This is a genomic window from Peribacillus sp. SIMBA_075 (assembly GCF_046534585.1).
This window is the reverse complement of the sequence record NZ_JAWRYN010000015.1, coordinates 1-57,671: the sequence shown is the minus strand read 5'-3', so window position 1 is coordinate 57,671 and position 57,671 is coordinate 1. Positions and strand designations below refer to the sequence as shown.

The window sequence follows — 57,671 nt, the reverse complement described above, 5'->3', positions numbered from 1 at the left end:
ATACGGGATAGCGAGAAAACTTAAGGTAGCGATGCAGCCTGCAACTGTAATGGGAACTCCTGTAAAATATCCATTGCTTTCACTTATATTGAAGCGGGCGAGGCGAAATGCGCCACAGCCAATATAGAAAACCGTGAATAGTGTGCCAGGTGCCCCGAATTCTATTAATATTCCTTGGTATAATAATAGGGCTGGTGCGACGCCAAAAGAAATGATGTCACACATGGAATCAAGTTGCTTACCCAATTCCGATTCAATGTTAAACTTTCGTGCAACCATACCGTCAAAGCGATCTGCAAGGGCAGCCAAGAAGATTAAAAGCAGGCTTAAATTCAATTGGCCATGCATCACGGCAATTATCGCAAATCCACCAAGGGATAAATTAATTAAAGTAAGTATATTTGCTGTTTGTGCTTTCACTTTTTTAATGGTTTGATCTAGGGCGTGTAATAAAAACATCTTTTCACTCCTTTCAAATGAAACAAAATAAAACAAAATAAAACAAAATATAATAAACATAAGTATTTATTATATAATAATATTTTATTTAACACAATTTATGCAAGTAATTTTTGAATAATTTTACAATTTGGAGTGGTTTTATTTGTATCAGTCTTTGTATCGCATTCTTATTGAACTGACGAATGGTCGGTATTCATCAGGTTTATTAAAGCATTTTAGCCAATCTCGTTGGAGCAGGCCCTTGATTTTACTATATGTAAAAACTTTCAACCTTAATCAACAAGAATTTGGTAAGGATTTAAAAGGGTATACGAATCTTCATGAGCTATTTACAAGGCGGTTAAAGGCGGACGCCAGGCCTATTACGGCAGCTCCTTCTGCAGTGGCTTCTCCCGTCGACGGTGTACTCGAGGATTCAGGGGAGATACGCGCTGATAAAAAGATCGTCGTTAAGGGAAAGGTGTATTCAATGGAGGAGATGCTCGGGGATGAGCTTTTTTTGGAAAAGTACTTAGGCGGCAAATATCTCGTGTTATACTTAAGCCCGAGTCATTACCACAGGATCCATGCACCAATCAAGGGCTCCGTGGTCAAACGCTGGACTCTTGGAAGGAAATCGTACCCCGTTAATAAATGGGGAATGAAATATGGAAAAGAGCCTTTGGCAAAAAATTATCGTACAATAACTGAACTTAAAAATGAAGCGGGAAGTCTGGCAATGGTGAAAGTCGGAGCCATGTTCATAAATTCGATCGTCATTACTGATGAATCGGATGAATTGGAAAAAGGACAGGAATTTTCTTATTTCAGCTTTGGGTCGACAGTGGTCCTTCTTTTTGAAAAAGGCAGTTTTGAACTTGAAGGAAACATAACCATCCCCGCTGATGTCCGTGTCGGTGAAACAATCGGATTCATGAGACCCGTCTAACTTCAAATGAAAAATAAGAAGGCTGACATTTGATGTCAGCCTATGTATTTCATATTAGAATATTGATCGGATTTTATGTGTTAAGGATCTTCGATGAATTTCCGTTTCTATGAGGCGGATGAAATCGGTACTTAACTTTAAATTCTGCGCTTTAAAATAGGATTCCAGCAACAGGTCATCAGATAGTTTTTGCATCAGAACGCCATATACGGCTGCTCACCTCCAGTAGGGATTGCGAGGAATAATTTGGTGTTTACTTGCATATATTGATAAGTCTTCCTTGATGTACCCCTACTGTATCAGAAATAAACTTGGAGAACAATCGTTCTGTTATCCACAGTTAAAAGTGGATAACCTGTGGTTAAGTTGTTTACAAGGTGAACGAAATGATGCACATCAGTATGGATAATGTTAGTAAAGTTATCCACAGGTTGGATAAATGAAATTTTTGTCGAAATCTTTTAGGAATAATTAGTTCTTTGGGTCTGGTTTACCTGCTAATTTCCCATTCTTTAATAAAAAATGCCTTTCCATATCAGAAAACATACATTATGATGTTTTTTTACCGTCGGACCTTCTTTCCTAACTTTTTTTGAAAGTGAGCCGAAAATTCGATATGATGGAGACGGTAAATTTTAATGAAAATATAGAGGTGCAATATGCTTAAATTATTTTTGCCGAGTGAACATGTTAAAAGCATTTTTAATATAGATCCTCAAGAATTGAAAAAAAGAGGGATAAAGGGAGTTATCACCGATTTGGATAATACTCTCGTTGAATGGGACAGGCCAACAGCCACCCCCGATTTAATCAAATGGTTCGACAATATGCGGGATCATGGGATTTTAGTGACGATTGTGTCCAATAATAATGAAAAACGGGTTCGGTCTTTTTCCGATCCGCTTCACATTCCGTTTATCTTCCAGGCCAGAAAACCGATGGCAAGAGCCTTCCATAAAGCCCGTAAGACGATGGGATTGAAGTTAGAAGAAACGGTGGTAATCGGCGATCAATTATTGACGGATGTATTGGGAGGGAACAGAGGCGGGTTCCATACGATCTTAGTGGTCCCTGTTGCGCAGACCGATGAATTCAGAACGAAGATCAATCGTTATTTTGAAAGAAAGATCATGGCGTTTTTTAAACGAAAAGGAATGATAGAATGGGAGGATCACAATTGAACAATCATCAAGAATTAGTGTGCATCGGCTGTGGTGTGAAGGTCCAGACAGAAGATCCGAAGGAGTTGGGCTTTGCCCCTAAATCAGCCCTGGAAAAAGAGAGCATCGTCTGTCAGCGCTGCTTTAAATTGAAACATTATAACGAAGTTCAGGATGTGTCCTTAACTGACGATGACTTCTTGAAAATCTTGAATAAAGTAGGCGAAACCGATTCTTTAATCGTCAAAATCGTCGATATTTTTGATTTCAATGGAAGCTGGCTTCCGGGCCTGCATCGATTTGTCGGAAGAAATGATGTTCTTTTGATCGGTAATAAGGTCGACTTATTGCCTAAATCAGTAAAACCGAACAAGTTGATCAATTGGATGAAGCAATCGTCAAAGGAATTGGGGCTTAACCCGATTGATGTCCTGCTTGTCAGTGCGGAAAAGGGAAAACACATCCTTGAAGCGGCGGATGCGATTGAGCGGTATCGCAAAGGTAAGGATGTCTATGTGGTGGGCTGTACGAATGTAGGAAAATCGACTTTCATCAACCGTCTTATAAAAGAAGTGAGCGGTGAAAGTGATATCATCACGACTTCCCACTTCCCTGGGACTACCTTGGATATGATTGAAATTCCTTTGGATGATGAACAGGCTTTGATCGATACACCAGGTATCATTAATCATCATCAAATGGCTCATTATGTGGACAAACGGGACTTCAAGGTGATTATGCCGAAGAAGGAAATCAAGCCGAGAGTGTACCAACTGAATGAAGGGCAGACGCTATTTTTCGGAGGGTTGGCCAGGTTGGACTATGTCTCAGGCGGAAGGCGTTCATTAACTTGCTACCTTTCGAACGAATTGAATATTCACCGTACGAAACTGGAAAATGCCGATGAATTGTATAAAAACCATGCCGGGGAATTACTGACTCCCCCACGGCCGGAACAAATCGAGGAGTTTCCGAAGCTGATTCCACATGAATTTTCCTTGAAAGATGGTAAAATGGATATTGTGTTTTCAGGTCTTGGCTGGGTTACGGTCAATGAGCCAGGGGCGAAAATCGTTGCACATGTTCCAAAGGGCGTCAATGTGATCGTTCGCAAATCATTAATCTAAATATAGGGGTCGTCTAGTCTATGAAAAAGATATATGGGGTAATGGGAGATCCAATTGCACATTCGATGTCACCGGACATTCATAATGATGCATTTGAAAAAGAAAATATAGAAGCGGTTTATCACCATTTTCATGTGACGAAAGAAGGTTTGAACGATGCCGTGAAAGGCATGAAAGCCCTTGGTATAGAAGGGTTCAACATCACAATCCCTCATAAGACTTCAATCATCCCTTTCCTTGATGAAGTGGATGAACTGGCCCTGGCAATCGGGGCTGTAAATACGGTTGTTAACAAAAATGGTCGGTTTATAGGGTATAATACAGACGGAAAAGGATTTTTTAAATCTTTATGCGATGAAATATCAGGTGACATTAAGGCTAAAAAAACGTTAGTGATCGGAGCGGGCGGTGCTGCGCGTGCGATTTATTTTACTCTTGTTAAAGAAGGGGTAAAACAAGTTGATATTGCAAACCGGACAAAGGAAAGAGCGGCCCAGCTTGTTTCTGATTGCCCGTATGATAAAGTATCGAAGGCACTCTCGATTATCGAAGCGGAAGAAAGCTTATCACAATATGATTTAATCATCCAAACGACTTCTTCTGGAATGAGTCCGGAATTGGACCATTCACCGTTGAAGGTCGACCAGCTTAAAACCGGTGCAATCGTCAGTGATATCATCTATAACCCTCTGCAAACCAAGCTGCTGCTTGAAGTGCGGGAAAAAGGGGCGGAAACGCAAAATGGTCTGGGGATGTTCATCAACCAGGCTGCGCTTGCATTTGAGATATGGACAGGCGTTATGCCGGATACAGCAAGAATGACAGAGATTGTCTTGAACAAACTAGGAGGTAACACATGTTAACAGGAAAACAGAAAAGATTTTTACGATCAAAGGCCCATCACCTCAATCCAATTTTTCAAGTTGGTAAAGGCGGGGTCAATGATAATCTCATCAAGCAAATTGGTGAGGCGCTTGAAGTACGTGAATTAATAAAGGTCAGCATCCTGCAAAACTGTGAAGAGGACCGCAATGATGTGGGACGTTCTTTATCAAAAGGTGCAAGAGCGGAATTGGTTCAAATTATCGGCAACACAATTGTGCTGTATAAAGAATCAAGAGAAAACAAACAACTTAAATTACCTTAAGGAACCTATCTATGAAAAAAATTGGAATTCTTGGCGGTACATTCAATCCTCCACATATTGGGCATTTAATAATAGCGAATGAAGTGTTGGATGCCCTTGAGCTAGATGAAATTAGATTCATGCCAAATCATGTTCCTCCCCATAAAGAAAAATCGGAGGAAGTAACCGATATGGACAGGCTGGCTATGTTGGAAAACGCGATAGCCGGAAACCCATCTTTTTATATTGAAGGTATTGAAATAGAAAGAAAAGGCACATCTTATACGTATGATACGATAAAATTGCTGAAAGAACTTGAGCCAACCAATGAGTTCTATTTCATAATTGGCGCAGATATGATTGAGTATTTACCGAATTGGCACCGTATTGACGAGCTGGTGGACATGGTCAATTTCGTTGGGGTGAAGCGCCCCGGTTATAATGAAAAGACCGTATACCCAATCACGATGGTGAAAGTCCCTCAGATGTTCATTTCCTCTTCCATGATACGGAGGAAGCTAAGAACGGGGAAAACCGTGAAATATTTAATAGCAGATCCAGTGGTGAAGTATATTAAAGGGAATGGTTTATATGAATCGTGAGAAAGCGCTGGTGCTGGTCAAAGAACAAATTACCGAGCGCCGGTACATTCATACCTTGGGCGTGGTCGGATCAGCGATTGAACTTGCTGAACTGTATGGTGCCGACGTCAAAAAAGCAGAATTGGCAGCAATTTTTCATGATTATGCAAAATTTCGTCCAAAAGAGGAAATGAAGCAAATAATAATCGCTGAAAAAATGGCGCCGGAGTTACTTGATTATGATATGGAGCTGTGGCATGCTCCAGTCGGGGCTTTTCTCGTGAAAAAGGAAGCGGGTATCACTGACGTAGAAATATTGGATGCGATTGCCTATCACACGTCTGGCAGGGTTGGCATGAGCCTTTTGGATAAGGTCATATACCTTGCTGACTATATTGAGCCGGGACGTTCTTTCCCTGGAGTCGACGAAGTCAGGCTGACAGCAAAGCGAAATTTGGATCATGCTGTCATTCAGGCTTTAAGGAATACAGTTGTTTTTTTAATGAAAAGAAATCAGGCAATTTACCCTGACACATTTAAGACATATAATGATTTGATCATGAATTTGAAGGAGAAGATGTAATGACTGAACGTGAACTTCTTGTAATTGCAGCAAAAGCGGCAGATGATAAAAGAGCGGAGGATATCGTAGCATTGAATATGCAAGGTATTTCCCTTGTAGCGGATTACTTTTTGATCTGCCACGGTAATTCTGAAAAACAAGTACAAGCAATAGCTCGTGAAATGAAGAGCAAAGCTGATGAATCAGGAATCAATGTAAAACGTCTTGAAGGTTTTGACGAAGCGAAATGGGTGCTTGTGGATCTTGGCGATGTAGTGGCCCACATTTTCCATAAGGATGAAAGAAACTATTATAACCTTGAACGTTTATGGGGAGATGCACCTTTTGAAGATCTAGAGAGTGAACTGACTCCATGACTTATGAACGCTTTGCCTATGTATACGATGAATTGATGAAGGATGCACCCTATGAAAAATGGCTGTTGATCCTTACGGCGAAGCTGGAACAGTACGGAATTGGTGGAAGGAAAGTCCTGGATTTAGCTTGTGGAACCGGGGAAATGACCGTTGAATTGGCACAACACGGATTTGAAGTCACCGGCGTGGATTTATCTGATGAAATGCTTCTTGTTGCCAATGAAAAAGCGGTGAGGCTTGGATTATCGATTCCACTTTTCCAACAGAATATGGCAGAACTCGAGGGACTTGGTCAATTTGACTGTGTCACGATTTTTTGTGATTCGCTGAACTACCTTCGCGACGAGGCGGATATAGTAAAAACGTTCAGCAGGGTTCATGAGCATTTAAAGGATGGCGGATTATTCTTGTTCGATATCCATTCGATTTATAAAATGGAAAAAATCTTTCATGATAATACGTTTGCTGTCAATGATGAGGAAGTATCCTATATATGGGACTGTTTCCCGGGGGAAGAACCTTACAGTGTGGAACATGATTTAAGTTTTTTCGTGAGGGACGATGAAAGTGGTCTGTACGACCGTTTTGATGAGTTGCATTATCAACGGACCTATCCGGTTGAACAATACAAAAAGTGGTTGAAGGAAGCAGGTTTTACGGTTTCTGAAATACTGGCGGATCTTGAAGAAGCACCGCTTGTAACGGAAACCGAAAGAATCTTGTTTGTAGCCAGTAAATGAAAGAAGAGGTCAAGATCCCCGTTCGTACATCCCTGTACGAGTGAAGGTCTGACCTCTTCTTTTTTTTATTTTTAGAAGGAAATGAGATATATGTTACGAATATTAATAAGGATGGCCGAACTGCTTCTCAACTTCGTGAAGATCCTCTGCAAACTTTTCATGTGTCGCTTGAAAAAGATGATGGAACATTTCCCCGGTTTCAGCTTCTAAAACCTTGATCCCCTCACCCGTTATTCCACCCTTTACACAAACCTTTTCCTGCAAGGTCGGCAATGTATAAACTCCTTTACCAAGCAGTTCCCCTAAGCCAACCAGCATGTTTTCAGTCAAAGTCGTAGCGGTTTCTTTATCTATCTTCGTCGTTTGGCAAGCCGCGTCAATAAAAGCTTGTGCTAAATAGCTGAAGAAGGCAGGACCGCAGCTGACGATATCGGAAGCTACCCGTGTAATATCATTTTCAATAATGACCGGTGCCGATATGGCGGAGGCCAGATCAAATAAAGCTGACATTTTCTCCTTACTGCAGCTCTCGCTGAAACTCAGTAACGATACTCCTGAACCCACACGGTTCGTTATGCTCGGTATAAAACGGGCACAGGGGGCATTCACTGCCGATTCAAGCTGGGAGACTGAAACAGGACTTGTGATGGAAATAACCAGCTGATCCCTTTTTATATGATGTTTGATTCCCTGCAACAGGCTATCTATTTGTAATGGTTTTACACAGATAAAAATAAAGTCCGCTTGCTGGACGATTTCGGCAGCGCTCTCCGCAACCCTGATACCAGGGTGTTTTTCTTTCAGCGTCAATGCTTTGGAAATTGTTCGATTAGTAATGATTAGATCAGCCGGATTCAATATTTTTGCCTCCAGCCACGCCTCGATTAAAATGGTCCCCATATTGCCGGTTCCGATTACACCGATTTTCTTCAATGCCGATCAACTCCTCTCAATTAAGCGATTGATTCTCCTAGAAACCCTATGTATTTTTAATCTGTCCTATGACAATGTATTGTGCCAAAACTAGCAAGGAGGAAAATGAATGGAAAAAATTTCAAAAAAGAAAATGGCGATGATTACCGTTGCATTGGTATCTGGGGCAGCAGGAATTTACTTTTTTTTGCAACAAGGGAAAGGACCGGTTGATACGGAAGATATATTTGCTGTTACGGCAAATGAAGATAAAATCGAACAAAGTGAAAATGAAACGCCTGCCGAACCAGTAATCATTAAAGTGGATGTTAAAGGAGCGGTGCAGGCCCCAGGCTTATTTACGGCCCAGGCAGGTGACCGGGTAATCGATTTGATCACAGATGCGGGAAGTTTTACGGACAAGGCCGATAAGGATAAAGTGAACTTTGCCCAAATCGTTGAAGACCAAATGGTCATCTATGTACCGGAAATAGGTGAAGAAGACAAGGGAATCTTGGAGGATATACAAGTCGGTCCGCCTGGTAATGCCGCCGCTAAGGGGCCGTCAGGGAGACAGGTGAACTTGAATACAGCTACGCAGGAAGATTTGGAAACACTGACGGGAATTGGACCATCCAAAGCGATTGCGATCCTGGAATACAGGGAAAAAGTGGGGAAATTCAAGCAGGTAGATGAATTGAAGAAGGTATCGGGAATCGGCGATAAAACGTTTGAAAAGTTACAGGATTCCATTTCGGTGCAATGAATGATTGAATTTGCTACACAAATGGACAGGAAGAGGGTAAAATTGAAGAAAATCATTCTAGGGAGTAAGGGGATACATCATGAACAGGATTAGTTGGGATCAATATTTCATGGCGCAAAGCCATTTATTAGCTTTAAGAAGCACATGTACACGCCTCGCTGTAGGAGCGACGATCGTCCGGGATAACCGGATCATTGCGGGAGGATATAATGGGTCCATTGCAGGAGGGACGCATTGTATTGATGATGGCTGTTATGTAATTGATAATCATTGTGTCAGAACGATACATGCTGAAATGAATGCACTTTTACAATGTGCGAAATTTGGAGTGCCAGCTGATGGGGCAGAAATATATGTGACACATTTTCCATGTCTTCAGTGCTGTAAATCACTCATCCAAGCTGGAATCAAAGCTGTTTATTATGCGGAGGATTACAAAAACCATCCATATGCCTTGGAGTTATTTAAACAGGCTGGTGTCAAGACAGAAAAGGTCGAAGCGAAAGGGGCCATAGATGTTAATGGAAAAGAGAAAAAGGACTTTGTGTTCTCGTTGCTAGCTCAACTTGAACGAACAGGTCTGGGAAAAGAAGCTGTATTGGAGCTGGAAAAGCAGGCCAAACATATATTTGACAATTAAATAGGACGGGGGGGCAGGCATGGCTAGACACCTTATCTTATTAGCCGTTTCGGCCACATTTGGGGTTTCGGCCCATTCATTTTTACATGTAGGGCAGCTGATCATTATCCTTATTTTTCTCTGTTTCCTTTATTTATCAGTCGGGTTGAGCGTAAAGGCCCTTAGCCTTCATTTAGTGCTCATGGGGATTTTCTTAGGGGCCGCCTCTTTCTCCGATCACCGGAACAACTCTGTATATCATGGAACGGAAAGTCGATTCATCATCACATTTACCGATCCACCGAATATTGATGGAAATTCATTAAAAGGATTCGTTGGCAGTGAGAAAGGCGAGCGGCTAATGCTTCGTTATAACATCACCACCGAACAAGAAAAAGCAAAGCTTAGCCAGCTTCTGCGAATCGGTTTATCATGTCCGGCCAAAGGGAATTTGCAAGTTCCCGACAAAAACAGGAATGAAAACAGTTTCGATTACCAGCGTTATCTTTTGCGCCAAGGCACCCATTGGGTATTTAAAGCAGATTCCATTTCATTTCGAGAATGCCAAGAGGTTGGAAACTCGATTGTCGTTTCGATTCGTAATTTGCGAATGAAGGGAATTACGTATATTAGTGAACACTTTCCGGAAGAATCGAGCGGTTTTGTCAAAGCTCTCATATTCGGCGACCAGACAGATATAGATGAAGTCGACCTTACTAATTATCAGCGGTTGGGTCTGGTTCATTTACTGGCGATTTCCGGTCTTCATGTAAGTTTTTTAACGGGAATGTTATTTTATCTTGGCATCAGGATTGGAATTACAAGGGAAAATATGATGGTAGCCATTCTGATTTTCCTTCCAATTTACATGATACTTTCAGGTGCTAGCCCATCAGTGGTTAGATCGTGTTTAATGGCTATGCTTTTCTTTTTACTCCTGCTATTCAAAAAGCGAATCTCGGCGGGTGCCACAATTGCATCGGTTTACATGGCACTGTTGTTTTTTAAGCCTAATATGCTCTATGATATAGGCTTTCAGCTTTCATTCGCAGTGACTTTCTCCATTATCATGTCCTCAAGGATTTTCTTACAATACCCGCAAAAAACGATGCAGCTATTTATCATCAGTTCCATATCCCAATTGGCTGCCCTTCCCATTTTACTTTTTCACTTTTTTGAAGTATCTTTTCTTGGCGTGTTCTTGAACGTATTGTATATTCCTCTTTATTCCATCATCTTGCTGCCATTTTCACTGATTACCCTCTTCATTCATTTATTGCTACCTTCCCTGGGGCAACTCCTCATATCAATTTTGAACTTCACTTTCATACTCTCGAATAAAGCCGCGGATGCGGTATCGGATTTGCCCCTTGCATCCATTACGTTTGGAAAACCGCCTTTCATCATGATGACATTACTTGTTATTTCCCTTTTAGGATTATACCTGACTTGGGATGAATCTTTTGAAAAATGTAAAATCTGGTGCGGAATCATGATTGTCCTTTTGTTTTTTCAATATAATTTACAAAGGTTCTCACCTTTTGGTGAAGTACAGATAATCGATGTTGGACAAGGTGACTCCATTTTAATTATCCTGCCGTTCAATCGCGGTAATTATCTGATTGATACGGGAGGGCAAATTACATTTCCAATCGAAACATGGGCAAAAAGGAGAAAGAAATTCAATACGGCGGATGATATCATTATTCCATTATTGAAAAGTAAGGGAATCCAGCACTTGGACAAACTGATTTTAACTCATGCAGATTCAGATCATATGGGAAGTGCAAAGGAATTAATTGAAAATTTCAAGGTGAGGGAGATTGTTATTGGAGGCTGGAGTGAAGAGCATTATCGGGATTTGGATTTTGTGTCCATTGCAAGAGATAAAAAGATTAAAATGACGGTTACGAAGAGGGGGGATCATTGGGCAGTGGGCGAAGCTGCGTTTTCCGTGCTAAGTCCATATGAAAAAGAAGAGGATAAGAATGATTCCTCGATAGTTCTATTAGCAAAGCTTGGGGGATTGTCATGGCTATTGACTGGAGATATGGGAGAAGAGGGGGAAAGGGAACTGTTAAGCACATTTCCGCAGCTGCAGGCGGATATCTTGAAGGTTGGTCACCATGGCAGTAAAACATCTTCTTCCACACCCTTCCTTGAACAGCTCCAGTCGAAAGCTGCGCTTATTTCGGTTGGAAAGGATAATCGCTACGGTCACCCTCATGGAGACGTAATTGGAAATCTGGAGGGAAATGGCATTAAAGTGTTCAGGACGGATGAGGATGGAGCTATTATTTACAAGTATTATAAAAGTAAAGGAACCTTTCGGAAGACTCTTCCATAGTATGTAGAAAATCATTAAGAAAGAGACTGCAACGGCAGCCTCCTTCAGGAAAAATAAGTGCATGTAGTAAATGAAATCAGGATCCGACAGCTTTAATGACGACAGCTATGGTGAACATGGCGGCGAAAAATACAAAAGAACCGATGAATCCCATTGCGGAATCAGCGACGTCATCTGTTTTTGATTGGACATTCTTTTCGAATTCGTTCATTGTTTACCCCTCCTATTTCTGCTAATAGTATAAAACATTACCAAAAAAAAATCTACAGGCTACACTTCTTCATTTCCTTTACTGACAAGAGTTGTCACAAATAGTTTGGGATTTTGAGGTCAAAATAAAAGTACAAACAAAGCAAGCGAAAAAGCAAAGCTCGATTTTTGAATTCTACATGAATACTTTACCCGCTTTCAAGGGAGATTACCCGGGCCTTTCTTGAAAGTGTTCATATAGATCCGGAATTAGCCCTTTAGAGGGCTAGTTCCCTTTATAGCTTGTCAAATGGTCCATCCACCTATACCATTAAAGAAGAATACATAAAAAAGAGGCGGATTCTATTGGTATTAGACGTATGGAAAAGTATAAAAAAAGGGCAATTCGCGCCAGTATACATGTTATATGGAACGGAGGCCTATCTAATTAATGAAACGAAGCAGCTATTGATCGAGAATGTCCTTCACGAGGATGAGATGGATTTTAACTTTTCTCAATTTGATTTGGAAGAGACGCCTGTTGAAACAGCGCTTGAAGATGTTGAAACCCTCCCGTTTATCGGGGAAAGGCGTCTTGTTTTCATGCAAAACCCATTTTTTCTGACAGCTGAAAAAACGAAGTCAAGAGTTGAACATAATGTGAAAAGGCTTGAAGCCTATTTGGCTGATCCCGTTCCTTATTCTATTGTTGTGTTGACCGCACCTTATGAGAAACTGGATGAACGGAAAAAAATCACCAAGGAACTGAAGCGTAAGGCGGTTCTCGTTGAGGCAAAGAAGCTTGGTGACCATGAATTAAAGGGGTGGGTGAAGGAGCGGGTCGCAGCCTCTTCCGTCCAAATAGATGAACAAGCTACAGAGCTTTTACTTGAACTTGCAGGAACGAATCTGATGATGCTGACAAATGAATTGGATAAAATGGTGCTTTATGCTGAAGCTGATAAACACATTACGGTCGAGGTAGTGGAAAAGCTGGTCGCTAAATCCCTTGAGCAGAATATCTTCACGCTTGTTGACCATGTTTTGCAGCGGAAGATGGAGAGTGCCATGACGATTTTACACGATCTTCTCAGGCAGAATGAAGAGCCGATCAAGATATTGAGTGTTATGGCAGGACAGGTCAGGTTAATGTATCAGGTGAAAGAGCTTTCACGTCAGGGCTATAGCCAGCAAAAAATTGCAGGACAACTGAAGGTGCACCCATACAGGGTAAAGCTGGCACTTGAAAAGACGGGAAAATTCCAGGAACGCGAGCTGTTGAGCATCATAAACGACTTAGCGGAGGCGGATTATAAAATGAAGACTGGACAGGCAGATAAGGCGATAACACTTGAATTGCTGCTCTTGAAAATTAGATAATAAAAAAGGTGGCAGAAACCCTGTCACCTTTTTTGAACAAAAAAACACGCACAAAAAAAACGATCCAATTGGATCGTTTAATTTTTTGTCATTATGCGTTAAGAGCGTTAAGTCTTTTCGCTAAACGAGATTTTTTACGGGCTGCCGCATTTTTATGGATTAATCCTTTAGATGCAGCTTTGTCTAATTTCACAGCAGCTGTTAAAAGAGCTTCTTTAGCAGCTTCAACGTTTTCACCAGCTAATGCAACTTCAGCATTTTTCACTGTAGTACGCATAGTTGATCTAACAGTAATGTTATGAACGCGTTTTTTGTCGTTAATTTTTACACGTTTAATAGCAGATTTAATGTTTGGCATTCCGTTCACCTCCTACAAAGAAATCGAGATTATATGAACTCGACTTTTCAAATCCATATCAAATAGCACAAGTGATATTCTATCAGACTGCTCATAAATATGCAATACTTCAGATTGAGAATCGAAAAGGAATTATAATTTCAGGAATAAATTCATCTCGTCATGGTTCATTGTACCAAAAAAATGAATAATAAAAAAGCAAAAACGACAGAATGTTTAAGAGAGACTATGGAAATTACTAGATTAGATATCAATTCAAACATCAGGAGGCCGTTATGGAAAATAATTTGGACCTTAGTGAATACGGAATTCGAACAGATTTGGCGATTGAAGCAAAGGAAATTGCCCTTGAACATAAAGGTGTTGTTGAGGAAGTGGATGTATCCCGAATCGAAGGGGTCATTATTAAGGAAAAAGAAGTGGATGATCTGAAGGTATCCTTAGTCGAGGTCACGGCTGAGGGGGAAAAAGAAATCGGTAAAAAAAAGGGCAGCTACTTGACCATCGAAGTCCAGGGGATCCGCCAGCAGGATACGGATACCCAGCAGCGGGTGGAAAAGGTGTTTGCCAACGAACTGGCTTACTTCTTGCAACGGAATAAAATCACCAAAGAAAGCAGTTGTTTAGTTGTCGGACTTGGTAATTGGAATGTTACTCCCGATGCTCTAGGGCCTGCTGTCGTTGAGAATCTTGTAGTCACGAGGCATTTGTTCGAATTGCAGCCGGAGTCCGTCCAGGAAGGCTATCGCCCGGTCAGTGCGATTTCCCCTGGTGTGATGGGGATTACGGGAATCGAGACGAGTGACATCATAAAAGGGGTCATCGAAAAAAGTAACCCTGATTTCCTGATTGTCGTTGATGCCTTGGCTGCCCGTTCGATCGACCGTGTGAATTCAACGATTCAAATTACGGATACAGGCATCCATCCAGGTTCTGGTGTGGGAAATAAACGAAAAGAATTGAGTCAGGAAACACTGGGAGTTCCTGTTATAGCTATTGGAATACCAACCGTAGTAGATGCCGTATCCATTGCCAGTGATACGATTGATTATATATTGAAGCATTTTGGCAAGGAATTGAATGAAGGGGACAGACCATCACGTTCATTGGCACCCGCTGGATTCAGTTTTGGAAAACGTACAAAGCTGACCGAAGAGGATATGCCAGGCGAAAAGGAACGCCAAACCTTCTTGGGGATGATAGGTGTCCTCCCTGATGAAGAGAAACGGAAATTGATATATGAGGTGCTGTCACCGCTTGGCCAAAATTTAATGGTTACACCGAAGGAAGTGGATGTTTTCATTGAGGATATGGCCAATTTGATAGCCAATGGGTTAAATGCAGCGCTGCATCATTCAATAAATCAAGAAAATACCGGTTACTATACCCGTTAAATCATTTTAAGTGCCCAAAAATGGTGTTCTACCCTTTCTAGCAAAGTCATAGGTATTAATAGACAAGCTATAGAGAGGGTGGAAGAATGAAAAGAAGAAATTCGCCAGGAATCATAACAGCCATTCACGGATCAACAATAATAAAAACTTTTCTAGGTATTCTCGCCTTGCTTCTTTTTGTTTTTTCAGTCAGCGGGGTCATGACTTCCCTAAGACCGGAATATCGGATATCCTCGAATTCCGTACATACCGTTGCGAACCAATTTTCAGGAAAAATGCTGTTCGCGATGCTGGCAAATGAAAATCATTATTTTTTTAATGCCCTGCCAGAAGGTAAGCAGGAATCGGTGATCACGAATCAATTGATAAAAGTCTCGACTAACATTTCATTTGAGGACCCGCGAAGTTTACTTGGCCGGGAACTTCCTGGCTTCTCGATTTTTGATAATGAAATCCTCGTGGCTGGGGAGGGGACGAATTATACAAATATGCCGTATGAATCCTCACCGCCTGTAGACGTCCTGAATGAAGAAAGGGATGCATCCCTGCAAAACCTGGATAAGATTGAAGAACCGGAAAAAGGAGTGGCCAATCAGCCGAATCAAACGACCAATGGCCGGAAAGTGGTCGAGATTTATCATAGCCATAACCGGGAATCGTACCTTCCTTATTTAAAAGGCGTGACCAATCCGGATCTGGCCTACCATTCTAAAATCAATATTACGAAACTCGGGAAAAGGATGGTTGAAGATCTGGCTGATAAGGGGATCGGTTCCTCGCTCGATAAAACGGATATCATGGGAAATCTCAATAATAAAGGATTGAATTATACCAAATCCTATCAAGAATCCCGAAAGTCAGTCCAGACGGCATTGGCCACTAACAAAGATTTGGAATATCTGATTGATATCCATCGCGATGCAAAGCGGAAAAAGGATACGACAATTACGATCAAAGGTAAAGAGTATGCCAAAATCGCCTTCGTGATCGGGGGCAATAATCCGAACTATGAAAAAAATGCCGCACTTGCCAATAAGCTTCATATAGCTTTGGAGAAAAAATACCCAGGGATTTCACGCGGGCTTATGAAACAGGGAGGAACTAGCCATAATGGTATATATAATCAGGATTTGTCAGGCAATGCCATGCTCATTGAAATTGGCGGTGTTGATAATACATTCGAGGAAATGTACTTAACCGTTGATGCCTTTAGCGATGCTTTCAGCGAATTTTATTGGGATGCCAAAGCAGTGGATAAAACGACTGGGGAATCGGAAGCGAAGTAATTGAAAGGAGTTCTCTATCATGGTTCGATTTTGGTTGAAATGTACAGGGATTGTACTCGTATTATTTTTAGGTGTCCTTATTGGGATGCAGCAAGCGAACGATGGGATGAAAAAAATGAAGGGGTATGAGGATCCCTCTTTGAATAGTGCATTCATCATTAACCAATCGGACAAAGGGGAGATGGAAGCGGATATCCTTGGACAAAAAGTAACAAGTCATGATTTGGAGACGAAAAAAGAAAAGCTTGAAGAAATGAAAGCATTCAACTTTTTCTCTTCGATCGGCAAAGCACTTGGAGATACCATATCAGGGGCCTTCCAAGCACTTATCGATATGATTTAGGTGTGGAATAAGTTGAGTGTGCCCTATCCAAAGGCTGCATCCGAATCCGGAATGCAGCCTTTTTTTTTGCTTTGCCCTGTAATGATGCTTCTTTTGTAACTATTCTGTTGAATCTTGCATTTTCTATTGATATAATAAAAAATAGTGTATTGTGTCGACTAGTGGGAGTGAACGTCATGAATAGAGAAGAAAAATTAAAAAGACAATCAAAGATTCGTAACTTTTCCATCATCGCTCATATTGATCATGGTAAATCTACATTGGCGGATCGTATCATTGAAAAAACGAACGCCATGACTCAGCGTGAAATGAAGAGTCAACTGTTGGATTCCATGGATTTAGAGCGTGAGCGTGGAATTACGATTAAATTGAATGCGATTCAATTGAAATATAATGCGAAAGATGGCGAAGAATATATTTTCCATCTTATTGATACACCGGGACATGTCGATTTTACGTATGAAGTGTCACGAAGCCTTGCAGCTTGTGAAGGGGCTGTCCTTGTTGTCGATGCGGCACAGGGTATTGAGGCCCAAACGCTTGCAAACGTGTATTTAGCTTTGGACAACAATCTGGAAATCATTCCGGTCATCAATAAAATTGATTTGCCGAGTGCCGATCCGGAACGGGTACGTGGAGAAATCGAGGAAGTAATCGGATTGGATGCTTCCGATGCAGTTTTGGCTTCAGCTAAAGCGGGAATCGGAATCGAGGAGATTTTGGAGCAGGTCGTTGAATTGGTCCCAGCTCCACAGGGAGATCCCGATGCCCCGTTCAAGGCGCTTATTTTCGATTCACTGTTTGATGCGTACCGCGGTGTGGTTGCTTATATCCGTGTTGTTGAAGGTTCCATTAAAGTGGGCGACAAAATCAAAATGATGTCCACGGGCAAGGAATTTGATGTAACCGAATTGGGTGTCTTCAATCCAAAGACCCAGCTGTTGGATGAACTGAACGTCGGTGATGTAGGTTTCCTTACGGCAGCCATTAAAAACGTTGGTGATACGACTGTTGGTGATACGATTACCGGTGCCGTGAATAGTGCGACAGAACCATTGCCGGGCTACCGGAAGATGAATCCGATGGTATATTGCGGTCTATACCCAATTGACGCATCGAAATTCAATGATTTACGGGATGCGTTAGAGAAATTGGAATTGAACGATTCAGCGCTGCAGTTCGAAGCGGAATCATCGCAAGCATTGGGCTTCGGTTTCCGTTGCGGATTCCTTGGACTCCTTCATATGGAAATTATCCAGGAACGGATTGAACGTGAATTCAAAATTGATCTGATCACAACTGCGCCGAGTGTTATTTATGATGTGATCCAAACAGACGGAACGGTCCTGAAAGTAGATAACCCGTCTAATATGCCAGATGCTCAAAAGATTGAACGGGTCGAGGAGCCATACGTCAAAGCGACGATGATGGCACCGACGGAGTTCGTCGGAACGATCATGGAAATCTGTCAAAATAAACGCGGCAACTTCATTGATATGGAATATATCGATGAGACCCGTGTGAGCATTCATTATGAAATACCTTTATCGGAAATCGTGTATGATTTCTTCGATCAATTGAAATCCAATACAAGAGGCTATGCTTCATTCGATTATGAGTTGATTGGCTACAAACCGTCCAAGCTTGTGAAGATGGATATCTTACTGAATGCTGAAACTGTCGATGCTTTAAGTTTCATCGTTCATAAGGACTTTGCCTATGAACGCGGTAAAGTCATTGTTGAAAAATTGAAGAAATTGATTCCAAGACAACAATTTGAAGTGCCGATCCAAGCGGCAATCGGGCAAAAAATCGTGGCTCGTTCTTCGATTAGTGCAATGCGCAAAAACGTATTGGCTAAATGTTACGGCGGCGATATTTCCCGTAAACGTAAGTTGCTCGAAAAACAGAAAGAAGGTAAAAAGCGGATGAAACAGGTAGGTTCCGTTGAAGTGCCGCAAGAAGCTTTCATGGCTGTTTTGAAAATGGATGATACGACACCAAAAAAATAAATAAAATAAACGATAGATAGAAAAAAGAGGGTAGAGGAGATCTAGCCTCTTTTTCTATCGACTCATTCGATTAAAAGGTTGTGAACACAATGATTAAAAGCGCCTACCTCCATATACCATTTTGTGAACATATTTGTCACTATTGTGATTTTAATAAAGTGTTTTTGCAGGGACAGCCGGTCGACGATTATTTACAGATGATGAAAAGGGAAATGGAGATGCAGCTTTCCAAATACCCGACTGCAGGATTGGATACTGTTTTTGTCGGTGGAGGGACACCGACCTCCCTAGATGAAAAGCAGCTTGCATTCTTATGTGAAGCAATCAATGAAACCCTGCCATTTGACCCCAAAAAGGCTGAATATACATTTGAAGCCAATCCAGGGGATCTTTCGAGAGAAAAACTCGAGATACTTTATCATTCAGGTGTCAATAGACTTAGCTTTGGTGTGCAAAGCTTCAATGATGATTTATTAAAACGAATTGGCCGGACCCACCGGGCTCTGGAAGTATATGAAACGATTCATCTGGCTCAAGAGGTTGGCTTTACGAATATCAGCATCGATCTGATTTATGGATTGCCGGGCCAAACGATGGAAGATTTCAATGATACGCTGGATAAAGCGATTGCCCTTCAATTGCCGCATTATTCGAGCTACTCATTGATCGTTGAACCGAAGACGGTTTTTTATAATCAGATGCGAAGGGGTAAATTAAACCTGCCGCCGCAGGAGCTCGAGGCTTCGATGTATGAGAGGCTGATGGAAGAGATGGAGAAGCATGGTCTGCATCAATATGAAATCAGTAATTTTGCCCGTGAAGGGTTTGAAAGCCGGCACAATCTGACATATTGGGATAATGCGGAGTATTATGGGATTGGTGCCGGTGCACATGGCTATACTGGAGGAACAAGAGTGGCCAATCATGGTCCGGTGAAAAAATATATCGCACCATTGATGGCGAACCAGCTGCCTGTTTTGGAGAAGCACCCAGTACCGCTTCATGAACGGATGGAAGAGGAGATGTTTTTGGGTCTCCGAAAAACGGAAGGAGTTTCATTGGAAATCTTCAAGAATAAATTTTTTGTTGAAATGACGGAGATTTTCAGGAAACCGCTCGAAGAAGAATCGGCAAAGGGTCTGCTTAAGATAGAAGGCGGGTTCGTGCGCTTGACCGAACGGGGAAAATTGCTTGGAAATGAAGTGTTCCAATCATTTTTAGGCGTTATTGATTCCGAGTGAAGTAAATCTATGTTATTTTAACGATGAATTAGGGGTTTTCATTGTTGACATCATAAGCTTCATTTGATAATTTATTAGTATATTAGCACTCGGAGAGACAGAGTGCTAACAGAGGTGATCATACATGCTAACTGATCGTCAATTATTGATTCTACAAGTGATAATCGAGGATTTTATCCATTCTGCACAGCCAGTTGGGTCACGAAGCTTGTCGAAGAAAGATGAAATTACGTTCAGCTCTGCCACAATTCGAAACGAAATGTCCGATCTTGAAGAAATGGGATTTCTAGAAAAAACCCATACTTCTTCCGGCAGGATTCCTTCTGAAAAAGGGTATAGATATTATGTGGATCATTTACTTTCTCCTCAAGCTCCGAAAAAGAATGAAATGAAGATATTAAAATCCGTATTTGTAGAACGAATTTATGAATTGGAAAAGATCGTTCAAAAGTCAGCGAAAATACTTTCGGAACTGACGAATTATACGGCGATTGTACTGGGGCCAAAAGTGAATGAGCATAAGCTGAAAAAAATCCAGATCATTCCTCTGAGCCCCGAAACGGCAATAGCCATCATTATCACTGATACAGGTCATGTGGAAAATCGAATGATTTCCTTACCGCCTTCTTTGGATATAAACGAAATTGAAAAGATGGTGAACATATTAAATTCCCGTTTGGTCGATGTTCCGCTGGTTGATCTAAAGGATAAGATTTATAAGGAAGTGGCTGTTCTTTTGAGTCGTCACATCCATAACTATGGATCGATGGTCTCGGTCCTGGCGGATACCCTGACGGACACAAAACCCGAAAAGATATTTTTCGGCGGGAAAACGAATATGCTGAGGCAGCCGGAGTTCCATGATATTGCTAAAGTAAGCACGCTTTTATCAATGATTGAGCAGGAACAGGGATTTTATGAACTCATTACCCAAAATCCATCGGGCATCCACGTCAAGATTGGCCGTGAAAATCAAAACACAGTGCTCGATGACTGCAGTTTGATTACGGCAACCTACTCAATCGGGCAGGAGCAAGTGGGCACATTAGCCATATTGGGTCCAACGAGAATGGAATATTCGAGAGTGATCAGTTTGCTTTCGTTTTTCTCGAAAGATTTAACGGCCCTGATGACAAAACTGTATCAAAAATAGGAGCAAAGGTAATATTGTTAAGGTGGCGGAGGTCATACTCCGCAGCCTGACGTATTACTTTAGCATAAATTGTATAACCCTTTTAGGGAGGTGAGATTGTGACAGAAAATAAAAACGAAGAACAAACATTGGAAAATCAAACAATCGAGGAAAGCGCTGCAGATGCAGTTTTCGCTGAAGATGAAATTCCAGCTGAACAAAACCAGGAGGAAACTCCGGTTGAAAAAGATGAACTTCAATTGGCTCATGAAAAGATTGCTGAGCTTCAGGCAAAAATCGAAGAAATGGATAACCGTTATCTTCGTCTGCAGGCCGATTTTGATAATTCAAGACGCCGTGCCAAGCTTGATATGGAGGCGGCTCAAAAATATAGAGTTCAAAGTATTGCCATTGATTTAGTGGAGGCTCTTGATAATTTTGAAAGAGCTACAAAAATCGAAGCGGAAAATGAACAGACGAAATCCCTGCTATCTGGCATGGAAATGGTCTACAAAGCGATTACTGATGCATTGACTAAAGAAGGCATCGAACCGATCAGTTCGGTTGGTGAAGAGTTCGATCCGCGTTTGCATCAAGCGGTCATGCAAGTTCAAGATGAAAACTTCGGTTCTAACATCGTCGTCGAGGAATTCCAAAAAGGATACCTTCTTAAAGACCGTGTTATTCGACCTGCAATGGTAAAAGTGAACGAATAAGATTTTTACATATAATAATTGGGAGGTAGTGAAACTATGAGCAAGATTATTGGTATTGACTTAGGTACAACAAACTCTTGTGTATCTGTACTTGAAGGCGGGGAACCAAAAGTAATCCCGAATCCAGAAGGAAACCGTACAACACCATCCGTAGTGGCATTCAAAAATGGAGAAAGACAAGTGGGAGAAGTGGCAAAACGCCAAGCGATTACTAACCCTAACACGATCATTTCCATTAAACGCCATATGGGTACCGACCATAAAGAAGTAATTGAAGGAAAAGAATACTCACCTCAGGAAGTGTCTGCAATCATCCTTCAATACTTAAAATCATACGCTGAAGAGTATCTTGGCGAAAAAGTTACAAAAGCGGTTATCACTGTACCTGCTTATTTCAATGATGCAGAACGTCAAGCAACTAAGGATGCCGGTCAAATTGCTGGTCTTGAAGTGGAACGTATCATCAACGAACCGACAGCTGCAGCACTTGCATACGGTTTGGATAAAACGGAAGAAGATCAAACGATCCTTGTATTCGACCTTGGCGGCGGTACATTTGACGTATCGATCATGGAACTTGGGGATGGCGTTTTCGAAGTTAAGTCGACAGCCGGTGACAACCGTCTAGGTGGAGATGATTTCGACCAAGTCATCATCGATTACCTAGTAGAAGCATTCAAGAAAGAAAACGGAATCGACCTTTCAAAAGACAAAATGGCGGTTCAACGTTTGAAAGATGCAGCTGAAAAAGCGAAAAAAGATCTTTCCGGCGTAACTTCAACTCAAATTTCTTTACCATTCATCACAGCTGGAGATGCTGGCCCGCTTCACTTGGACGTAACGATGACTAGAGCTAAATTCGATGAGCTTTCTTCAGGTCTTGTGGAACGCACTATGGGACCAACTCGTCAAGCATTGAAAGATGCTGGCCTTTCAGCATCTGAAATCGACAAAGTAATCCTTGTTGGCGGATCTACACGCATTCCTGCGGTTGTTGAAGCGATCAAAAAGGAAATCGGTCAAGAACCAAGCAAAGGTGTAAACCCTGATGAAGTAGTGGCCATGGGTGCTGCAATTCAAGGTGGCGTATTAACAGGGGATGTTAAAGATGTTGTCCTTCTTGATGTAACTCCACTTTCACTTGGAATTGAAACGATGGGCGGAGTATTCACGAAACTGATTGACCGTAATACTACGATTCCGACAAGTAAATCACAAGTATTCTCGACAGCGGCTGATAATCAAACGGCAGTTGATATCCATGTCCTTCAAGGTGAGCGTCCAATGTCAGCGGATAACAAAACTCTTGGTCGTTTCCAATTGAGTGACATTCCACCGGCACCGCGTGGAGTTCCACAAGTTGAAGTGACATTCGATATCGATAAAAATGGTATCGTGAACGTGCGTGCGAAAGATCTTGGCACGAACAAAGAACAAGCGATCACCATCAAATCATCTTCAGGACTTTCTGATGACGAGATCGAACGCATGGTACGTGAAGCGGAAGAAAATGCCGATAGCGATAAACAACGTAAAGAAGAAGTTGAACTTCGTAACGAAGCTGATCAATTAGTTTTCCAAACGGAAAAAACGCTTAAAGATCTAGAAGGCAAAGTGGACGAAGCGGAAGTAACAAAAGCGAATGAAGCGAAGGATGAACTGAAAGCTGCAATCGAGAAAAATGAGCTTGAAGAAATCCGCGTGAAAAAAGATGCGCTTAACGAAATCGTTCAAGCTTTGACAATGAAGCTTTATGAAGAAGCGGCAAAAGCTCAGCAAGCTGGCGAAGCCGGTGCTGGCGAGTCTGCTCAGGACGATAATGTAGTTGATGCAGAGTACACGGAAGTTAACGAAGAAGAGAAAAAATAAAAAGTGACCCAATCGGGACACTGATATATATTGGGCAGTTGATTTCTGCCTGCCATTGTAGAAAAGTCAAAGTCAGGTTATCTTGACTTTGGCTTTTTTTACAGTGGATGGAATCATTGCCAGGAAGTGTTGGCATCTGATTTTCTTTTGTTCTTACAATCGCTGGTGGGGAATCATGGAAATTTAGAGAGAAATGTGTGCAAATTGGGACTGGCATTACAATTTACAAAAAAGTGTTAAAGCCGTTTGTACTTTTCTAGTTGATTATTATCTTCGTTCAGTGATAATATTACCTTTATGTGAATCGAATCGGGAGTGGATTTTAGATATGAGTAAACGCGATTATTATGAGGTGTTAGGCCTTTCGAAGAGTGCTTCGAAGGATGAAATCAAAAAAGCGTATCGTAAGCTCTCCAAACAATATCACCCTGATATTAATAAAGCGGACGATGCTGCGGATAAATTTAAAGAAATCAAGGAAGCTTACGAAGTATTGAGCGACGAACAGAAAAAGGCCCATTATGACCAATTCGGACATACAGATCCAAATCAGGGCTTTGGCGGTCAGGACTTTGGTGGTTTCGGCGGTTTTGAAGATATTTTCAGCAGTTTCTTTGGAGGCGGCGGACGCAGGAGAGATCCGAATGCACCACGTCAAGGGGCGGATTTACAGTATACGATGACGCTTTCTTTTGAAGAGGCTGCATTTGGAAAAGAGACTGAAATTGAAATTCCGCGTGAAGAGAATTGTGATACATGCAAAGGATCAGGTGCAAAACCAGGTACAAAAGTGGAAAACTGTTCACATTGTCATGGGACCGGTCAATTGAATGTAGAACAAAACACAGCGTTCGGAAGGATTGTGAACCGGAGAGCATGTCATCATTGTCAAGGAACAGGAAAAATCATTCCTAATAAATGTTCAACATGCGGCGGGGACGGAAAAGTCCAAAAACGTAAAAAGATCCAAGTTAAGGTGCCAGCAGGAATTGATGATGGCCAGCAATTGCGTGTAACCGGACAAGGCGAGCCAGGAATCAATGGCGGACCAGCCGGAGATCTGTATGTAGTCTTCCATGTGCGCAGTCATGAATTCTTTGAGCGGGATGGCGATGATATCTATTGTGAAATGCCTGTTACTTTTGCTCAGGCCGCACTAGGGGATGAAATAGAAGTTCCGACCCTTCATGGTAAAGTGAAGCTGAAAATCCCTGCCGGTACACAAACGAGCACGCGCTTCCGTTTAAAAGGCAAAGGTGTTCCTAATGTCAGAGGATATGGGCAAGGAGATCAACATGTGGTCGTATTAGTGGTCACACCTAAAAAATTAACGGAAAAACAAAAAGACCTGCTTCGTGAGTTCAGCGATACTAGCGGTCAAGGTATTGATGAACATCATGATGGTTTTTTCTCAAAAGTGAAGCGTGCTTTTAAAGATAGGTGAATTAAAGTAAAAGAACAAATTGGGAGTTGGTAGATTATGAAGTGGTCTGAATTTGCAATCCAAACAACGAATGAAGCGGTTGAACCTGTTTCGAATATTCTTCATGAGGCAGGTGCCAGCGGTGTTGTCATTGAGGATCCTCTAGAATTAGTCAAGGAACGCGAAAATGTTTTTGGCGAAATCTACCACTTAAACCCAGATGATTATCCGGATGAAGGTGTATTGATTAAGGCTTATTTGCCAGTTAACAGCTTCCTTGGTGAAACTGTTGATGCTATAAAGGAATCAATTAATAATCTCCTTCAATTTGATATAGACCTTGGGAAGAATATTGTTTCAATTAGTGAAGTGAATGAAGAAGAATGGGCGACGGCTTGGAAAAAATATTATAATCCCGTCAAGATTTCCGAACGGTTTACCATCGTACCGACATGGGAAGATTATACCCCTGTCAGCAGTGACGAATTGATCATTGAACTTGATCCCGGCATGGCCTTCGGAACAGGGACACATCCGACAACGGTCATGTGCATCCAAGCGCTGGAACGTACAGTTCGTCCAGGGGATTTAGTTGTTGATGTAGGAACGGGTTCTGGGGTTCTAAGCATTGCCGCTGCGTTATTGGATGCAGAACGAATCCAGTCCCTTGATTTGGATGAAGTGGCTGTACAGTCAGCTATTCAAAATGTGGAACTTAATAACGTTCAGAATAAAGTGTCCGTTTCACAAGGCAACTTGCTGGATGGTGTGAATGAACAAGCGGATGTCGTCGTGGCTAATATTCTTGCCGAAGTGATCATGCGATTTACGGATGATGTAGCGAAAGTGGTTAAACCAGGCGGATATTTCATCGCTTCTGGGATCATTCAACCAAAGAAACAAGATGTGAAGGATGCGATTATAGGATCTGGATTCACCATTGAGGAAACGATCTTGATGGAAGATTGGGTGGCAATAATAGCGAAAAGAAATGATTAATTGAAAAAGTTACTCTGATTATCGGGTATTTTGATAGTCAGAGTACCTTTTTTTAGCTTGAATCCTTGCATGGCTTGCATTCGGGAAACCTGACTGTTAGCCGCTGTATGTATTTTAGACTAGATGAAGTAGGTGGCAGTGTGCAACGGTATTTTCTTAACGAAGAAGACATCAATGGAAACACGGTGACGATATCAGGTGATGATTTTCACCATATCTCCAGGGTGATGAGAATGGGACCGGGAGAACGGATAATCACGGTGAAAGCTAATGGTATGACTGCTGTCACGGAAATTTCCGAAATAACTGATGAAGTTGTTATAGGGACTGTTATCGAATGGAAGAATGAAGAAAAGGAACTTCCTGTGAGGGTTGTGATAGCGAGCGGTCTGCCTAAAGGGGATAAATTGGAATATATCGTACAAAAGGGTACGGAACTGGGTGCGGTTGAGTTTATCCCTTTTATTGCTGCTCGTTCGGTGGTAAAATGGGACCACAAAAAGGTAGGCAAGAAATTGGAGAGGCTCCAGAAGATTTCAAAAGAGGCGGCCGAGCAATCTCACCGCACCGTTATCCCTGCCATCAAGGAGCCGATGACGGCAGATCAGCTAGCTGGGTATGCTTCCGGTTTCGATCATAAATTAATCGCTTTTGAAGAAGAGGCAAAGCGGGGGGAAACTTCTGTACTCGCTTCGGTCCTGAAGGATATCACCGGAGGGCAATCGATCTTATTTGTCTTTGGTCCTGAAGGTGGTTTAGCAGATAAGGAAATTGAAAAACTGTCTGATGCCGGTTTTGTAGCTTGCGGTCTTGGACCAAGAATATTAAGAACTGAAACAGCACCTTTATATGCACTTTCCGCTGTTTCTTATCATGTAGAACTTTTGAGGTGATGAAAAATGGCAACGGTCGCTTTCCATACATTAGGCTGTAAAGTGAATCATTATGAAACAGAGGCTATTTGGCAATTATTTAAAACTGGGGGATATGATCGTGTTGAGTTTGAAAATACATCAGATGTATATGTCATCAACACATGCACGGTGACAAACACTGGCGATAAGAAAAGCCGTCAGGTCATCCGTCGTGCCATTCGTAAAAATCCGAATGCCGTCATAGCGGTAACGGGATGTTACGCTCAGACATCGCCAGCTGAAATCATGGCCATACCAGGTGTGGATATTGTTGTAGGAACACAGGACAGGGTTAAACTTCTTGATTATATCGAGCAATTCAAGGTTGAGCGTCAACCAATCAATGCTGTAGGAAATATCATGAAAAACCGTGTCTATGAAGAGTTGGATGTACCTGCTTTTACAGACCGTACACGCGCTTCGCTAAAGATTCAGGAAGGTTGCAATAATTTCTGCACTTTCTGCATCATACCTTGGGCTCGTGGCTTGATGCGTTCCCGCGATCCGAAGGAAGTCGTTCACCAAGCTGAGCAGCTTGTCGAGGCAGGCTATAAGGAGTTAGTCCTGACCGGAATCCATACTGGCGGCTACGGAGACGATTTGAAGGACTATAATTTGGCGATGCTGCTGCGGGACTTGGAAAAAATCGATGGGCTGAAGCGTATCCGTATTTCATCCATTGAAGCCAGCCAAATTACAGATGAGATCATTGAAGTGCTGACGAAATCGAAAAAAGTCGTACGTCATTTGCATATACCAATTCAATCGGGTTCCGATACAGTACTAAAACGGATGAGACGTAAATATACGATGGATTTCTTCGGTGATCGAATCGAAAAGTTGAAAATTGCACTTCCGGGTCTTGCTGTTACCTCTGATGTCATCGTAGGTTTCCCAGGTGAAACCGAAGAAGAATTCATGGAGACATATAACTTTATAGAAAAATATAAATTCTCCGAACTTCATGTTTTCCCTTATTCAAAACGGACAGGGACTCCGGCTGCCCGTATGGAGGATCAAGTGGATGAAGATGTCAAAAATGAACGTGTCCACCGGCTTATCGCTTTGTCGGATCAGCTGGCAAAAGAGTATGCCTCCCGATTCGAGGGTGAAGTTCTGGAAGTCATTCCTGAAACGAAGTTGGAAAATGGCCTTTATGAAGGCTACTCCGATAATTATATGAAAATCGTTTTCCCGGCTTCAGATGAAATGGTCGGTGAAATCGTAAAAGTGAAAATTACAAAGTCTGGCTATCCATTTAGTGAAGGACAGTTCGTGACGATCGTAAAGGATTTACCATTGCAACAAGCATCAAATATTTAAGACGGCGATTTTACGCTGTCTTTTTTTTATTCTCTGTTTGATGTGTTTTCTTGGAACGTTCGGGTAAAGACTATATATATCGTCAAAGTGGATAAATTATGGTATGATTAGAGGTACGTACAACTAGTTATAGATTGTTTTTGAGGAGGATTATTAATGTCACAAAATGTAGCAGGTTTAATTGACCACACGTTATTAAAAGCAGATGCAACCAAAGAGCAAATTAAGGTATTATGCGAAGAAGCGAGAGAGTATAACTTTGCTTCCGTATGCGTAAACCCGACATGGGTTAAGTATGCAAGCGAACTTTTGGAAGGGTCAGAAGTGAAAGTTTGTACGGTTATCGGGTTCCCTCTAGGTGCAACCACACCGGAAACTAAAGCTTTTGAAACGAAAGATGCCATCAGCAATGGTGCTCACGAAGTCGATATGGTGATCAATATCGGCGCATTGAAGGACAAGGATGATGAGTTGGTAGAGCGGGATATCCGTGCTGTGATAGCTGCATCCACTGGTAAGGCTCTATCGAAAGTAATCATTGAAACCTCTCTATTGACTGAGGAAGAAAAAGTCCGTGCTTGTGAACTGGCAGTAAATGCGGGAACGGATTATGTTAAAACATCAACTGGTTTTTCGACCGGCGGTGCGACTGTTGAAGATATCACGCTCATGAGAAAAACGGTCGGTCCCGATATCGGTGTCAAAGCTTCAGGTGGTGTCCGCAACACGAGTGATGCCCAGAAAGTGATTGAAGCTGGTGCAACAAGAATTGGTGCGAGTGCAGGTGTCTCAATCGTAAAGGGCTTAACGGCTGAATCCGATTATTGATTTTTTTAAAAGGCGGAGAATAATTTTTCTCCGCCTTTTTTTATTCCCCTTTTTCCCACCACGTCTGATCGCGCTTGCTTCATTCCTGTCCAAGAAAAAGCTCTCCACGGCAAAAAGTGAAAGATGTATCAATTTTGAATTCTCACTAGTTATTTTTGGAACCAGCAACTTTTAAAGAAAACCGCACAAGCGGCGAGTTTCACGAGTTAGAACGGCGAATTCACGAGTAAAGCACCGAAATTGAGTGAATGTCATGAAAATGCAAAGAAAACGCCCCAAAATTAAGCCAAAGCACGCAATTTTGAGGAGGAAAATGAAATTCACGAGTAAAAGCGCAAAATTCACGAGTAAAGCACTAAAATTCACGAGTAAAAGTGCAAAACTCACGAGTAAAAGCGTAAAATTCACGAGTAAAAGTGCAAAACTCACGAGTAAAAGCGTAAAATTCACGAGTAAAGCACCGGAATTGAGTGAATGTCATGAAAATGCAAAAGAAAACGCCCCAAAATTAAGCTAAAGCACGCAATTTTGAGGAGGAAATTGAAATTCACGAGTAAAAGTGCAAAACTCACGAGTAAAAGTGCAAAACTCACGAGTAAAGCACCGAAATTGAGTGAATGTCATGAAAATGCAAAAGAAAACGCCCCAAAATTAAGCTGAAGCGCGCAATTTTGAGGAGGAAATTGAAATTCACGAGTAAAAGTGCAAAATTCACGAGTAAAGCACCGGAATTCACGAGTAAAGCACCGAAATTCACGAGTAAAAGCGCAAAATTCACGAGTAAAGCACCGGAATTCACGAGTAAAAGCGCAAAATCACGAGTAAAGCACCAAAACTCACGAGCAAACCGCCGAAATTGTCCCCAAAGCCATTGACTTTTAGGTCAGGCCTTTATTTTTTAGGGGGACGGTGCACCCAAAGAATGAAGCTGGAGAATTGGCGTGCGAAAGGCAGGACAGCCAAAGAAGTCAAGATATTGAAAATGACACTAGCATGGGCGAGTTGTTTCCCCTCGTTTTCGGTGAAAAAGGCAGCCGTTCGTTCCAGGATGTCCACAAAAGGCAGGAATGCAGCAACCCCGATGACGTTTAGCCAAATATGTGCATAAGCTGTGAAGGCAGCTTGTCTACCAGACCCGATGCTTGCCATGTATCCGGTGATGCAAGTGCCTATATTGGATCCAAACATGATGATGATTGCGGAAGTGACGGATAACTCCCCATTCATCAAAAAGCTCATGGCTATCCCGATGGTAGCCGAACTAGAGTGAATGAGTGCCGTCAATAATATCCCTGCTAATAGGGCATAACTCATATGGCCCTCTATGTAATTGATGAGCGTTTGTATGGATGGATAGGCTGCAATTGGTGTCGAAAGCGTTTTAAAACCACTCATAGCCGCGAAGATGGCCGAGATTCCGATTAGTGTCATCCCTAAGCTTCGCGATAATACATTTGGCATGAAGCAAAGGAAAGCGCCGCTGATGACACCTGGAATGATCCAACCATCCAAAGAGAAGGTCATGAACTCTGCCGTGAAGGTGGATCCGATATTCGTTCCAAGAATAATCCCGATTGTTTGCGGGAACGTTAAGCTTCCTGCAGAAACGAGGCCGACAGTCATGACCATGACCGCCGAGCTGCTCTGCAAGATCCCTGTAAAGATGGTTCCGGCCATGAAACCCTTCCATGGTTTATCCGTTACTTTTGAGAGAAATGTTTTTAATGCTGCACCGGACATATTGAACAACCCGATTCGTAAAACTGACATACCAGCCAAAAATATCGCAATGAATAGTAGGAATAAAAATAGTTCATACATGACTGTCACCCCTTTAATAACTTATGGTCCGTTAAGGGGAGACATGCTATAAATTGGGTTTCCATGCGGTTGAATGATGGTTTAAAGAAAAATTATGATAATAACATGATAATATTCAAAATAAGTTTGATTTTATTGGTTGACCTGCTAAAGATGATATATTATAATTGTTTAGTACATGTATAACATGTTGACAACTTGAGTTAGTGTGTTGTTTTCGGAGGGAGGGAAAGAGATGTCTAAAACCGTCGTTCGTAAAAACGAATCGCTTGAAGATGCTCTTCGTCGTTTCAAACGTACTGTATCTAAAGCAGGATCGCTTCAGGAAGCTAGGAAGCGTGAATTTTATGAAAAACCAAGCGTAAAACGTAAGAAAAAGTCTGAAGCTGCAAGAAAACGTAAATTCTAAGAGAGGGTGGAAAGATGAGTCTTCTCGAGCGTTTAAATAATGATATGAAACAAGCGATGAAGAACAAGGAAAAGGACAAACTATCTGTTATTCGGATGCTGAAAGCTTCTATTCAAAACGAAGCACTGAAGCAGAGACAAGATTTAACAGATGATGAAGAATTGACAGTGCTCTCTCGCGAATTAAAACAACGCAAAGACTCCCTCCAGGAGTTTGAAAACGCAGGTCGTTCCGATCTCGTGGATAAAGTCCGCACCGAACTAGTATACGTAGAGGCATATATGCCTGAGCAACTTTCAGAAGAAGAGATTTCTAAAATTGTTAAACAAACGATTGAAGAAGTCAATGCAACATCCAAAGCAGATATGGGGAGAGTTATGGGAGCTTTAATGCCTAAAGTTAAAGGTAAAGCGGATGGTTCTCTAGTAAACAAATTAGTACAACAACATCTATCTTAAACTCGAAACTTAAAACTCGAAACCTAACCGCAGGCAAATTGCCTGTGGTTTTTGTGTATTTCCTGGTTTTTGTGCGTATATTATTGAAGATAATATGGGCACTTTCAATTTTATTTGCTTTTTTTGAAACCTTTTTCATATACATACGTAATAACTAAAGAACAGAGTATAGGGGTGCTTCATTTGCTCCTTATTCGAATTTTAGTTACGGGCTGAATTTTACTGGTAAGTATCTTCCTGAAAATTGGAGGCACTTACAGCGTTTAAGACGGTAAAGGGGGCGTTCTGGCTGAAAATTTGGCGTTATTTATCTGTACTCTTATTTGGATTGCTGTTCACCATGTCTTCATTTGGAGGATCGGTGGTTTCTGCAAAAGAGAAGATCGTTTACCATGTTCCAATTGAAGAAACGGTGGAAAAGGGACTTTCGGCCTTTTTGGAGCGTGCGCTGACCACTGCTGAAGCTGCTGATGCAGATCTTGTGGTATTCGAGGTGAACACCCCTGGAGGCGCTGTGGATGCAGCAGGGGAAATTGCGAAGTTGCTGTCCGATTCACCAATTAAGACTGTTGCTTACGTGAATAACAGGGCTTTATCTGCAGGTGCATATATTTCCCTAAGTGCAGATGAGATCTATATGGTTCCAAGTGCCACTATGGGATCAGCGGCAGTGATTGATTCAACGGGGAACGCTGCAGGTAAGAAAGCCCAATCTTATTGGCTGGCTGCCATGAAGACTGCTGCAGAACAAAATGGTCGCGATCCCATATTCGCTCAGGCGATGGCGGATGATGACATCGACCTTCCCGAATATGGGGCGGAAAGAGGAAAGTTGCTGACATTTACAGCTGAACAGGCAAAAAAGGCTGGTTATAGTGAAGGCACCGTCTCTGGGAAAGCGGAGTTGTATAGTATACTTGGGGTTGAGGATGCCGATATTCGGTCAATCGAAGAAAGCTTTCCAGAGAAACTTGCCCGCTTTTTGACCAATCCGATTGTCGTCCCCATTTTATTGACGATAGCAGGAATCGGGATTGTGATTGAATTGTTTTCACCTGGTTTTGGAATTCCGGGGGTAATTGGGATCTCCAGTCTTGTCTTATTCTTCTATGGTCATCTTGTCGCTGGTATCACCGGGTACGAATCGTTAGCGATGTTCATCATTGGGGTCATTCTTGTATTAGTTGAGTTTTTTATCCCAGGGGGGATTATCGGGCTGCTTGGATTTACGGCGATTGTGGGGAGTTTATTCCTCGCATCAGGTGATCCGGTTAATATGACGATATCCTTGCTAATTGCGGTCACCGTATCCATTTTGGTATTCATCCTACTTGTAAAGGTGTTTGGAAAACAAATGAAATTTTTCAGGAAAATGATATTAACCGATGCAACAAAAACGGAACAAGGATATGTCAGCAATCCGAATCGAGTGGATTTATTAGGTGTTGAAGGGAAGGCCCTTACAGATTTGAGGCCTTCAGGAACAGCTTTAATCAAAGATGAAAGAGTGGATGTCGTGACTGAAGGAAGCTTTATTTCCAAAGGTTCGTCAATCATGATCGTTAAAGTTGAAGGATCTAGGGTGGTCGTCCGGGAAATTCCGGATTCAAATTAAAAAATTTTTAGAAACAGGAAGGATGAATCATTAAGTGATAACTTCAGGAACGATATTTATTGTACTGGCAGTGATTGCTGCCATAATCGTATTGGCAGTGTTTTTCACATTCGTACCAGTAATGTTATGGATTTCCGCTTTAGCGGCAGGAGTCAAAATCAGTATATTTACATTAGTAGGGATGAGGCTTCGCCGTGTTATACCAAGCAGGGTTGTCAATCCGCTTATCAAGGCCCATAAGGCTGGAATCAATGTTTCAACGAATCAATTGGAGAGCCATTACCTTGCAGGCGGTAATGTCGATCGCGTAGTGAATGCTTTAATTGCTGCAGAACGTGCCAATATCGTGTTACCTTTCGAACGGGGTGCAGCTATTGACCTTGCAGGTCGGGATGTACTGCAAGCCGTTCAAATGAGCGTTAACCCGAAAGTGATCGAAACTCCATTCATCTCTGGTGTAGCGATGAATGGTATTGAAGTGAAAGCGAAGGCGAGGATTACGGTCCGTGCCAATATTGAACGTCTAGTCGGTGGTGCCGGCGAAGAGACAATCATTGCCCGTGTAGGTGAAGGGATCGTATCGACGATCGGTGCTTCGAAAATGCATACGGATGTACTTGAAAACCCCGATTTGATTTCAAGAACGGTTTTATCAAAAGGGTTGGATTCTGGAACGGCATTTGAAATTCTTTCCATTGATATCGCTGAAGTGGATATCGGGAAAAATATTGGGGCCATATTACAGACTGACCAAGCTGAGGCCGATAAGAAAATAGCCCAGGCAAAAGCCGAAGAACGCCGTGCAATGGCTGTTGCACTTGAACAGGAAATGGTTGCCCGTGTTCAGGAAATGAGAGCGAAGGTTGTTCAATCAGAAGCGGAAGTTCCGTTGGCAATGGCCGATGCACTGAAAAGCGGAAATCTGGGAGTGATGGATTATATGAATATCCAAAACATCACGGCAGATACGGATATGCGCGATTCCATCAGTAAAATATCCGAAAATCCAAAAGATGGCAATAACAACAATAATAATAATTAGGTCAGGGAAGGGAGGTCTTTAAATGGGAGATATTATTGATTTCTTTCTCAAGAACCCATTCCTTATCATTGTCTTGATCGGTATTTTAACGTCCATGTTAGGAAAGAAAAAGCAGCCTCAGCAAAATGATGATCCAAACAGGCCTCCGAAAAAGAACTGGCAGGAGGTCATGCGGGAGCTTCAAGGTGAAATGTCACAAGGGAATCAGCAGCAAAGGCCTGCCCCTGCTCCCGTAAGGAAAGTCGAACAGCAGGCAACGCAGGCTGTTGAAGTAAACGATGAGACGAAGAATGAAGCGAACAAAAGGATTGCTGAGCTTAGACGGCTTCAGCAGAAGTACGATCAAGAGCGTTTATATCAAAAAGCGAAGGCAGATCAAATTACATCAGCGATATCTGATAACAGCAGTCCGGTCTATCGCAAAGGACCTTCTTTTGGCAAAAAGCAGCTGATTGATGGCATCATCATGTCAGAAGTGCTGGGACCGCCAAGGGCGAAGCGAAGTCTTCAGAGGTCCAGAAGGTAACAGAGTGCAACACCGGGCTTTTTTCATTACATCCTTGATGCCACGAAAAAATAGGCTTTCATTCCCTTATAATTTTGTGCTAGAACCCTCTTTCATTTCATACATTGAGATGAAAGGGGGTTCTTTTTTATGGCACGCAATTGGGGAAAAAAAGTGAAACAGCTTATGACCAAAACAATGGACCTTCCGCAAGATGTCATGATGGACCTGCCGCGAATTACAATGATCGGACAATTACATATTTATATTGAAAACCATCGTGGCTTATTGGCTTTTACAGACAGCGAAGTGCGATTGATGCTGAAAAATGGGCAGTTGCTGATAAAGGGAAACGCCTTTGTCATAAAGACGATTTTGCCGGAAGAAATCATGCTTGAAGGCAAAATTGACAAGGTTTATTTTATCAATGAATGATCCCGGGAGGTCTCCATGAAAAACCAATGGACAAACTATTATACAGGCTATGTAAAAGTGAAGGCATATGGAAAAGGCGCAGAACGGCTGATTAACATGCTGACGAGAAGAGGGCTGCATATCTGGGATGTGAAGCGCGTCGGCAGCGAAGCCCTGATTTTTCATATGGATGTTAGGGATATCCCTAAACTCCGTCAGGTCATGCGTAAGAGCGATTGTAAAGTAAAATTCATGCAGGGAAAGGGTGTCCCTTTCCTCATGAAGAGGGTTATGAAAAACAGCGGATTTTTAGTGGGCCTGATCGCTTTCCTGCTTTGCATATTTGTACTTTCCAATATGGTATGGGGCATCGAGGTACAAGATGCCAAGCCGGCAACCGAGCATGCCATCCGGAAAGAATTGGACAAGATGGGCGTGAAGATCGGTAAAGTGCAATTCTTTGTTGATGATGTGGATACGATTCAGCGTAAGCTGTCGGACCGGATTGGTGCATTGACATGGGTGGGGGTAGAGCTAAAGGGAACGACATACCATTTCAGGGTTGTTGAAAAACGGCAGCCTAAAGAAGTCGAGAAAACATCTCCACAGAATTTGGTAGCTTCCAAAAAAGCGATCATCACTAATATGTTCGTTGAAAAGGGACAATCTATAGTTAATGTGAATGATTATGTAGGAAAAGGACAGCTGCTTGTTTCAGGACTGATTGGAAAAGAGGATAAACAGGAAATTGTATCCGCAAAGGGAGTAATAAAAGGGAAAACGTGGTATAAAGCGAAAGTGGATGTTCCGTTAAAAACCAAGTTTGCTGTTTTTAACGGAAATGAAACGAGTAGGCACTTTTTGAAAATGGGGGAATTTTCACTGCCTATTTGGGGATTCAAGGATCCGGGATATGAAAAACAGGTAAAAGAAACGACAGTGAGGCCGTTTCACTTTCTTCAATGGGAACTGCCCATTTCTTATAAACAGGTGACCTTAAGGAGCAAGGAAGACATTGTTCGGAGTTATACAGAGGAAGAAGCGGTGAAGGAAGGCAGGAAAATGGCTAAAGCAGAATTGGAAAAGCATTTAGACGAGGAAGATGAAATCGTCGAAGAAAAAATTTTGCACGAAAGCATAGAGAATGGTAAAGTTAAATTATCTATACATTACCAAGTTATTGAAGATATAGCGATTGGACAGCCAATCATTCAAGGAGACTAACGAATGGCAGATGATGTGAAAGTAATTAAGCTGGAAATAGAGTCACCTAATGAAGCGATCGCTTTATTGGGCAATGGGGATTCAAATGTGAAAGTGCTTGAAGAGGAGCTAGGCATTTCCGTCATTACCCGGGGTGAAGCGGTGAGTGTTGCCGGGGATATCGAGCGCGTAACGATGGGACAGGAAATACTTAAGGCACTATTGACAGTGATCAGAAAAGGAATTGCAATCAGCTCTAGAGATGTTCTTTATGCAATTGAATTGGCAAGAAAAGGCACCTTGGAGTATTTTGGTGAATTATATGATGAGGAAATCGCGAAAACGGCTAAGGGGAAATCCATTAAAGTCAAAACTATCGGGCAGAGATACTATATCCAGGCAATAAAGAAACATGACCTGGTATTTGGAATTGGGCCTGCCGGAACCGGGAAGACCTATCTTGCTGTTGTAATGGCGATCAATGCATTGAAAAATGGACATGTAAAACGGATCATCCTGACACGTCCTGCTGTCGAAGCGGGCGAAAGCCTGGGTTTTCTGCCTGGTGATCTAAAAGAAAAGGTAGATCCTTACCTACGGCCGCTGTATGACGCTCTCCATGACCTCCTTGGGATGGAACAGACCCAACGGATGATAGAGCGCGGAACGATCGAAATAGCTCCTCTGGCTTATATGAGGGGCCGTACGCTTGAAGATGCCTTTGTCATTTTGGATGAAGCCCAAAATACGACGGAAGCCCAAATGAAGATGTTCCTGACCCGGCTAGGGTTCGGATCGAAAATGGTCATTACGGGAGATCGGACCCAGATTGACCTTCCAAAAGGCATAAAGTCAGGTCTTATACGGGTAGAAGAGATCTTGAAGAATGTTAAAGGCCTTTCCTTTGTTTATTTTGAGCAAAGTGATGTAGTAAGACATCCGCTTGTCGCCAAAATCATTACTGCTTACGAGCAGGCAAAGTGATAAGAAAAAAATCCGCCATTTTCAATCGGCGGATTTTTCGTGATGTGACTAAATGACCTATCTTTTTGGCTAAAAAGTGGATATGGAACGAAAGAAGGTTTACATTTATCAATACGAGGTGAAAATTTACATGAAAACTGTTATGATTTTACATATCTAGAATAATAAACATCATTTTTTAGGAGGACCTTCCTTGAATCGTATCCAGAAATTTTTCACTAAAATAAAAGGACTGTTGGTCCATCGCTTTTTTCAAGTGTTATTGTTTATCATACTTGGTTTGTTTGCGTATGGGTTAATGTTCTCCAACGTCAAGCCGGAAAAGGTCGAGGTAGAGCTTTTTAAGCCTTCGGAACAAACAATCCGTTCAACGAAGACTGTGGAAGATACCTATAAGACCGAACAGGAAAAAGAAGAGATTTCAAAACAGGTGGCTGATGTATATTCATTAAAAAAAGAATATGCCAAAAATAAAGTCGATCTGATTTCATCCATCTTCGATTCAGCGATTGAGGTGAATAAAGAAACGGACCCCGATAAAGAGCATGATGATGATGGTAAAGAAAATAAAAAAGGGACCATAAAGACGGATGCTCAAAAAGTTTCCATATTAAAAGAAAAATTGACCGATGAAGTCAATAAAAATATTGAGGAATCCGTTTTCCTTGCCTTAGTCCAGGCGGATGAAGATGAGTTGAAAATAGCGAAAGATTCAACCATTACTGCCGTGAATAATGTGATGAGCTCCCGCATCGCTGCCAGTGACGTCGAAAATGCCAAGAAAAAGGTTGTAGAGGAATTGGGCTATATGAGCATTAATAGCGATATGAAGAAAGCTTCCAATTCCCTGGCGCGCACGGCAATCATTCAAAATGTGTTTTTCGATAAGGATAAAACCGAGGAACAGCGACGGAAAGCGGTCGAAAGCGTGGAGCCAATCAGGATCCTCCAGGGACAGATCATCGTAGAAGAGAACCAGTTAGTGGACAGGGATGTATATAGGCAGCTTGAACTGGCAGGCTTTTTAAATACGGAGTCTACCATTTACCCGTATATCGGCCTGCTGCTATTCATATTTCTGACTTTTGCAGCTTTTTATTACTTTTTCTACTTTTCGATTTCCAAAAAGGATAACAAGTACAATCAGTTATTGATCTTCAGTCTTGTCTTTATCCTTTCAATGGCTACCATGAAAACGGTCAGCATTCTGGCAGACCTGAAAAACTCGAATTTGGAATACATTTTCCCGGGTGCCATGGCGGCGATGCTCATCAAGATATTATTGAACGATAAGTTAGCGGTAGCCATGATCATATTGTTAGGCTCATATGGTACGATTATATTTAATGGTGATACGCCTGGTAATCTGGATTTCTCGATGGGGCTTTATATCATTTTCGGGGGATTGACGGCAATCATCATTTTATCGCGGCCCAATTTCAAATCAAAGGTTCTGGTTGCAGGGCTACTATTGTCTTTAATCAATATGGCATTCGTATTTTCCCTCATCTTCATCATGGACGGCCATTATACTAGAATGGAGTATTTATATTATGCTGTTGCTGCGATAGGTTCTGGAGTTGGTTCAGCTGTTTTGACCATGGGCCTTTTACCGTTTTTCGAGGCTGGTTTCGGGATCTTATCATCTATTAAGCTTATCGAGCTTTCGAACCCCAATCATCCGTTACTGCGGAAGATCTTGATTGAGGCTCCGGGGACTTATCATCACAGTGTAATGGTCGCCAATTTGGCAGAATCGGCTTGTGAAGCCATTGGATCTAATGGATTGCTGGCAAGGGTCGGCAGTTATTATCATGATATCGGTAAAACGAAACGGCCGCACTTCTTCATCGAAAATCAGATGAACGTGGAGAACCCGCATGATCGGCTGCCGCCTGAAACGAGCAGGGATATCATCATCGCTCATGCCGTAGATGGCGGTGAGATGCTGCGAAGCCACAAATTCCCGAAAGAGATAGTGGATATTGCAGAGCAGCATCATGGGACAACTTTATTGAAGTTTTTCTACCATAAGGCAAAAAAACAGGATGATGCCACACTGGAATCGGCTTACCGGTATCCCGGGCCAAGGGCGATAATGAAGGAAGTAGCTGTAATAGGCATTGCCGATAGTGTGGAAGCTGCAGTCAGATCGATGCAGCACCCAACCCCAGAGAAGATTGAAGAACTGGTAAGTTTCATCATTCAGGACAGGATTCAAGATGGTCAATTTGATGAATGTGACATTACTATGAGAGAATTGAGTATCGTGAAGCATTCCTTATGTGAATCGCTTAATGGTATCTTCCACTCCAGGATTGAATATCCGGAGGCGGATAAATTAGGACAGAAGGTGAAAGAATGATTTTAGCTATCGATTTAATGGATGAAACGAACGAAGTAACGGAAGAAGCTCAGCGACTTGTTGAAAGCATTCTGCAATTTGCGGCTAAAAAAGAAAACATTGAAAAAGATACCGAGCTATCGGTTACATTTGTAGACAATGAGAGAATTCGGGAAATCAATAAAGAATATCGTCATAAAGATTCAGTAACCGATGTCATTTCTTTTGCACTTGAAGAAATGGGGGAAGATGAAGTGGAAATTGTCGGGGTGGAAATGCCCCGCATATTAGGCGATATCATCATTTCCATTGAACGAACGAAAGAGCAGGCTGAAGAATATGGGCATTCATTCGATCGTGAACTTGGATTTTTAGCACTGCATGGCTTTCTTCATTTATTAGGTTTCGACCACATGAATGAAGAAGATGAAAAAGAGATGTTTACGAAACAAAAGGAGATCTTGGAAGAATATGGACTTTCAAGAGAAGGGTAAAAAAAGGTATCCATTATTAAAAAGTTTCTCTTTTGCCTGTCAGGGAATTTTGGAGGCTGTTCGAACGGAACGCAACATTAAGATTCATTTCGCGTTAACGGCAATCGTCGTTTTCTTTGGCTGGTATTTCTCATTGAATGGGATGGAATGGCTTTTCATTTTGGCGGCCATAGCCGGTACGATTACGTTAGAGCTCGTTAATTCAGCGATTGAAAGGGTAGTTGACCTTGTGACGGATCAAATCCATCCCCTAGCCAAGCAGGCAAAAGATATTGCAGCCGGCGCAGTATTCATATATGCTATATTCTCCATAATAGTTGGATTAATTATCTTTTTGCCTAAGTTTGGCCTGTAGGTTGGCCAAATGGTACTCAATTTGAAAGGAAGATGTGAATTGAATACGAATGAGTTGATTGAGGAAGCTAAAAAAGCTAGAGAAAAAGCTTATGTACCTTATTCCAAATTTAAAGTGGGGGCAGCCCTTTTGACCACTGATGGGAAGGTCTATCATGGTTGTAATATAGAAAATGCTGCGTACAGCATGTGTAATTGTGCCGAAAGGACCGCTTTATTCAGCGCTTATGCCCATAACGATAAAAAGTTCACTAAACTTGCAGTCGTGGCAGATACCGATGGTCCCGTTTCTCCATGCGGGGCGTGCAGGCAGGTTATTTCAGAACTGTGCGACCAGGATATGCCGGTTGTTTTGACCAACTTAAATGGGGATATAAAAGAACTAACAGTACAGGAATTGCTTCCAGGAGCTTTTTCACCGGAGGATTTAAATGGATAAATTATTTGAGGATACACAAGTAAAAGGTTACAAATCAGGTTTCATTTCGATAATTGGACGACCTAATGTTGGAAAGAGTACATTTCTGAATCGGGTCATCGGTCAAAAGATCGCGATTATGAGTGATAAACCCCAAACTACAAGAAATAAGGTTCAAGGCGTACTTACGCAAAACGATTCACAAATGATTTTCATTGATACACCCGGCATTCATAAACCAAAGCATAAGCTTGGGGATTTCATGATGAAAGTGGCAACGAATACATTGAAAGAAGTCGATTTGATTCTCTTCATGATCAATGCGACTGAAGGATACGGACGCGGTGACGAGTTTATCATCGAAAAACTTCAAACCGTAAAAACTCCTGTTTTCCTGGTTGTAAACAAAATAGATGCGATGCATCCAGATGATTTACTACCAATCATTGAAAAATATCAACAGCTTTACCCTTTTGCGGCAGTCGTTCCGATTTCTGCACTTGAAGGAAATAACGTCGATACATTGCTTGAACAAATCAAGGAACACCTACCTGAAGGTCCCCAGTTTTATCCAGCTGACCAAGTGACCGACCATCCGGAACGTTTTATCATTTCTGAATTGGTCCGCGAGAAGGTATTGCACCTTACGCGTGAGGAAATTCCGCATTCAGTGGCTGTTGTCATCGATTCAATTAAAAAAATGGATAACAGTGATACCATTAATGTCATGGCAACGATCGTTGTCGAGCGTGATTCACAAAAAGGCATCGTCATCGGAAAGCAAGGGAAAATGCTTAAAGAAGTCGGTAGCCGTGCCAGGGTGGACATCGAAAACTTATTGGGCTCGAAAGTTTTCTTGGAACTTTGGGTAAAGGTACAGAAGGATTGGCGTAACAAAGCCAGCCAGCTTCGCGATTATGGTTTCAATGAGAGTGAGTATTAATTAACAAAATTTACGAGTCATGAAAGTTTGGAAAACGGTCAAGCTAATCATATGGTCGGATATTCATATTGCTAGTTAAAAATGAAAGGTGGGCTTTATATGTTGGATTTTACCTGGGAATTATTTAGTGAAACAGGTAATGTGGACACCTATTTGCTGTTTAAGGAGATAGAAGTCGAAAGACAGGAAAGACCCTTGGTATTGAAAGATGAGCTAGCAGAAATTGATTTTCCTGTTTCATAGGTTAGTCTTGGCGAACATGGGTGGTGTCTTGGTATGCTCCAAAAATGTGAGGGCATTGTCATAAGGCGAACTGCATATGGAGAAAATAACAAAATCATTACTATATATACCCGAGAGCTAGGAAAAATTGGTGTTATGGCTAGAGGAGCCAGTAAACCTAATAGCAGGCTTGCTGCCGTCACCCAGCTTTTTTGCTCCGGGTATTTCCTTGTAACCACTTCAACCGGACTCGGAAGTCTTCAGCAAGGCGAAATGGTCGATTCACTCCGTTACATACGGGAGGATCTTTTTGCGACTGCTTATGCTTCTTATATTGTTGAGTTGCTTGATAAAAGCGTCGATGATAAAAAACCGAATCCATATTTGTATGAATTGCTTTTGCAAACCTTGCATTACATAAACGAAGAATATGACGCAGAGGTTTTGAAATTCATTTTTGAAATGAAGATGCTGCCCGTCAATGGGATTAACCCAGTGCTGAATCAATGTGCTGTTTGTGGCGAAACGGAAGGGGAATTCGCCTTCTCGCTTCGGGAAGCGGGCTTTATTTGTCACCGCTGTCTCGGGAAGGATCCCTATCATTTTAAAATTTCACCTGCAGCCGTCAAATTGCTGAGGATATTTTATTATTTCGATTTATCAAGGCTGGGAAACATTTCCGTCAAGCCTGAAACGAAAAAGGAAATCCAGAAAATAATAGATGCTTATTATGAGGAATATTCCGGTCTCCATTTGAAATCAAAAAAGTTCCTAAAACAGATTGATACGATGAAAGATATGTTTTAAGATCTGACCTATTGACATTCCATGCTAGTTTGTATAAAATTCTAATCATCAAAATAAGAAGATTGCGTTGATGGAAAAGAGTATCTGTCATTCTCCATAAAAAGCGAACCCGGGACGGTGGAAGCCGGGATATGGATTTACAGGGAAGGGCGTTTCCGGAGCATGTTGCTTTGAAAAGAGGCCGTTTTATAAACGGCAATTAGGGTGGAACCGCGGGTATACTCTCGTCCCTATGCATTTCGCATAGGGACGGGAGTTTTTTGTTTGCCTGTGAAAGGATTCCGATCCTTAATTTTTAAATAGCCGTTTAAATAACCTGGAGGTGTACAATGAATATTCAAAATATGATTTTAACGTTACAAAAGCATTGGTCTGAACAAGGCTGCATATTAATGAATGCTTATGATGTAGAAAAAGGGGCAGGAACGATGAGCCCATACACGTTCCTGAGAGCCATTGGACCTGAGCCTTGGAGTGTTGCTTACGTGGAGCCATCCCGCCGTCCGGCTGACGGTCGTTATGGCGAGAACCCTAATCGGCTGTATCAGCATCATCAGTTCCAAGTGATCATGAAGCCGTCGCCTGACAATATCCAAGATTTATATTTGGATTCATTGCGCGCGTTAGGGATTAATCCGCTAGAGCATGATATTCGTTTTGTGGAGGACAATTGGGAAAACCCATCACTAGGGTGTGCTGGTCTCGGTTGGGAAGTATGGCTTGATGGAATGGAAATCACGCAATTTACATATTTCCAACAAGTGGGCGGCCTTGAATGTAAGCCGGTTTCCGTGGAGATTACATACGGGATCGAACGTCTCGCCTCTTACATTCAAGATAAGGAAAACGTATTTGACCTGGAATGGACAGAAGGATTCACGGTCCGGGATATATTTGGACAGCCGGAATACGAACATTCAAAATATACGTTTGAAACATCCGACCTAGATATGCTGTTTCAACTTTTCACGATGTATGAAAAGGAAGCGCATCGCCAAATGGAAGAAGGGCTTGTGCATCCTGCCTATGATTATGTTTTGAAATGTTCACATACGTTTAACCTTTTGGATGCCAAAGGTGCCATCTCGGTGACGGAAAGAACGGGATATATTGCCCGCTGCCGTAACCTAGCGCGTAAGGTCGCTAAAACCTTCTATGAAGAGCGGGAAAAATTAGGCTTCCCGATTCTGAAAGTGAAAGGGGAGAATACAAATGAGCAAGCGTGATTTGTTATTGGAAATTGGATTGGAAGAGCTGCCAGCACGTTTTGTGACAGCTTCCATGAAACAGCTATCAGATAAAGTGCAGAAATGGCTAACGGAAAAAGCGATTGAATTCGGAGAAGTTGAAGCGTTTTCCACACCAAGACGTTTGGCCATATTGCTGAAAGACGTGGAAGAATCACAAAAGGATATTGAAGAAGAAGCAAAAGGACCGGCTAAGAAAATAGCTTTGGACAGCGAAGGCAATTGGTCTAAAGCCGCATTGGGATTTGTCAGGGGCCAAGGCATGACTTCAGAGGATATTTATTTTAAAGAACTCAAGGGTGTGGAATATGCCCATGTGAATAAATTCATAAAAGGACAGCCGACTGTACAGCTTTTATCTGAGCTTGCTGAAATCATCAGCGGCATGACGTTCCCGAAAAACATGCGTTGGGCCAATCAAGAGCTCCGCTTCGTCCGTCCGATTAAATGGCTGATTGCCTTATTCGGAAATGAAGTGGTGCCATTTAGCATCGCTGGTGTCGAGACGGCCCGTGAAACAAAGGGACATCGTTTCTTGGGCGATAGCGCAATCATCGAGCAGCCGGCACGGTACGAAGAAACGTTAAAAGAACAATTTGTAATGGCGGATCCGGATAAACGCAGACAAGTTATTCTAGATCAGATTAAAGGGCTTGAGCAGGAAAAGGGCTGGATCATCCCGGTCGATGAAGAACTGCTTGAAGAAGTCAATAATTTGGTGGAGTATCCAACGGTGTTATTTGGACACTTCGAAGAAGAATTCCTTGAGCTTCCTCCAGAGGTCCTGATCACTTCAATGAAGGAGCACCAACGTTATTTCCCTGTCAAAGATCAGGACGGCAAGCTACTTGCTTTCTTTGTAACCGTGCGTAATGGTGATGATCGCCATTTGGATAAGGTTTCTAAAGGAAATGAAAAAGTATTGCGTGCACGCCTATCGGATGCAGCATTCTTCTATAAGGAAGATCAGAAAAAAGAGATTTCGGCTGCTTTGAAAAAGCTGGACAGCATCGTTTATCATGAAGAAATTGGTACATTGGCCGAGAAAACTGCCAGAGTAACTGCAGTTACCGGAGTCCTTGCGGATGCCTTGAATTTAAAGGCGGAAAAAGAAATGGCCCTTCGTGCAGCGGAAATTGCTAAGTTCGATTTGGTGAGCCATATGGTTTATGAATTCCCTGAATTGCAAGGGTATATGGGTGAGAAATATGCACTCCTAAAAGGAGAAACCAAGGAAGTGGCCGCAGCTATCAATGAACACTATATGCCGAGGCATGCGGATGACAATGTTCCGCCTTCTGTCATTGGAGCGGTTGTTAGTTTAGCTGAAAAAATTGATACTTTGTCTTCATTCTTCGCTATTGGCGTCATTCCGACAGGTTCCCAGGATCCATACGCACTAAGAAGGCAGGCGAGCGGTGTCGTCCAAATTCTAGCGGAGAAGAAATGGAATATCTCTTTAGAGGAGCTTATTGTTATAGGTCTTAAAGGTGTAGAATCAAAAGGTATCTTAAAACGTGATCTTGAGGATGTTAAATCTGATATGTTCACATTCTTTAAAGCGCGTGTCAAACACCTGCTGCAAGAACAGCAAATCCGTTACGATTTGATTGACGCAGTTCTGGTCAATGAGATCGGTTATATCCACTCCATCGTGGAACGTGCACACGTCTTGGATGCGAAAAAAGACGAAGCAGGATTTAAAGAAAATCTGGAAGCTTTAAGCCGCGTCATGAACATTGCCGTGAAATGTGACAATAAAGTGACAGTCGATCCAACTTTCTTTGAAAATGATCAAGAAAAAGCGCTATACGAAAAATATCAAAATGTAGCAATTCGTTATACTGAATCTAAAGATGAGAATGAGCGGTTTGAACAGCTTGTTTCGCTCCAATCGGAAATAGAATCGTATTTCGAGAATACAATGGTCATGGCAGACGATGAAGCAATCCGCAGTAACCGTTTATCTCTTATGAAGGAAATCAGTGATTTGGTTGCAGGTTTTGCTGCCATGAATAAAATCATCCTTACATAATTGAAAGGGTGTATGGAAATCGGAAACACTTTAAACAAGGGTTTCCGATTTCTATAAAAAGATAAATGGTCAATAAATAGGACAAACATGCCCTTATTAAATAATTTAGTATATAATTATTAAATGAATGACTTTTGTTACTTTACTCTGCGAAAGCAGTGGGGTGGTGATTATAATCCAACTGAATAAGCGTCAGGAACAGATTTTACAAATTGTAAAAGAAAACGGACCGATTACTGGAGAGCATATTGCCGATAGATTGAACCTTACTAGGGCGACTCTTCGTCCAGATCTAGCCATATTGACGATGGCAGGTTTTCTTGATGCCAGGCCGCGGGTCGGGTATTTCTATACAGGCAGGTCAGGAACACAGCTTTTGACCGACAGCCTTAACCATCTTTATGTACGAGACTACCAATCGATCCCGGTCGTTGTTGACGAGGGCATTTCCGTATATGATGCGATCGTCATGATGTTTTTAGAAGATGTCGGGACAATGTTCGTTGTCGATAAGCATGCATTGCTTGTTGGTGTCTTATCAAGGAAAGACTTGTTGCGTGCGAGTATTGGGAAACAAGAGCTTAACTCCATTCCAGTCAATATCATCATGACTAGGATGCCCAATATTACAATGTGTTCAAAAGAAGACCTTTTGATTGATGTTGCCAAAAAATTGATTGATAAGCAAATCGACTCATTACCGGTCGTCAAAGACACAGAAAAAGGCTATGAAGTAATTGGAAGAATTACAAAAACCAATATTACGAAAGCATTCGTAGCTTTGGCTGATGAAGGCTATTAGGGGGCTTGCAAAAGGAATGACGGAGAATATGAACGGTTCTATTATATATGTTGTATCGGATTCAGTAGGGGAAACAGCGGAATTGGTTACAAAAGCAGCTGCAAGCCAGTTCTCGGGATCTGCTTTTTCCATAAAGCGAATTCCGTACATTGAAGATGAACAAAACGTGGATGAAGTGATTTCACTGGCTAAATTAGATGGGGCGATCATTGCTTATACCCTTGTGAAGCCAGCTATTAGAGCGTATATGAAAGCACAGGTCGAAAAAGAAAACCTGTCTGCTTATGACATTTTAGGGCCGCTTATGGACATCCTTCAGGAAAGGGCACCAAAAGGGCCTCTTAATGAACCTGGTCTTGTAAGAAAGCTGGATGATGATTATTTCAAGCGTGTGGAAGCCATTGAATTTGCAGTGAAATATGATGATGGACGTGATCCCCGAGGCATTTTACGTGCTGATATCGTCCTTGTAGGTGTTTCACGCACTTCAAAAACACCGTTATCACAGTATTTAGCCCACAAACGCTATAAAGTGGCGAATGTACCTTTAGTGCCTGAGGTGGAACCGCCAGAAGAGCTGTTTTTGGTGCCGCCTGAAAAATGCATTGGTTTAAAGATCAGTCCGGAAAAGCTGAACCATATTCGCAAAGAACGATTAAAGTCACTCGGGCTCAATGATCATGCGATTTACGCAAATGTGGAGCGAATAAAAGAAGAATTGACATACTTTGATAAAATCATATCAAGGCTGAACTGTCCAATTATTGATGTAACCAATAAAGCTGTTGAAGAAACAGCCAATTTGATCATCAATATCCTTCAAAACAAAAATCGTTGATCCATATAATCAAGGCAAACCAAAATGTGAGCTTGACACTTTAAGTGTCAGCTCACATTTTAATGCCAAGGTCAATAAAGGGAATATCAAGAATGAATTGAAAATAAATACATATAATTCCTCTGTTTTTCCAAATGAAAATCCATTGATTTGCATGAAAATAAAATCGGAATTTAAATGTTGGCATCTTCTAATCAAATAGACTATAATAAAAAATTGTGAGAAAAAAGTAATCTTAAGGTTTAGACTTAATTAATAAGGAATAAACTAAAGGTTAATGAGATGTCAAGGTTTTTATCATAAAAATAATTCGACATGTTCCGTATAATTCAAAATGGGTGGGCCTTATTCAAGGGAAAAGTGGCGCTTTCACGTAAGAAAGCTGGTATTCCTTGAAGAATAAATGTTGGCTTCTTTAGAGGGAACTCTATGAACCAATGCTGAAAATTCACTATATCTTCATAAAGTTTAGGGGAGAAAAAGGATTATGCAGAAAGATGTAGAATTAGAAGGTATGAATAATAAACCTACCATACACGTCGATGCCGATGCATGCCCGGTGAAAGACGAGATCCTTCATTGTGCAGGATTGCACGATGTTGAAGTCTGTTTTGTTGCATCATATAAAAATATGATGAATAACCCTGAAGGTAAATGGGTATATGTCGATGCAGACAAAGAAGCGGCAGATCTTTATATAGTAAATTCAGTAAAAAAGGGTGATATTGTCGTTACTGCAGATATTGGTTTGGCTGGGACCCTGCTTCCTAAAAGCGTTTATGTTCTGTCGCCTAGGGGAAAAGAATACACCGAAGAGAATATTTTCATGCTATTGGATATGCGTTATCAGTCGGCGAAACTCCGCAGGCAGGGTAAACATACGAAAGGGCCGAAAGCATTCACAAAGGAAGACCGTATATGTTTTACAAATAAACTTTTGAAAACTTTGTCGAACTTTGCAGGGAATTAGGAAACAGTATCGAATTAGAAACTATCACCAGTATTGCAAGGTGGAAAAATGATAAATGGCCGTATAGAAGATGAAAAAATTAACCAAATTCGCGAAGCTGTTGACATTGTTGATTTAATTGGGGAGTATGTCCAGCTGAAGAAGCAAGGGCGCAATTATTTTGGCCTTTGTCCTTTTCATGGTGAAAACTCGCCCTCGTTTTCCGTTTCAGCGGAAAAGCAAATCTTTCACTGTTTTGGTTGTGGGGCAGGCGGAAATATTTTTACCTTCTTAATGGATATAGAAGGCTACAACTTTGTGGAATCTGCAAAAGTTTTAGCTGAAAAAGGAAATGTTCCTTTGGATGTTGAAATTAATAAGGATTCCAAGCGTTCTAACATGCCTGAAGGCTCTCAGCAAATGGTTGAAGCCCATGACCTGCTGCGAAAGTTTTATCATCATCTCCTCGTTAACACGAAGGAGGGCCAGGATGCTCTCGAATATTTACTTAAACGAGGGTTCACTGAAGAGACGATAGAAAAGTTCCAAATTGGCTACTCTTTGGATTCATGGGACTTCGTATCCAAGTTTCTTTTAAAACGTGGGTTTCCAGCAGAATACATGGAGCAGGCAGGGCTTATTATTTACAGGGAAAAAGACGAGTCATATTTTGACCGTTTCAGAAATAGAGTCATGTTTCCAATTATGGATCATCAAGGAAATACGATTGCGTTTTCAGGGAGAGCGATGGGGGACGATGAGCCCAAATATTTGAATAGTCCTGAAACGCCAATCTTTAATAAAAGTAAAACTTTATATAATTTCCATCATGCAAGACCGCACATACGAAAGAAAGAACAAGTAGTCATTTTTGAAGGCTTTGCCGATTGTATTTCAGCTGTTCGTGCAGGTGTAGAAAATTCAGTCGCCACAATGGGGACTGCCCTGACGGAACAGCATATCCAGCTTTTAAAAAGAAATACTGACCAGATACTTATTTGCTACGATTCGGACTCTGCGGGATTGAACGCAGCCAATCGTGCAGTTAATATGCTACAGGACCATGACTTTTCCGTGAAAGTCGCTCACATGCCTGATAACTTGGACCCCGATGACTACATAAAGGAATTCGGCGAAAAAAGCTTTGTTTCTGAAGTAATAGGGGACAGTTTAACCTACATGGCATTCAAAATGCATTATTTGCGTCGAGGGAAAAATGTAAATAATGAAGGAGATCGAATTCAATATATCGAAGAAGTCCTTAAAGAAATTTCGCGATTGCCCAATGCAGTGGAGAGGGATCATTATCTCCGGCAGTTATCCTCTGAATTTTCCCTATCATTGGATGCGCTGGAACAGCAGCAGCGACAGGTGTTCTTTACGGAACGCAAGAAGGGGGCACTGCCGCAGCCTGCAGCCCAAAAGAAAATGGCCCTGCAATATGAGCATAAGTTAAAGCCTGCTCACCATAATGCTGAAACGAAGTTGATTGCCCATATGCTAAAAAGCAGGGATATGACTTTTAAAATTCAGCAGCTGCTTGGGCAAACGGTCTTTCATGTAGACGAACATCAGGCAATCATCACCTATTTATATGCGTTCTATGAAGATGGACACGAACCGGATACAAGCTTTTTCCTTACTTATTTACCGGATCCAAACTTGAGAAGGATCGTTTCGGAAATAGAAATGATGTCAGTGAATGAGGAAGTTACCGATAAAGAACTGACCGATTGTATAAATCAAGTGTTGAAATATGAAAAGTTGTTAAAGATAAAAGAAAAACAAGTTGAAGAAAAAGATGCAGTTAGACGGAGTGATTATGTCGCTGCTGCACAAATTGCCATGGAAATCATTAAATTGCGTAAAATGTTGTAGTCGTTTAGGTGTAAGTCCTGGAAGGAGGGGAACTAATGGCTGAAAAACCAGCACGTTCCAAACAAGTTGATAATGAATTTAGCCTTGAACAGGTTAAAGAAAAATTAATAGAGCTAGGTAAAAAACGAGGCTCTTTGACTTTAGAAAAAATCGCTGAAATGATTGGCGGTTTTGAGTTAGATTCCGATCAAATGGATGAGTTCTATGAGGTGTTAACAGAAAACGGCGTCGAGATACTCACGGATGGTGAGGAAGACGAAGATGAAGATGATCCTGATGAGAAGAAGCTTGCAAAAGAAGAGGAATTTGACTTAAATGATTTAAGTGTTCCTCCTGGCGTTAAAATTAATGATCCAGTCCGTATGTACTTAAAGGAAATCGGACGTGTCGACCTTTTATCGGCAGAAGAGGAAATCTCTCTGGCGACGCGAATTGAGGATGGAGATGAAGAAGCAAAACGCCGATTGGCTGAAGCTAACCTTCGTCTTGTTGTCAGTATTGCCAAGCGCTATGTTGGACGCGGCATGCTTTTCCTTGATTTGATTCAGGAAGGTAATATGGGACTTATCAAAGCAGTAGAAAAATTTGATTACCGCAAGGGATTCAAATTCAGTACGTATGCAACATGGTGGATTCGCCAAGCCATAACCCGTGCCATTGCCGACCAAGCAAGAACGATCCGGATACCGGTGCATATGGTTGAAACCATCAATAAATTGATCCGTGTCCAAAGACAGCTTCTTCAGGATTTAGGACGTGAACCTTCTCCGGAAGAAATTGCAGAAGATATGGACTTAACTCCTGAAAAAGTTCGTGAAATCTTGAAAATAGCTCAGGAGCCGGTTTCGCTGGAAACGCCAATAGGTGAAGAAGACGATTCCCATTTAGGTGATTTCATTGAAGATCAGGATGCTACTTCCCCATCAGAACATGCAGCATATGAACTTTTGAAAGAACAGCTTGAAGACGTATTGGATACACTTACTGACCGTGAGGAGAACGTCTTGAGACTCCGCTTTGGACTTGATGATGGCCGCACTCGGACACTTGAAGAGGTAGGTAAGGTGTTTGGGGTTACCCGCGAGCGTATCCGTCAAATTGAAGCGAAGGCGTTACGAAAACTGAGACATCCAAGCCGCAGCAAACGCTTGAAAGATTTCTTGGAATAAAATATATTTTGCCCTTTACAGAGCCCTCTTTGAATGCCCAGCGTTCGGGAGCGGCTTTTTTTTTGAAATTTGGTGTAAAAAATTCCTTGTAAGAACAAAATTTAACCAATTATCTATATAATGGAGATGAGTTTAACTCGATAACTGAGTTTCCACAACCTAAAAGAGCGGCAAAAAGCTGTTGACCGGCATGAGGATGTGAAATTCATGGATGAGATGAGAAAGAAAATCATCATTCAAGAAATAAACTCCTGGAAGGAAAGTCGTATGCTTCCGGAGCAATATTGTGATTACCTGCTTGCATTATACTGTCAAGGCGAGCTACCGCCTGCAAATTTTGATAAAACCTTGAGTGATAAGAAAGACATTCTTTCAGGACTGTTGATTGGAGCCCTTTTTGCATTTATTGTATTTTTGAATTATTTTACTGAAATACCCATAAGAATGCAAATGCTTGTGACAACAATTTCTATCATTGCCTTTGGACTGGCGGTCCGCCGCTTGATCGGCAGGAAAATAATTTTTCAGATTGCGTTGATGGGGATGGCGTTATCACTGCTTTTATTAACAGTCAGTTTGGCAGAATTCATGGCACCCGGCAAAGCGGGTATCCTTTATGTTTTCTTGTTCATAAATTGCGGACTCTGGATTTTAATGGGCAAAAAACTGAAGCTGCTCCATTTCTCCATAGCGGGAAGCCTAGGGGCTATAGTCATTGCTTACTTTTTAATAATAAAATCAAAGGTATTTTAGCGGTTTTAAATGGTGAATTTAGGGTATTATGAAATATATGTAAAAAGAAATGAAAATGTTTGGAAATATACATAAGTTTTTGACAATTTTAAGAAATTATATAATATCTTCTATTTTTGGGCTTTTACTTGAAACTCTTTTCAAGTAAAATAATATATAGTTGTTTGTATATAATATTAAATATGGTAAGTTTAGGTTCTACATAGGGGAGGAAATACTATGCGCAATCCAGTAATGCCTTTTATTATTATCATGGTTTTTGGTATTGGACTTATGTTTTTACTTTCGTTTAAAGGTTTGGGTGATGCCAAAGATCTTGCTAAGGAAAAAAAGGGCGGCGAAAAGACAGAAGAAAAAGAAAGTGCGTCTGCATCACCTGAGGACATCTATAAGCAAAACTGTATCTCTTGTCATGGTAACGCCTATCAAGGCGGCGTCGGACCTGCTCTAAAAGGAGTTGGCGATCGCCTGTCGGTTGACGAGGTTAAAAACGTGATCACTAATGGACGGGGTGCAATGCCATCAGGTTTAGTCGAAGAACAGAACATTGATGCCATGGCCAAATATATTCATGGACTGAAGTAATTCATGAAACTGACTCAGGAGATCGTTTGATGGCGACCTTTTTGGGTCAGTTTTTTATTTTATTCCGAAAAAGGAAGATTCCAGCTGGAAGGTTCCCTTTATCCAGTAATGGAGGGGGCCCTATTTCTCCTTCCTGTAATTTTTCGATTGAACTTGTTATAATTTAATGGGAAACTAATTAAATGTAAGACATTATTTGAATTAAGAGAGTTGATAAATATGAATCATGAAAAACTATCGATGAGATTAGAACGTGTTGCCATACATATACCAAAAGGAAGCATCCTTGCAGATATAGGTTCCGACCATGCATACTTACCTTGCTATGCGGTGAGTAACGGCCTGTGTGACAGCGCTATAGCAGGTGAGGTAGTAGAAGGGCCTTATCAGTCAGCCCGCAAGCAAGTGGCTATAACGGGACTTGGAGACAAGATAGAGGTCCGTAAAGGAAACGGGCTTGAAGTATTGAATCCCGATGAAGCGACATGCATTACGATTGCAGGCATGGGAGGGACTTTAATATCAAGTATATTGGAAAGCGGAAAAGGGAAACTCGGCAAGGCGGAAAGGCTTATTCTTCAGCCTAATGTCGGTGCAGCGAATGTTCGCAGTTGGCTAATCGATAACGGCTGGGAACTTAGCGGAGAGGAAATCCTTGAGGAAGATGGGAAAATTTATGAAATCTTAATTGCTGAAAAAGGGGAACCGCTTCGCCCTTATCATGTAAACAGGCAAACAGGTCTCATTTTCGGACCATTTTTAAGAGAGCAATTCAGTGATATTTTCATAAAAAAATGGCAGCATGAGAAAAAACATTTGGAAAGAATCATCGAACAATTGGATGAAAGCGGACGAAGCGGACTTGAAACCAAGCGCAATGAATTAATATCCCAAATTTCCGTAATTGAGGAGGTGCTTAAAGGTTGAAGATCGTAAATGGTCACAAAATCATTGAAATGTTTGAACAATTCTCCCCAAAGCAATATGCAATGGAGGGAGATCCAATCGGTTTGCATGTCGGACAGCTCAATAAGCCGGTTACCAAAGTGATGATTGCCCTTGATGTGCTGGAAGAGGTTGTAGACGAAGCGATAGAACATGGAGTGGAATTGATCATCGCCCACCATCCGCTTATTTACCGGCCATTGAAAAAGATCGATACAAACGCAGCTGGAGGCCGCATCATCGAAAAGCTGATCAAACATGATATCACTGTTTATGCTGCACATACCAATTTGGATGTCGCTAAGGGCGGAGTGAATGATTTACTTGCCGAAGCGCTACAATTGCAGGATACAGAGGTATTGATTCCAACTTACGAGACAGCTCTAAAGAAATTGGTCGTATATGTTCCAAAGACCGACGAACAAAAGGTGAGGGAAGCCTTAGGTAAGGCAGGGGCCGGATCAATCGGGAATTACAGCCAGTGTTCGTTTTCGGTGGAAGGTACAGGACGCTTCGTGCCAGGTGAAGGCAGTGAACCGGAAATTGGCTCCCAAGGAAAGCTTGAAGCAGTAGCTGAAATGAGGGTTGAAACGATATTCCCGGAAAGTATCGAGAAGAAAGTGCTTTCTGCAATGATTAAAGCCCACCCATATGAGGAAGTTGCGTACGATATTTATAAACTGGAAAATGAAGGGGAGTCACTTGGATTAGGAAAGATAGGCGTGCTTGCTGAAGAAATGACACTTGAACAATTTTCCGAACATGTGAAGCAGACCCTTGATGTTGAAAAGGTGCGCGTCGTTGGAGATTTGCAAAGCCCGATAAAAAAAGTGGCCGTGTTGGGCGGAGACGGCAATAAATACTTTACGACTGCGAAATTCAAGGGTGCGGATGTATATGTTACAGGTGATATGTATTACCATACAGCCCATGACGCTATGATGATTGGTTTGAACATTGTGGACCCAGGCCACAATGTTGAAAAGGTGATGAAAAAAGGCGTTGCACGAATCCTTGAAGAAATGTGTCACGAAAAGAACTACGATGTGGAATTCATTCCATCTCGGGTGAATACGGACCCTTTCCGATTCATTTAAAAGACGAAAAAAGGCAGCCAGGGCGGCTGCCTTTTTTGTGCATGATCATTTTTTCACTTTAATCTTAGGTAAAATTTTATGCAATGGCGTTTTCTTTTCGGTATTCCAGGTCGTTTCTTCATTTGCTTCATATTGCTCTAGAAATGCTATAACTTCCTTTGTGATCGGAGTGGGTGTTGATGCCCCTGAAGTGACGGCAACCGTTTCTGCATCTTTTAGCCATTCAAGGTTCAGCTCGGAAATGTCCGCGATTCGATAAGCTGTCGTGCTGGCAATTTCCTCGGATACTTGTGCAAGGCGGTTTGAATTATTACTCTTGGGATCACCGACGACAATTAAAACATCAGCTTCGCCAGCCTGCTTGGCAACCGCTTCTTGACGTACCTGTGTCGCTAAACAAATTTCCTTATGGACCTCGGCATGTGGGAATTTTTCTTTAACCTTATCCATGATATCCAAAACATCCCATTGGCTCATCGTTGTTTGATTTGTCACAATGATCTTATCACTATTCAATGTCAAGGCTTCGACGTCTTCATCCTTTTGAACGAGGTGAACGACATCGGGAGCAACTCCGACTGCACCCTCTGGTTCCGGATGGCCTTTCTTGCCAATATAAATAATTTGATAGCCTTCCGCTTCTTTTTCCCGTATTAAGTCATGGGTTGCGGTAACATCGGGACAGGTTGCATCTAGCGTGACAAGCCCTTTTTTCTCAGCAATCTTCCTAATCTCAGGGGAAACGCCGTGAGCAGTAAAGATGACGGTTCCGCTGTCGACCTTTTCGATGATATCGTGACGGTTGCTGCCGTCCAACGTGATGATGCCTTCTTCTTCAAACGCATCCGTTACATGTTTGTTATGCACGATCATTCCCAAAATGTAAATGGGGCGTGGCAAGGTTTTATCTAAAGCCGCATTTCGGGCGATGACCATGGCATCGACAACGCCATAACAATAGCCGCGCGGGGAAATTTTAATCACTTTCATCTATGTGTCCTCCTCAAGGCAAAAAACTCTCACTTTTATACCTTTCTATTATATAAGACCATAGATGATATTACAAAACATCCTATTTGCATAAAGCCAGTTCCTGATAAAATTTTTAAAAACATTAAATATAAAGCTTGGGACCTGATGTCCTTTCCCTTTTGGTTGTGGTACGAACCTGGGGAATGGGTTTATCTTCTTCAGCTTTTGCTTTTTCCTTCGAATCCGTTTTTACCTCATTATTTTTTTGTGCCTTAACATTAGTCACGCTTTCAACTTCCGCTTTCTTGTCCTCGGTTTCACCGGCTGATGATATGTTCCGGAAAACTTTCCACACGGAAGGCAAGTTTTTAATTACCGGTCCATATTGTTCCACCATAGGGGTGAATTGTTCGGCTGCCTGCAACACCTTTTGCGTGTTGTTGAGCATATTGTTCAGGGAATCGGGGTTTTTTAGTGTTTCTAAGATACCGCCGCCTCCGCTGCTTCTTGAAGAACTTTTGTTAGTGGGAGCAGCTGGTGCAAACAAGTTGGGAGAAGCAGTTCTTTGTTTCGACTTACCGAGTATCTTTGACAATAGACCTTCTTTCTTTGCTGGCGGCATTTCCTGCCGCTGCGGTGTGGTGAAAGGACCCCGGAAACCTTGAGGCCCTTGAGGTCCCTGCGGTCTGTTTTGTGCCATCGGCCGCCGCATCTGCTGATAAGGGTTGGGGATTTGCGGTGGTTGCCTAAATGGTATTGGCGGCTGTTGCATCCTTCGACCATTTGGTGGCTGAAAACCGGGTCCGGGTTGACGATTTCTGTCGGGGAACATAGGTTTCACCTCCTCTGATTTTATATGCTGGTGTATTCTTCTATATAAATTATGCAGCTCGACAAAAAAGGTTTGAGGAAAGAGTGACTGGGCTGTTGTGAAGTGACCGGAAAGAAGGTAAGATGGTAACGGTAGTCTTTTAGCTCCATGTCTGCGGGGGATACGCTATGACCAGGACAGGGGCTTTTCATTTGCAAGAGTCCATTTTAAGAGAACTAGCCTCAGCGCTTGCGCTTTTTATGAAATCCAGCTTCAGCGCCTAGCTCGCTGTGAAAAAGAGGATTGCCCTCACAAGGCAAAAAGCGCCTTATGGGACAATCCCTATTTTCTTCACGAGCTACCCAGGCGCTTGCGCTTTTTATGAAATCCAGCTTCAGCGCCTAGCTCGCTGTGAAAAAGAGGATTGCCCTCACAAGGCAAAA

62 protein-coding genes and 1 other annotated feature (1 of these 63 running past the window's edge) are annotated in these 57,671 nt (G+C 41.9%); of the genes, 52 read left to right on the top strand and 10 right to left on the bottom strand.

Translation table 11 applies throughout. From position 1 onward, the window contains the following. Positions 1-459 carry the 5' portion of a CDP-diacylglycerol--serine O-phosphatidyltransferase gene (pssA, locus tag SB775_RS13340; RefSeq protein WP_061464135.1) on the bottom strand. It extends 81 nt beyond the left edge of the window, so 459 of the gene's 540 nt are visible here — the first part of the coding sequence; the start codon lies at positions 457-459; its stop codon lies off the left edge, out of view. Between the two features lie 145 nt (positions 460-604). Here pssA and SB775_RS13335 point away from each other — a divergent pair, with 145 nt between their 5' ends. Then, positions 605-1,390, top strand: a complete 786-nt coding sequence (locus tag SB775_RS13335; RefSeq protein WP_089361563.1) for a phosphatidylserine decarboxylase — start codon at positions 605-607, stop codon at positions 1,388-1,390. 54 nt (positions 1,391-1,444) lie between these two features. On the opposite strand, the gene SB775_RS13330 is transcribed toward SB775_RS13335, so the two are convergent. After that, entirely contained in the window at positions 1,445-1,585 is a 141-nt protein-coding gene (locus SB775_RS13330) for a sporulation histidine kinase inhibitor Sda (protein WP_034311351.1), read from the bottom strand. Positions 1,586-2,049: 464 nt separating this feature from the next. Here SB775_RS13330 and SB775_RS13325 point away from each other — a divergent pair, with 464 nt between their 5' ends. The 8 genes from SB775_RS13325 to SB775_RS13290 are packed head-to-tail and all read left to right on the top strand — an operon-like array spanning position 2,050 to position 7,063. Next, the gene (locus tag SB775_RS13325) at positions 2,050-2,571 is read left to right on the top strand and encodes a YqeG family HAD IIIA-type phosphatase (RefSeq protein ID WP_061464133.1); all 522 of its coding nucleotides are present in this window, start codon (positions 2,050-2,052) and stop codon (positions 2,569-2,571) included. After that, positions 2,568-3,677 carry a ribosome biogenesis GTPase YqeH gene (gene yqeH / locus SB775_RS13320; protein ID WP_410861861.1) on the top strand — a complete coding sequence of 370 codons (1,110 nt, stop codon included), beginning with the start codon at positions 2,568-2,570 and terminating at the stop codon, positions 3,675-3,677. Before SB775_RS13325 ends, yqeH begins: the two co-directional genes overlap by 4 nt. Positions 3,678-3,697: 20 nt before the next feature. After that, the gene (gene aroE / locus SB775_RS13315) at positions 3,698-4,540 is read left to right on the top strand and encodes a shikimate dehydrogenase (RefSeq protein WP_410861860.1); all 843 of its coding nucleotides are present in this window, start codon (positions 3,698-3,700) and stop codon (positions 4,538-4,540) included. Further along, the gene (yhbY, locus tag SB775_RS13310; protein ID WP_061464130.1) at positions 4,534-4,824 is read left to right on the top strand and encodes a ribosome assembly RNA-binding protein YhbY; all 291 of its coding nucleotides are present in this window, start codon (positions 4,534-4,536) and stop codon (positions 4,822-4,824) included. The genes aroE and yhbY overlap by 7 nt, the downstream gene beginning before the upstream one ends. Before the next feature lie 11 nt (positions 4,825-4,835). Beyond that, a complete protein-coding gene (locus SB775_RS13305; protein WP_061464129.1) occupies positions 4,836-5,405 on the top strand; it encodes a nicotinate-nucleotide adenylyltransferase in 570 nt (189 codons plus the stop codon). Then, a complete protein-coding gene (gene yqeK, locus SB775_RS13300; protein ID WP_089361560.1) occupies positions 5,395-5,967 on the top strand; it encodes a bis(5'-nucleosyl)-tetraphosphatase (symmetrical) YqeK in 573 nt (190 codons plus the stop codon). The genes SB775_RS13305 and yqeK overlap by 11 nt, the downstream gene beginning before the upstream one ends. Further along, positions 5,967-6,323: a ribosome silencing factor gene (rsfS, locus tag SB775_RS13295; RefSeq protein WP_057218744.1), complete on the top strand. Its 357-nt coding sequence runs from the start codon at positions 5,967-5,969 to the stop codon at positions 6,321-6,323. The genes yqeK and rsfS overlap by 1 nt, the downstream gene beginning before the upstream one ends. Continuing rightward, positions 6,320-7,063: a class I SAM-dependent DNA methyltransferase gene (locus SB775_RS13290; RefSeq protein WP_125160706.1), complete on the top strand. Its 744-nt coding sequence runs from the start codon at positions 6,320-6,322 to the stop codon at positions 7,061-7,063. The genes rsfS and SB775_RS13290 overlap by 4 nt, the downstream gene beginning before the upstream one ends. 102 nt (positions 7,064-7,165) lie before the next feature. Here SB775_RS13290 and comER read toward each other — a convergent pair whose 3' ends face one another. Next, positions 7,166-7,996: a late competence protein ComER gene (gene comER, locus SB775_RS13285; RefSeq protein ID WP_286140732.1), complete on the bottom strand. Its 831-nt coding sequence runs from the start codon at positions 7,994-7,996 to the stop codon at positions 7,166-7,168. 109 nt (positions 7,997-8,105) lie between these two features. Here comER and SB775_RS13280 point away from each other — a divergent pair, with 109 nt between their 5' ends. The 3 genes from SB775_RS13280 (at position 8,106) to SB775_RS13270 (ending at position 11,707) form a co-directional block, all read left to right on the top strand. Then, complete coding sequence (locus SB775_RS13280) at positions 8,106-8,741, top strand: helix-hairpin-helix domain-containing protein (protein ID WP_410861859.1); 636 nt, start codon at positions 8,106-8,108, stop codon at positions 8,739-8,741. A 79-nt stretch (positions 8,742-8,820) separates the two neighbouring features. Continuing rightward, on the top strand, positions 8,821-9,381 hold the full coding sequence (locus SB775_RS13275) for a ComE operon protein 2 (RefSeq protein WP_410861858.1): 561 nt from the start codon (positions 8,821-8,823) through the stop codon (positions 9,379-9,381). A gap of 19 nt (positions 9,382-9,400) precedes the next feature. Then, positions 9,401-11,707 (top strand): DNA internalization-related competence protein ComEC/Rec2, encoded by a 2,307-nt coding sequence (locus SB775_RS13270; RefSeq protein WP_410861857.1) that lies wholly within the window; start codon positions 9,401-9,403, stop codon positions 11,705-11,707. Positions 11,708-11,783: 76 nt separating this feature from the next. Here the strand turns inward: SB775_RS13270 and SB775_RS13265 are convergent, their stop codons facing one another. After that, on the bottom strand, positions 11,784-11,918 hold the full coding sequence (locus SB775_RS13265) for a YqzM family protein (protein ID WP_081108861.1): 135 nt from the start codon (positions 11,916-11,918) through the stop codon (positions 11,784-11,786). Between the two features lie 344 nt (positions 11,919-12,262). Between SB775_RS13265 and holA the strand changes: the two genes are divergently transcribed. Further along, on the top strand, positions 12,263-13,276 hold the full coding sequence (holA, locus tag SB775_RS13260) for a DNA polymerase III subunit delta (RefSeq protein WP_410861856.1): 1,014 nt from the start codon (positions 12,263-12,265) through the stop codon (positions 13,274-13,276). 91 nt (positions 13,277-13,367) lie between these two features. Here holA and rpsT read toward each other — a convergent pair whose 3' ends face one another. Then, the gene (gene rpsT, locus SB775_RS13255) at positions 13,368-13,634 is read right to left on the bottom strand and encodes a 30S ribosomal protein S20 (RefSeq protein WP_034308554.1); all 267 of its coding nucleotides are present in this window, start codon (positions 13,632-13,634) and stop codon (positions 13,368-13,370) included. A gap of 275 nt (positions 13,635-13,909) precedes the next feature. Between rpsT and gpr the strand changes: the two genes are divergently transcribed. The 13 genes from gpr to deoC all read left to right on the top strand — a co-directional run bounded on the left by gpr (position 13,910) and on the right by deoC (position 29,114). Then, the gene (gpr, locus tag SB775_RS13250) at positions 13,910-15,028 is read left to right on the top strand and encodes a GPR endopeptidase (RefSeq protein ID WP_410861855.1); all 1,119 of its coding nucleotides are present in this window, start codon (positions 13,910-13,912) and stop codon (positions 15,026-15,028) included. Between the two features lie 86 nt (positions 15,029-15,114). Then, positions 15,115-16,314, top strand: coding sequence for a stage II sporulation protein P (gene spoIIP, locus SB775_RS13245; RefSeq protein ID WP_089361554.1), 1,200 nt, complete (start codon positions 15,115-15,117; stop codon positions 16,312-16,314). A gap of 19 nt (positions 16,315-16,333) precedes the next feature. Further along, a complete protein-coding gene (locus SB775_RS13240; protein WP_061464120.1) occupies positions 16,334-16,657 on the top strand; it encodes a YqxA family protein in 324 nt (107 codons plus the stop codon). A 176-nt stretch (positions 16,658-16,833) separates the two neighbouring features. Next, positions 16,834-18,669 carry a translation elongation factor 4 gene (gene lepA / locus SB775_RS13235; RefSeq protein ID WP_410861854.1) on the top strand — a complete coding sequence of 612 codons (1,836 nt, stop codon included), beginning with the start codon at positions 16,834-16,836 and terminating at the stop codon, positions 18,667-18,669. 89 nt (positions 18,670-18,758) lie between these two features. Continuing rightward, the gene (gene hemW, locus SB775_RS13230) at positions 18,759-19,910 is read left to right on the top strand and encodes a radical SAM family heme chaperone HemW (RefSeq protein WP_410861853.1); all 1,152 of its coding nucleotides are present in this window, start codon (positions 18,759-18,761) and stop codon (positions 19,908-19,910) included. A 124-nt stretch (positions 19,911-20,034) separates the two neighbouring features. Further along, complete coding sequence (gene hrcA, locus SB775_RS13225) at positions 20,035-21,063, top strand: heat-inducible transcriptional repressor HrcA (RefSeq protein ID WP_061464116.1); 1,029 nt, start codon at positions 20,035-20,037, stop codon at positions 21,061-21,063. A gap of 98 nt (positions 21,064-21,161) precedes the next feature. Continuing rightward, positions 21,162-21,758 (top strand): nucleotide exchange factor GrpE, encoded by a 597-nt coding sequence (gene grpE, locus SB775_RS13220; RefSeq protein WP_410861852.1) that lies wholly within the window; start codon positions 21,162-21,164, stop codon positions 21,756-21,758. 36 nt (positions 21,759-21,794) lie between these two features. Continuing rightward, positions 21,795-23,627: a molecular chaperone DnaK gene (dnaK, locus tag SB775_RS13215; protein WP_089361551.1), complete on the top strand. Its 1,833-nt coding sequence runs from the start codon at positions 21,795-21,797 to the stop codon at positions 23,625-23,627. 328 nt (positions 23,628-23,955) lie between these two features. Beyond that, positions 23,956-25,071: a molecular chaperone DnaJ gene (gene dnaJ / locus SB775_RS13210; RefSeq protein ID WP_089361550.1), complete on the top strand. Its 1,116-nt coding sequence runs from the start codon at positions 23,956-23,958 to the stop codon at positions 25,069-25,071. Positions 25,072-25,107: 36 nt separating this feature from the next. Continuing rightward, on the top strand, positions 25,108-26,049 hold the full coding sequence (prmA, locus tag SB775_RS13205) for a 50S ribosomal protein L11 methyltransferase (protein ID WP_061464112.1): 942 nt from the start codon (positions 25,108-25,110) through the stop codon (positions 26,047-26,049). Between the two features lie 140 nt (positions 26,050-26,189). Beyond that, on the top strand, positions 26,190-26,942 hold the full coding sequence (locus SB775_RS13200; RefSeq protein ID WP_089361549.1) for a 16S rRNA (uracil(1498)-N(3))-methyltransferase: 753 nt from the start codon (positions 26,190-26,192) through the stop codon (positions 26,940-26,942). Positions 26,943-26,948: 6 nt separating this feature from the next. Beyond that, complete coding sequence (mtaB, locus tag SB775_RS13195) at positions 26,949-28,286, top strand: tRNA (N(6)-L-threonylcarbamoyladenosine(37)-C(2))-methylthiotransferase MtaB (RefSeq protein ID WP_410861851.1); 1,338 nt, start codon at positions 26,949-26,951, stop codon at positions 28,284-28,286. A gap of 156 nt (positions 28,287-28,442) precedes the next feature. Beyond that, a complete protein-coding gene (gene deoC / locus SB775_RS13190) occupies positions 28,443-29,114 on the top strand; it encodes a deoxyribose-phosphate aldolase (protein ID WP_410861850.1) in 672 nt (223 codons plus the stop codon). Positions 29,115-29,285: 171 nt separating this feature from the next. Here the strand turns inward: deoC and SB775_RS13185 are convergent, their stop codons facing one another. From SB775_RS13185 to SB775_RS13175, 3 genes are all read right to left on the bottom strand, one after another. Continuing rightward, positions 29,286-29,564 (bottom strand): hypothetical protein, encoded by a 279-nt coding sequence (locus SB775_RS13185; protein WP_410861849.1) that lies wholly within the window; start codon positions 29,562-29,564, stop codon positions 29,286-29,288. 139 nt (positions 29,565-29,703) lie between these two features. After that, a complete protein-coding gene (locus SB775_RS13180; protein WP_410861848.1) occupies positions 29,704-29,892 on the bottom strand; it encodes a hypothetical protein in 189 nt (62 codons plus the stop codon). 113 nt (positions 29,893-30,005) lie between these two features. Continuing rightward, positions 30,006-30,935, bottom strand: a complete 930-nt coding sequence (locus tag SB775_RS13175) for a Na/Pi symporter (protein ID WP_410861847.1) — start codon at positions 30,933-30,935, stop codon at positions 30,006-30,008. Positions 30,936-31,170: 235 nt separating this feature from the next. On the opposite strand from SB775_RS13175, the gene rpsU reads away from it, so the two are divergent. The 26 genes from rpsU to SB775_RS13045 all read left to right on the top strand — a co-directional run bounded on the left by rpsU (position 31,171) and on the right by SB775_RS13045 (position 55,445). After that, positions 31,171-31,344, top strand: a complete 174-nt coding sequence (gene rpsU / locus SB775_RS13170) for a 30S ribosomal protein S21 (RefSeq protein ID WP_028391853.1) — start codon at positions 31,171-31,173, stop codon at positions 31,342-31,344. Between the two features lie 14 nt (positions 31,345-31,358). Continuing rightward, the gene (locus tag SB775_RS13165) at positions 31,359-31,802 is read left to right on the top strand and encodes a GatB/YqeY domain-containing protein (RefSeq protein WP_089361544.1); all 444 of its coding nucleotides are present in this window, start codon (positions 31,359-31,361) and stop codon (positions 31,800-31,802) included. Between the two features lie 340 nt (positions 31,803-32,142). Further along, positions 32,143-33,417: an NfeD family protein gene (locus tag SB775_RS13160; protein ID WP_410861846.1), complete on the top strand. Its 1,275-nt coding sequence runs from the start codon at positions 32,143-32,145 to the stop codon at positions 33,415-33,417. Positions 33,418-33,469: 52 nt separating this feature from the next. Beyond that, positions 33,470-34,459, top strand: a complete 990-nt coding sequence (gene floA / locus SB775_RS13155) for a flotillin-like protein FloA (protein WP_410861888.1) — start codon at positions 33,470-33,472, stop codon at positions 34,457-34,459. Between the two features lie 22 nt (positions 34,460-34,481). Further along, positions 34,482-34,985: a hypothetical protein gene (locus SB775_RS13150; protein ID WP_410861845.1), complete on the top strand. Its 504-nt coding sequence runs from the start codon at positions 34,482-34,484 to the stop codon at positions 34,983-34,985. Positions 34,986-35,114: 129 nt separating this feature from the next. After that, a complete protein-coding gene (gene yqfC / locus SB775_RS13145) occupies positions 35,115-35,399 on the top strand; it encodes a sporulation protein YqfC (protein ID WP_034308511.1) in 285 nt (94 codons plus the stop codon). 15 nt (positions 35,400-35,414) lie between these two features. Then, entirely contained in the window at positions 35,415-36,602 is a 1,188-nt protein-coding gene (gene yqfD / locus SB775_RS13140) for a sporulation protein YqfD (protein WP_061464103.1), read from the top strand. Between the two features lie 3 nt (positions 36,603-36,605). Beyond that, on the top strand, positions 36,606-37,565 hold the full coding sequence (locus SB775_RS13135) for a PhoH family protein (protein ID WP_061464102.1): 960 nt from the start codon (positions 36,606-36,608) through the stop codon (positions 37,563-37,565). A 193-nt stretch (positions 37,566-37,758) separates the two neighbouring features. Continuing rightward, on the top strand, positions 37,759-39,930 hold the full coding sequence (locus SB775_RS13130; RefSeq protein WP_125160692.1) for an HD family phosphohydrolase: 2,172 nt from the start codon (positions 37,759-37,761) through the stop codon (positions 39,928-39,930). After that, complete coding sequence (gene ybeY / locus SB775_RS13125; RefSeq protein ID WP_089361539.1) at positions 39,927-40,403, top strand: rRNA maturation RNase YbeY; 477 nt, start codon at positions 39,927-39,929, stop codon at positions 40,401-40,403. Before SB775_RS13130 ends, ybeY begins: the two co-directional genes overlap by 4 nt. Continuing rightward, positions 40,381-40,758 carry a diacylglycerol kinase family protein gene (locus SB775_RS13120; protein ID WP_089361538.1) on the top strand — a complete coding sequence of 126 codons (378 nt, stop codon included), beginning with the start codon at positions 40,381-40,383 and terminating at the stop codon, positions 40,756-40,758. The genes ybeY and SB775_RS13120 overlap by 23 nt, the downstream gene beginning before the upstream one ends. Positions 40,759-40,797: 39 nt before the next feature. Beyond that, positions 40,798-41,196 (top strand): cytidine deaminase, encoded by a 399-nt coding sequence (locus tag SB775_RS13115; protein ID WP_089361537.1) that lies wholly within the window; start codon positions 40,798-40,800, stop codon positions 41,194-41,196. Continuing rightward, on the top strand, positions 41,189-42,118 hold the full coding sequence (era, locus tag SB775_RS13110) for a GTPase Era (protein WP_089361536.1): 930 nt from the start codon (positions 41,189-41,191) through the stop codon (positions 42,116-42,118). The genes SB775_RS13115 and era overlap by 8 nt, the downstream gene beginning before the upstream one ends. Positions 42,119-42,217: 99 nt before the next feature. Next, the gene (locus SB775_RS13105; protein ID WP_081108859.1) at positions 42,218-42,361 is read left to right on the top strand and encodes a YqzL family protein; all 144 of its coding nucleotides are present in this window, start codon (positions 42,218-42,220) and stop codon (positions 42,359-42,361) included. Positions 42,362-42,394: 33 nt separating this feature from the next. Then, complete coding sequence (gene recO / locus SB775_RS13100) at positions 42,395-43,147, top strand: DNA repair protein RecO (protein WP_061464096.1); 753 nt, start codon at positions 42,395-42,397, stop codon at positions 43,145-43,147. 58 nt (positions 43,148-43,205) lie between these two features. Next, positions 43,206-43,382, top strand: a binding site (T-box leader). Between the two features lie 94 nt (positions 43,383-43,476). Beyond that, entirely contained in the window at positions 43,477-44,373 is an 897-nt protein-coding gene (glyQ, locus tag SB775_RS13095) for a glycine--tRNA ligase subunit alpha (RefSeq protein ID WP_061464095.1), read from the top strand. Then, positions 44,360-46,429 (top strand): glycine--tRNA ligase subunit beta, encoded by a 2,070-nt coding sequence (glyS, locus tag SB775_RS13090; protein WP_410861844.1) that lies wholly within the window; start codon positions 44,360-44,362, stop codon positions 46,427-46,429. The genes glyQ and glyS overlap by 14 nt, the downstream gene beginning before the upstream one ends. Before the next feature lie 127 nt (positions 46,430-46,556). After that, positions 46,557-47,231 (top strand): transcriptional regulator CcpN, encoded by a 675-nt coding sequence (gene ccpN, locus SB775_RS13085; protein WP_155727348.1) that lies wholly within the window; start codon positions 46,557-46,559, stop codon positions 47,229-47,231. A gap of 16 nt (positions 47,232-47,247) precedes the next feature. After that, on the top strand, positions 47,248-48,069 hold the full coding sequence (locus SB775_RS13080) for a pyruvate, water dikinase regulatory protein (RefSeq protein WP_230160715.1): 822 nt from the start codon (positions 47,248-47,250) through the stop codon (positions 48,067-48,069). A gap of 514 nt (positions 48,070-48,583) precedes the next feature. After that, the gene (locus tag SB775_RS13075) at positions 48,584-49,039 is read left to right on the top strand and encodes a YaiI/YqxD family protein (RefSeq protein ID WP_061466148.1); all 456 of its coding nucleotides are present in this window, start codon (positions 48,584-48,586) and stop codon (positions 49,037-49,039) included. Between the two features lie 51 nt (positions 49,040-49,090). Next, the gene (gene dnaG / locus SB775_RS13070; RefSeq protein ID WP_410861887.1) at positions 49,091-50,896 is read left to right on the top strand and encodes a DNA primase; all 1,806 of its coding nucleotides are present in this window, start codon (positions 49,091-49,093) and stop codon (positions 50,894-50,896) included. A gap of 35 nt (positions 50,897-50,931) precedes the next feature. After that, positions 50,932-52,065: an RNA polymerase sigma factor RpoD gene (rpoD, locus tag SB775_RS13065; RefSeq protein WP_061464092.1), complete on the top strand. Its 1,134-nt coding sequence runs from the start codon at positions 50,932-50,934 to the stop codon at positions 52,063-52,065. A 207-nt stretch (positions 52,066-52,272) separates the two neighbouring features. Continuing rightward, positions 52,273-52,818, top strand: a complete 546-nt coding sequence (locus SB775_RS13060) for a hypothetical protein (RefSeq protein WP_410861843.1) — start codon at positions 52,273-52,275, stop codon at positions 52,816-52,818. Positions 52,819-53,037: 219 nt separating this feature from the next. Further along, positions 53,038-53,403 (top strand): cytochrome c550, encoded by a 366-nt coding sequence (cccA, locus tag SB775_RS13055; RefSeq protein WP_061464090.1) that lies wholly within the window; start codon positions 53,038-53,040, stop codon positions 53,401-53,403. A 219-nt stretch (positions 53,404-53,622) separates the two neighbouring features. Next, positions 53,623-54,330, top strand: coding sequence for a tRNA (adenine(22)-N(1))-methyltransferase (locus SB775_RS13050; RefSeq protein WP_410861842.1), 708 nt, complete (start codon positions 53,623-53,625; stop codon positions 54,328-54,330). After that, the gene (locus SB775_RS13045; protein ID WP_410861841.1) at positions 54,327-55,445 is read left to right on the top strand and encodes a Nif3-like dinuclear metal center hexameric protein; all 1,119 of its coding nucleotides are present in this window, start codon (positions 54,327-54,329) and stop codon (positions 55,443-55,445) included. The genes SB775_RS13050 and SB775_RS13045 overlap by 4 nt, the downstream gene beginning before the upstream one ends. A gap of 45 nt (positions 55,446-55,490) precedes the next feature. Here SB775_RS13045 and SB775_RS13040 read toward each other — a convergent pair whose 3' ends face one another. Continuing rightward, entirely contained in the window at positions 55,491-56,435 is a 945-nt protein-coding gene (locus SB775_RS13040; protein WP_089361530.1) for a 4-hydroxy-3-methylbut-2-enyl diphosphate reductase, read from the bottom strand. Between the two features lie 124 nt (positions 56,436-56,559). Then, complete coding sequence (gene vrrA / locus SB775_RS13035; RefSeq protein WP_410861840.1) at positions 56,560-57,249, bottom strand: VrrA/YqfQ family protein; 690 nt, start codon at positions 57,247-57,249, stop codon at positions 56,560-56,562. Positions 57,250-57,671 lie beyond the last annotated feature (422 nt).

Coding starts and splice junctions, on each gene's coding strand:
- SB775_RS13330 (WP_034311351.1), bottom strand. CDS start 1,585: ATGCAAAAACTATCTGATGACCTGTTGCTGGAATCCTATTTTAAAGCG.
- SB775_RS13325 (WP_061464133.1), top strand. CDS start 2,050: ATGCTTAAATTATTTTTGCCGAGTGAACATGTTAAAAGCATTTTTAAT.
- aroE (WP_410861860.1), top strand. CDS start 3,698: ATGAAAAAGATATATGGGGTAATGGGAGATCCAATTGCACATTCGATG.
- yhbY (WP_061464130.1), top strand. CDS start 4,534: ATGTTAACAGGAAAACAGAAAAGATTTTTACGATCAAAGGCCCATCAC.
- SB775_RS13305 (WP_061464129.1), top strand. CDS start 4,836: ATGAAAAAAATTGGAATTCTTGGCGGTACATTCAATCCTCCACATATT.
- yqeK (WP_089361560.1), top strand. CDS start 5,395: ATGAATCGTGAGAAAGCGCTGGTGCTGGTCAAAGAACAAATTACCGAG.
- rsfS (WP_057218744.1), top strand. CDS start 5,967: ATGACTGAACGTGAACTTCTTGTAATTGCAGCAAAAGCGGCAGATGAT.
- SB775_RS13290 (WP_125160706.1), top strand. CDS start 6,320: ATGACTTATGAACGCTTTGCCTATGTATACGATGAATTGATGAAGGAT.
- SB775_RS13280 (WP_410861859.1), top strand. CDS start 8,106: ATGGAAAAAATTTCAAAAAAGAAAATGGCGATGATTACCGTTGCATTG.
- SB775_RS13275 (WP_410861858.1), top strand. CDS start 8,821: ATGAACAGGATTAGTTGGGATCAATATTTCATGGCGCAAAGCCATTTA.
- SB775_RS13270 (WP_410861857.1), top strand. CDS start 9,401: ATGGCTAGACACCTTATCTTATTAGCCGTTTCGGCCACATTTGGGGTT.
- SB775_RS13265 (WP_081108861.1), bottom strand. CDS start 11,918: ATGAACGAATTCGAAAAGAATGTCCAATCAAAAACAGATGACGTCGCT.
- rpsT (WP_034308554.1), bottom strand. CDS start 13,634: ATGCCAAACATTAAATCTGCTATTAAACGTGTAAAAATTAACGACAAA.
- gpr (WP_410861855.1), top strand. CDS start 13,910: ATGGAAAATAATTTGGACCTTAGTGAATACGGAATTCGAACAGATTTG.
- spoIIP (WP_089361554.1), top strand. CDS start 15,115: ATGAAAAGAAGAAATTCGCCAGGAATCATAACAGCCATTCACGGATCA.
- SB775_RS13240 (WP_061464120.1), top strand. CDS start 16,334: ATGGTTCGATTTTGGTTGAAATGTACAGGGATTGTACTCGTATTATTT.
- lepA (WP_410861854.1), top strand. CDS start 16,834: ATGAATAGAGAAGAAAAATTAAAAAGACAATCAAAGATTCGTAACTTT.
- hemW (WP_410861853.1), top strand. CDS start 18,759: ATGATTAAAAGCGCCTACCTCCATATACCATTTTGTGAACATATTTGT.
- hrcA (WP_061464116.1), top strand. CDS start 20,035: ATGCTAACTGATCGTCAATTATTGATTCTACAAGTGATAATCGAGGAT.
- dnaK (WP_089361551.1), top strand. CDS start 21,795: ATGAGCAAGATTATTGGTATTGACTTAGGTACAACAAACTCTTGTGTA.
- dnaJ (WP_089361550.1), top strand. CDS start 23,956: ATGAGTAAACGCGATTATTATGAGGTGTTAGGCCTTTCGAAGAGTGCT.
- prmA (WP_061464112.1), top strand. CDS start 25,108: ATGAAGTGGTCTGAATTTGCAATCCAAACAACGAATGAAGCGGTTGAA.
- mtaB (WP_410861851.1), top strand. CDS start 26,949: ATGGCAACGGTCGCTTTCCATACATTAGGCTGTAAAGTGAATCATTAT.
- deoC (WP_410861850.1), top strand. CDS start 28,443: ATGTCACAAAATGTAGCAGGTTTAATTGACCACACGTTATTAAAAGCA.
- SB775_RS13175 (WP_410861847.1), bottom strand. CDS start 30,935: ATGTATGAACTATTTTTATTCCTACTATTCATTGCGATATTTTTGGCT.
- rpsU (WP_028391853.1), top strand. CDS start 31,171: ATGTCTAAAACCGTCGTTCGTAAAAACGAATCGCTTGAAGATGCTCTT.
- SB775_RS13165 (WP_089361544.1), top strand. CDS start 31,359: ATGAGTCTTCTCGAGCGTTTAAATAATGATATGAAACAAGCGATGAAG.
- SB775_RS13160 (WP_410861846.1), top strand. CDS start 32,143: ATGTCTTCATTTGGAGGATCGGTGGTTTCTGCAAAAGAGAAGATCGTT.
- SB775_RS13150 (WP_410861845.1), top strand. CDS start 34,482: ATGGGAGATATTATTGATTTCTTTCTCAAGAACCCATTCCTTATCATT.
- yqfC (WP_034308511.1), top strand. CDS start 35,115: ATGGCACGCAATTGGGGAAAAAAAGTGAAACAGCTTATGACCAAAACA.
- yqfD (WP_061464103.1), top strand. CDS start 35,415: ATGAAAAACCAATGGACAAACTATTATACAGGCTATGTAAAAGTGAAG.
- SB775_RS13135 (WP_061464102.1), top strand. CDS start 36,606: ATGGCAGATGATGTGAAAGTAATTAAGCTGGAAATAGAGTCACCTAAT.
- ybeY (WP_089361539.1), top strand. CDS start 39,927: ATGATTTTAGCTATCGATTTAATGGATGAAACGAACGAAGTAACGGAA.
- SB775_RS13120 (WP_089361538.1), top strand. CDS start 40,381: ATGGACTTTCAAGAGAAGGGTAAAAAAAGGTATCCATTATTAAAAAGT.
- era (WP_089361536.1), top strand. CDS start 41,189: ATGGATAAATTATTTGAGGATACACAAGTAAAAGGTTACAAATCAGGT.
- SB775_RS13105 (WP_081108859.1), top strand. CDS start 42,218: ATGTTGGATTTTACCTGGGAATTATTTAGTGAAACAGGTAATGTGGAC.
- recO (WP_061464096.1), top strand. CDS start 42,395: ATGCTCCAAAAATGTGAGGGCATTGTCATAAGGCGAACTGCATATGGA.
- glyQ (WP_061464095.1), top strand. CDS start 43,477: ATGAATATTCAAAATATGATTTTAACGTTACAAAAGCATTGGTCTGAA.
- glyS (WP_410861844.1), top strand. CDS start 44,360: ATGAGCAAGCGTGATTTGTTATTGGAAATTGGATTGGAAGAGCTGCCA.
- ccpN (WP_155727348.1), top strand. CDS start 46,557: ATGACTTTTGTTACTTTACTCTGCGAAAGCAGTGGGGTGGTGATTATA.
- SB775_RS13080 (WP_230160715.1), top strand. CDS start 47,248: ATGACGGAGAATATGAACGGTTCTATTATATATGTTGTATCGGATTCA.
- SB775_RS13075 (WP_061466148.1), top strand. CDS start 48,584: ATGAATAATAAACCTACCATACACGTCGATGCCGATGCATGCCCGGTG.
- rpoD (WP_061464092.1), top strand. CDS start 50,932: ATGGCTGAAAAACCAGCACGTTCCAAACAAGTTGATAATGAATTTAGC.
- SB775_RS13060 (WP_410861843.1), top strand. CDS start 52,273: ATGGATGAGATGAGAAAGAAAATCATCATTCAAGAAATAAACTCCTGG.
- cccA (WP_061464090.1), top strand. CDS start 53,038: ATGCGCAATCCAGTAATGCCTTTTATTATTATCATGGTTTTTGGTATT.
- SB775_RS13050 (WP_410861842.1), top strand. CDS start 53,623: ATGAATCATGAAAAACTATCGATGAGATTAGAACGTGTTGCCATACAT.
- SB775_RS13040 (WP_089361530.1), bottom strand. CDS start 56,435: ATGAAAGTGATTAAAATTTCCCCGCGCGGCTATTGTTATGGCGTTGTC.
- vrrA (WP_410861840.1), bottom strand. CDS start 57,249: ATGTTCCCCGACAGAAATCGTCAACCCGGACCCGGTTTTCAGCCACCA.